Below are 57,671 nucleotides of genomic sequence, written 5' to 3'. Positions count from 1 at the left end.
GCCCACTGCACCCGCCACCCCGACCTGGTGGAGGTGATGCGCGACGCACAGGTCCCGGTGGGACCGATGAGCCTGGAGGAACTGCGCTGCGCGATCGTCCAGCCCGCCGTACGATCCGGGCTCACCGTCGAAGGGGCGCTGCTCGCCACACTGACCGCCCAGGCCCAGGGCCGACCGGGCGTCCTTCCCCTGCTGTCGCACGCCCTGCTGGAGACCTGGCGGCGTCGGCGCGGCAACGCCCTCACCCTGGACGGCTTCCGAGCCACCGGCGGGCTGGAAGGTGCCCTGGCCCGTACCGCCGAGACCTTCTACGACGGTCTCAGCACGGCGCAGCGCAACGTGGCCAGGCAGGTCTTCACCCGGCTGACCGCGCTCGGGGAGGGCACCGAGGACACCCGCCGCAGGATGACGACGACCGAACTCGATCCCACGCCCGACGTCCGCGTCGTCCTCGACCGCGCGGCGGCCGCGCGGCTGCTCCTGCTGGACCAGGACCGGATCGAACTGGCCCACGAGGCCCTGATCCGCTGCTGGCCCCGGCTGCACCAGTGGCTCACCCAGGACCGGGAAGCGCTGCGCATCCAGCGGCGGCTGACCGAGGCGACCGACCTCTGGGAGTCGCTGGGCCGGGACCCCGGCGCCCTGTACCGGGGTGCGACGCTCACCATGGCGCACAACGCCGCTCTGAGTCCGAGCCGGCGTGAGCAGGCGTTTCTGCGGGCCAGCGTCGAGGCCGCGGCCATCGAGGCCGCGCGAGGGCAGCGCCGGACCCGCCGTACGCGGCAACTTGCCACCCTGCTCGCCGTACTCCTGGTGGCCGCGGTCGGCGCTGTCGCCATGGCGGTTCGGGCCCAGGAGCAGCTCACCCGGCAGCGCGACACGGCGCTGGCCCGGGAGTCGTCGGACCAGGCGGTGGCGCTGCGGACGACGCGGCCCGCGCTGGCGGCGCAGCTCAGCCTGGCAGCCCTGCGGCTGGTGCCGGGGGCGACGGAGCAGGACGGACTCATGAGCACCATGTCGGTGGCCTTGCCGAACAGCCCCGGGCAGGCGGGCCACACACAGGCCGTCAGCTCCGTCGCGTTCCGGCCGGACGGCGGCTGGGTGGCCACCGGCAGCTTCGACCACACGGTGCGGCTGTGGGGCCTCGGCGACCCGCTCCACCCGGTTCCGGCGCCCGGTGTCCTGCCCCACCCGGACATCGTCACCGGTGTCGCCTTCAGCCCGGACGGGCGCCTTCTGGCCACTGCGGGACGCGACCGTACGGTCCGGCTGTGGGACGTCGGCGACGTGCACCGTCCGGTCCTGGTGCGGACCCTGGCCGGGCACCGCGACATCGTCTTCTCGGTGGCCTTCAGTCCCGACGGGCGGATGCTCGCCTCCGGCAGCTACGACCACACGGTGCGGCTGTGGAACGTCGCCGACCCCTCCCGGGCCCGGCTGCTGTCGGCCCTCACCGGCCACCGGCTCAACGTCAAGCCGGTGGCCTTCAGTCCGGACGGCCGGCTGCTCGCCTCGGGCAGCGACGACCACACGGTACGGCTGTGGGACGTCACCGACGGCCGGCACCCCCGCCCCCTCGGTGTGCTGGCCGGCCACCGCGACTTCGTCGACGCCGTCGCGATCAGCCCGGACGGCCGGACGCTGGCCTCCGGCAGCGACGACCGGACGATCCGGCTGTGGAACATCGCCGACCCACGGCACCCGGCGGGGCTGAAGACCCTCACAGGGCACGCCGACGTGGTCACCTCCGTGGCCTTCAGCCCCGACGGACGACTGCTCCTGTCGGGCAGCAACGACCGTACGGCACGCCTGTGGGACGTGACCGACCCGCGCCGGGCGCATCCGCGGCACATCTTGACCGGCCACCTCGGTGCCGTCGACGCCGTGACCTTCAGCCCGGACGGACGGCTGCTGTTCACCGGCAGCGCCGACCATACCGCCCAGCTCTGGCAACCGGACGTGGCGCACGCGGCGGCACTGGCGTGCTCGGTACGGGCTCATCCCACCATCACGGAGAAACAGTGGCGCGCCTACCTGCCAGGGGTCGCCTACCGGCCCCCGTGCGGGCACGGCTGAGACCAGGCCCTGTGCGGGAGACCGAGCCGTGTGTGTCCTCGGCGTCGCCAACTCCCGTTCGCCCGAACGGGCCCCGCTCCGCTCAACGGGACGTGACCATCCGGTTATCGGATTGATAAAGATGATTGTCAGGCTCTGTTCACAGCCTTCACACAGCCGGGAGGATCCCCGCCTGACCATTCGCAACGATGTTCGGGGAGGGGCCCACTTGAGGGAGAACAGACCGAAGAGCCGCCTACTGGCGCTCGGTTCGGCCGGAGCACTCGTCACCGCGAGCTTGATCGCGGGTGTCGTCTCGGCACCGGCGGCCGGCGCCGCGGGCCGGCCGGGCCAGGACCGCGCGGCGAAGGGCGCGGAGATCGCCGCCGCCCGCGCCGCCAAGGCCGGCGTCGACTGGCGGGACTGCCCGGCCGACTGGGGGCTGGCCAAGCCCATCCAGTGCGGCTGGGTCAGCGTGCCCGTCGACTACACCCACCCGGACGGCAAGCAGATCAAGCTCGCCGTCGACCGTGTCGGCAGCACCGGCACCCCGGCCGAGCGCCAGGGCGCGCTCGTCTACAACCCGGGCGGCCCCGGCGGCTCCGGGCTGCGCTTCCCGACCCGGGTCACCGGCAAGAAGCCGGTCTGGGCGAACGTCGCAAAGGCCTACGACTTCGTCGGCTTCGACCCGCGCGGCGTCGGCCACTCGGCGCCGATCTCCTGCGCGGACCCGCAGGAGTTCGTACGGGCGCCGAAGGCGGACCCGGTCCCGGACACCGAGGCGGACAAGCTCGCCCAGCGCAAGCTGGCCCGCGAGTACGCCGACGGCTGCCTGGACCGCACCGGCCGCGCCATGCTCCAGCAGATGACCACGCCGAACACCGCCCGCGACCTGGACGTCATCCGCGCCGCGCTCGGCGAACGGAAGCTCAACTACCTCGGCGTCTCCTACGGCACCTATCTCGGCGCCGTCTACGGCACCCTCTTCCCGGGCCACCTGCGCCGCATGATCGTGGACAGCGTGACCAACCCGGCCCGGGACAACATCTGGTACCAGGCGAACCTGGACCAGGACGTCGCCTTCGAGAGTCGCTGGAAGGACTGGGAGGACTGGGTCGCCGCCAACGACGCCGCCTTCCACCTCGGCACCACGCGCGCCGCCGTCCAGGACAAGTGGCTCCAGCTGCGCGCCACCGCCAAGAAGAGCCCCATCGGCGGGGTCGTCGGTCCCGCCGAGCTGATCTCCTTCTTCCAGAGCGCCCCCTACTACGACTCCTCGTGGGTGCCGGTCGCCACCGTCTTCGGCAAGTACGTCGCCGGAGACACCCAGGCCCTGGTCGACGCGGTCGCCCCCGACATGTCGGACACCGCGGGCAACATCGCGTCGGAGAACTCCAACGCCGTCTACACGGCGGTCGAGTGCACCGACGCCAAGTGGCCCACCAGCTGGCGGACATGGGACCGGGACAACACCCGGCTCAACCAGGACTACCCGTTCATGACCTGGGCCAACGCCTGGATGAACCTGCCCTGCGCCACCTGGCCGGTCAAGCAGCAGAACCCGGTCGACGTCACGACCCACAAGGGTCTGCCGCGCGTGCTGATCGTGCAGTCGACCCGCGACGCCGCGACCCCCTACGCGGGTGCGGTCGAGCTGCACAAGCGTCTCGCCGGCTCCCGTCTGATCACCGAGAAGGACGCGGGTTCCCACGGGGTGACCAGCCTGGAGAACCCCTGCATCAACCAGCGCGTCGACGCCTATCTGATCGACGGCACGCTGGACGGTTCCGACGTGACCTGCGCCCCGCACGCCACGCCCAAGCCGTGACCCCGTTCACACGGTGAGGAGGGGCGGCCGCACTCCCCGGCCGCCCCTCACTCGTCCCCGGGCCCGACCGTGAGGTCGACCGAATCGCGCCCGGGTGAACCCGCGCTCGCACTCCGCGGCCCGCTCCACCCTCGCCACGGCCGTGCGACGGTCACCCGGGCCGACCGTTTCCCCTGCTCCCCGACCGCCGCTGGCGCGCCGTCCGGCGCGTCGCACGGGGACGGGACGCATGGCCCCGTCAGCGCGATCCGCGACGTCCTGCCCCACCGCCCCTGCGTCCACGCCGCCTTGCGACCTCGACGTCCGGGCTTCTAGGGTGAGCGGGCCGTGGTGTTCGGGAAGACCGGTGACAGCCCTCAGGGGCTCAGTCCGGAGCGGCCCTCGCCACTGTGATCGGGAAGTTCCCGCCCCATGCATTGCCACTGGCCTCGCGGCCGGGAAGGCAGGGGTGGGCGCGATGACCCGTCAGCCAGGAGACCGGCCACGGCAGCACGAATCTGATCCACGAGGTGCTGGAGCGTGACCGTATGACCATGCCCGAAGGCGTGCCCGAAACCGCCGCCTCCCCTTCCTTCCGCTGGCGGCGCGAGGACACCGTCCGAACCGCCGGCCTCCTGACCGTGATCGTCGTCCTGCACGTGATCGCCTTCGGGATCCTCTTCCTGCTCGTCACCCCACATCACTACGAGGTCGGCACCAAGGCGTTCGGAGTCGGCCTGGGCATCACGGCCTACACCCTTGGGATGCGGCACGCGTTCGACGCCGACCACATCGCCGCGATCGACAACACCACCCGCAAGCTGATGGCCGACGGGCAGCGGCCGGTCTCGGTCGGCTTCTGGTTCGCGCTCGGCCACTCCAGCGTGGTCATCGCCATGGCCGCGCTGGTCGCCGGGGGCGCACAGCTCGCCGGCACCCTGATGAACGACGGCTCGCGCACCCACCAGGTACTCGGCACCGTCGGCACCACGGTCTCCGGCGGCTTCCTGTACCTCATCGCCGCGCTCAACCTCGTCGCCCTGGTCGGCATCGCCCGCGTCTTCCAGGCCATGCGGGCCGGACGCTACGACGAGGCCGAGCTGGAGGCGCACCTCGACTCACGCGGTTTCATGAACCGCCTGCTGGGACGGCTCACCAAGTCCATCCGCCGCCCCGGCCAGATGTTCCCCCTCGGCTTCCTCTTCGGCATCGGCTTCGACACCACCACCGAGGTCCTGCTCCTCGCCCTGGCCGGCAACGGCGCCGCCGCCGGTCTCCCCTGGTACGCGATACTCTGCCTGCCCCTCCTCTTCGCCGCCGGGATGAGCCTCTTCGACACCCTCGACGGCACCTTCATGAACTTCGCCTACCAGTGGGCGTTCTCCAACCCCGTCCGCAAGGTGTTCTACAACCTCACCATCACCGGACTGTCCATCGCCGTCGCCTTCTTCGTCGGCACCATCGAACTGGTCGGCGTCCTGCACGACAAGCTCGGCCTGAGCGACGGCGTGTCCGGCTGGATCGCGGGCCTCGACCTCGACCACGTCGGCTACGTCATCGTCGGCCTCTTCGTGGTCGTCTGGGCCCTGGCCATCGGATACTGGCGCGTGGCCAAGGTCGAGGAGCGCTGGAACGCCCGCACCGCCGACGCGGGCTGACCCCGCGCGCGCGAGACCCGAGGCCCCGCGACCCGAATGACGCAGGCCGGCAGGACGGCCGTCCTGCCGGCCACCTCGCGAGCGGGCACAGGGCGGGCCGGCGCACCGCGGGCCGGACCGACGGCGGGCCCGTCCGTGCCGACGACGACGCGGACGGGCCCGGTGCACCGGAGCGGGCGGATCACGCCACGCCGCTCTCCCACCACCAGGAACCGGAGCCGTACGAGGGGTACTGGACACGGCTGTCGACGTGCTGCCACGAGTGTGTGTACGCCTCGAGGCCGGAGAAGCCGCACGTCTCGGCGATCCGGTAGGTCTGCGGGGTGCTGTGGCCGGAGACGACGATGTCCGCGGCGACGCCGTAGACGTGCATGCTGTTGGACGCGCCGCCCACCGCGGCGTTGTGCGCGACGCTGCGGAAGCCGGAGTTGACCGTGATCGGGCTGTTTCCGGCCTTCTTGCGCACGGCCTCCAGCTTGTACATCAGCCGGCGCACGTTCTCCTTGACCGTCGCGGCGTCGACCTTTCCGCCGCTGAAACCGGAGCCGTCCTGCGAGGAGAACTCGGTCCAGTCGAAATGGGCGGTGGATCCGTCACCGGACTCCAGGCTGTTGAGCACGCTCTGCGTCTGTGGACCGACGACACCGTCCGCGCTCAACCCGTAGGCGTACTGGAAGCGTTGGACGGCGGCGTTCGTGGCCGGGCCGAAGTCGCCGTCCCAGGCGACATAGGTCTGCTGGGCGCCGGACGCGGCCCAACCACCGACGCGGATCTGCAGTTCGACCACGTCGGAGCCGGAGGCGCCCTGCTGAAGGGTGCGGGACCAGCCGTAGGCCGAGGCCTGGCCCGCTGCCTGGAGGCTGACGGTTGCCGCCAAGCCGAGCGTGGCCGTCAGCCCTGCCGCGCCCCGGAGCAGGGCGCGGCGGTCGATGCCGTCGGCGGAGTGTCGTGCCCGTGTCATGGAAGTCCCCTCATCTGTGATCACGTGCCGATGCTCAGGAAACGAGGCTCTGCCAGGTGTTCGACCCGACGACGCCGTCCACGGTGAGGCCGTGCGCGGACTGGAACGAGCGCACCGCCGAGTCGGTGGCCGGTCCGAACGAACCGTCCACGGTCAGCGCGAAGCCGTGCGCGTCGAGCTGGCTCTGCACCGCCTGGACGGCGGGTCCCGACGATCCCTGCCGCACGGTGACGATGAGGGCCTGCCAGGTGGCGGGGCCGACGACGCCGTCCGCGCTGAGGCCGTGCGCGGACTGGAACGAGCGCACCGCCGAGTCGGTGGCCGGTCCGAACGAACCGTCCACGGTCAGCGCGGAACCGTGGGCGTCGAGCAGGTACTGGACGGTCGTGACCCGCTCGCCGGCCGCTCCCTGCCGCACGGTGGGCCAACTCGCCGTGGGCGGTGGGGTGTAGCCGCCTCCCTTGGCGAAGGCCTGGAGGTCCGTGAGCGTGCCGTTGAAGGTGTCCTGGTCGCCGGGGAAGGTTCCGGAGTCGGCGTACTGCCAGATCGTCTGGGTGGACCAGCCGGCGGGCAGCGTGCCGGGGCTGCTGGAGTAGCGGGCGATCCACAGCGGGTTGGTGCTGCCGAAGCCGCTGTTGTCGCCGGTGCAGGTGGTCCACCAGTCGGTGGTGGTGTAGATCGCCGGGTAGCGCCCGACCTTGGCCCGTACTTCGTTGCTGAAGTCCCGGATCCAGGAGACCATCGCGCTCTGGCTCAGCCCGTAGCAGGTGGCCCCGTAGGGGTTGTACTCGATGTCCAGGGCGGGCGGCAGTGTCCTGCCGTCGGCGGTCCAGCCGCCGCCGTGGCTGACGAACCAGTCGGCCTGGACGGTACCGCTCGAGTTGCCGGGGAGCGCGAAGTGGTAGGCGCCGCGGATCAGTCCGGCGTCGTACGCGCCGTTGTACTGCTGGGAGAAGGACGGGTCCGTGTAATCGGTGCCTTCGGTGGCCTTGACGTAGGCGAAGGCGGCGCCGTTGTTCTTGACGGACGTCCAGTCGACGTTGTTCTGGTAGTGGCTGACGTCGAGGCCGGCCGGGCCCGTGCCGACGGCGGCCGCCGCGGTCATCGCCGGTGCTGCCGCGCCCAGGTGCCGGAGCCCGGACCCGGCATGGTCCTGGTCCGGGTGCGTCATGCGCACCCGGGTCCCGTGGTCCCCGGTGGCCGCCGAGGCGGTTCCGGGGAGGATCGGCACGCTGAGGACCACGGCCAGCAGCCCGCACGCTCGGAGGAGGGTCCGGCGAGGGCCGGGACCGCTGTTACCGGATCTGAACCGCGAGAGGGCGGCTGCGAACATGGTGCTCCTAGGAGTGTGGAGGATTTCGCGAAGCGCCCCGGCCGGGCCCGCCATCAATGGCCCCACGTAAAGGTTGAGTTGACGCGCGTAAAGGTAAGCGCAGTATTGACATGCACGCAACAGTTTCTGGGTGCGTCGTCGTCCGTGGACATCGACGAGCGGCGTGACCGAAGTGCCGCGGCTGCGCGGGGTCGACTTCGGCGAGGTCGGCACGACCGAGGAGGTCGCGTCCATGGTGACGTTCCTCGCCGGACCGGAGGCCGCCTACGTCACGGGCGCCGGGTTCCCGGTGGCCGACGGCCACGCCGCATGCCCCGGGGGTCCCCGTCCGGGCGGCGCAGGTCCTCCTCCCGCTTTCCGATGGCTCGCGGCTGGACGCAGGGCTCGGCCGCGACGGGATGACCGGCGGCATCCCGGTGCGGGGTGGGGCGCGGGTGGCCGTCGTCGCGCGCCGTCCGCAGTGAGCGCGCGCCCCGCGTACACGGCGCGCTCGACCCCTTCTCCCCCGCCTTCTCCCCCTGCCCCCTCCCCCTCGGTCAGGACCGCCAGTGCCCCCTCAGGCCGAGGCTCCGCTGTCGATGACCAGGTCGGTGCCGACCACCGCGCCGGCCTCGGGGGAGGCGAGGTAGAGCACCGCGGCGGCCACCTCCTCGGCCTTCGCGACCCGGCCGAGCGGGTTCTGCGACTTCACCCGCTCGGCGCGGTCGGCCTCGGTCTCGCCGGGCCGCAGCGACATGGGAGCGGCGGAGGCCCCGGGGCTGACCGCGTTGATCCGGATGCCCTGGTGGATGTGGTCGAGGGCGGCGGCCCGGGTCAGCGCGGAGACCGCCGCCTTCGACGTGATGTACGCGGCGGCGTTCGGGCTGCGCAGGTGGGCGCCCAGGTTGGAGGAGATGTTGACGATGGCGCCGCCGCCGTTCTCCTTCATGTGTGCGATCTCGTGCTTCATGGCCAGCCAGACGCCGGTGACATTGGTCCGCAGCACCGCGTCCCAGTCCTCCTCGCTCACCTCGCCGACCGGCACGGTGCCACGCAGTATCCCGGCGTTGTTGACCGCGATGTCGAGTCCGCCGAAGCGGGCAACGCTCTCGCGCACGAGGTCGTGGACCTGGCCGGAGTCGGTGACATCGGCGGTGACGGCGGCAGCGGTGCCGCCGGCGGCCGAGATGAGGCCGACCGTCTCGTCCAGGGAAGCCGCGGTGCGGCCCGCGCCGACCACGGCCGCGCCCTCGGCGGCGAAGGCGAGTGCGATCGCGCGGCCGAGGCCGGAGCCCGCGCCGGTGACGAGGACGGTCTTGCCGGTGAAGCGGTTCATGTCGGTGACTCCCGTGAGTGGTGGGCTACTTGGCACGGCGGTTCAGGAGGGCGACGACGCCGAGGACGGCCGCCGTCGCGACGAGGGTCCAGGCGTCGCTGCGTCATCTCGACGGCGGTGTCCCGGCGTTGGACGTTCGCGGTGCCGCTCGTGGTGGCCCTCGGGGCCCTCACCCTCGCCCCCGGCTGCCGCCGGGCACCATGCCGAGCCGGGGAAGGGCGCTCGACCTGCCGGGTGCCGTGCTCGCCACGGGCGGGATCACCCTCGCCAGTTCCGGCGGTCGCGCCGGATACCGACAGCCCGCCCCAGGTGGCCATCGCCCTGCCGTAGGCGGTCGGGTGGGGGAAGGTGGCGCGCAGCACGGGCAGCGGCACGGTGATCGCGGCAAGGGTGGAGATCGGCGTGCCCTGGACGCTGCCGGGGAGGACGAAGGTCCGTCGCTGCCGGACGGTGGTGACGCGGGCGGCGTCGGTGGCGGTCATACCCTCCCCCTGATTTTCTTGACCAATCGGTTCAGTATTCGAGCATGCCGGAGCGGAGCCCCGGTGGCCACGGCGGGTGGGGTTCAGTCCAGCAGGGCCAGTGCCTGCTCGGCCGCGTCCCACACCCGGGCGGGGTCGTCCGACGCCTTGCCGACGACCCGTATGCCCTGCAGCAGGACGAGGAGCATGCGGGCCAGTGCGCGCGGATCGCGGTCCTCGGGCAGTTCGCCCTGGGCCTGCGCCCGCACGAGTGCGGAGTGCAGCAGGGTCTCGACGCGCCCCCAGCTGATCTCGACCCGGCGGGCCGCCGCGGGGTCGTGCGGGGCGAGTTCGGCCGCGGTGTTGGTGACGAGGCAGCCGTTCAGCCGTCCGTCCGGGGAGGATGCCTCCGAGGCGAAGCGGCGCACCACCGCCCGTACGGCGGGCAGGGCGGGCCCCGGCTGGGACAACTCGGCGAGGAGGGCCGGGTCGCGCGTCTCGGTGTACCGGTCCATGGCCCTCAGGTACAGCTCGCGCTTGCTGCCGAAGGTCGCGTAGACGCTGGCGCGGCCGATGCCGAGGTGCTCGACGATGTCCGCCATCGATGTCGCTTCGTAGCCGCGCCGCCAGAACAGTTCAAGAGCCGACTGCAGTGCGGCGTCCGGATCGAATTCCTTGGTCCTTCCCACGTCCCAGACCGTAGATGAAACAAGAACGATCAGTCAATTATCCGCGGCCTGTTCCGCGGTACGGGCGTCACGACCCGCGGCCGTCGCCGATACCTCGTGGCCGGAACCGGGACCTGTGGGTCCGCACGGTCGTCAAGGCGCCGTCCTCGCCCGGCGGTCACCACCCGCCGCCCGGCAAGTCCCTCACTCCGAGGCTGCTCGACAGGCTCGATGCGACGGTGTCGGCGGTCGAGCGGTCCGCCGGTCCCTTCCTCATCGTCGGCTCAGCCTCCGTGTGACGGCCCGGAGCAGTTCGTCCAGTGCCGCCGCCTCGTGGTTTCGTCGCCGAGGCCGGGCCAGTGCCACCCGGCTCGGTGAGACCCCGCGGACCGGCCGGAACACCACACCCGGGTGGGAGTGGAAACGGGCCGCCGACGCCGGGGCCAGCGCCACGCAGCCGCCGGCCACCGCTCCGAGCCACTCGTCGGGGCGGCTGGTGACGGCGCCGACCCGGACGGGGTGCCCGTCCCGCTCCCCCGCCGCCAGCCAGTGCTCCCTCCAGGCTCCGGTCTCGGCTGCGGCCGCGACGAACGGCTCGTCCCACAGTTCCCGGAACTCCACCGTCTCGCTGTTCGCCAGCGGATGCCGGGCCGGCAGCAGCACTCCGCGCTCCTCGACGAACAACTCGCGCACGACGAAGTCCTCCTGACCCGGGAACGGCAACCGCACCACTGCCGCGTCCACCTCCCCCCGGGCCAGTCCGGCGCTCGGTTCCGACCAGTCGAACTGCCGCAGTTCCACCCGCCACTCCGGCCGCGCCCGGCGGAACTCGGCGATGACCTCGGGGACGGCGCCCACCGCGCCCGCGTCCAGGAAGCCCAGCCGCAGCACCCGCGCCGCCCGGCCGGTCGCCCGCACCGCCTCGTCCCAGCCGTCCAGCAGCGCCGGCACCCGCGCGGCGAGCTCACGACCGGCCTCGGTCAGCGCCATCCCCGACCGCGAACGCGCGAAGAGCCGTACCCCGAGAGCGTCCTCCAGCCGCCGGATCTGCTTGGTCAGCGCGGGCTGCGAGACGAACAGCCGCTCCGCCGCCCCGGTCAGGCTGCCCTCCTCCGCCACTGCGGCGAAGTACCGGAGCAGGCGCGTGTCCACGTCCATGCCACCAGGTTATAGAAGCAGGTATTGGACGGTGCGGAAGTGCGTGCAGACGCTGAAGGCATGACCGGTATCCAGCTCGCGCTCCTCGTCGTCCCCCTGCTCACCGCCGCCATCAACGTCGGTATCGCCGCCGCCGACCTCGCCGGGGCGCGCTTCGTGCTGGCCAACTCGGCGCAGGTGGGTGTCCCCCGTTCCTGGCTGCCCTGGCTGGCCGCCCTCAAGACGGCTGGTGCGGCGGGCCTCCTCCTCGGCCTCTTCGCCCCCGCGCTGCGCCCCCTCGGCGCCGCCGCGGCCTGCGGTCTCGTCCTGCTCTACGTGGGCGCGCTCGCCTTCCACGTGCGTGCCCGCGTGCTGTACAACCTCGCGTTCCCCGGGTTCTTCCTCGCCACCGCCGTCGCCTCGCTGGCCTTGATCGTCTCCGGTTGACGGCGGCACCACTCGGTGCTGGATGAGCACACCCGGCCTTCGCCGCAGCAGCCCCATGACGTCCCGCGCCCCGGGCACGGCGTGCTCCGTGTCGGCTCGCGGACCGGGCGCCGCCGTGGGCCAACGCTTAGCATGCCTTCGTGACACGGCCCTGGACGATGCGCGAGACGGCGGACGAGTACACCGAACTGCTCGGCAGCCCCCATACCGGCGATCTGCCACCGCACCCCGGGCTGACCGGCGGGCCCGTCTACCTGGATTACAACGCCACCACCCCGGTCGATCCGCGTGTCGCCGAAGCGATGCTGCCGTATCTGACCGACTTCTTCGGTAATCCCTCCAGCGACCACCCCCACGCCGTCGAACCCCGGCGGGCGCTCGCCGAGGCCCGTGGCCAGGTGGCGGACCTGATCGGCGCCGAACCCGGTGAGATCGTGTTCACCGGTTCCGGGTCCGAGGCCGACCTGCTCGCCCTGCGCGGTGCCGTGCTGGGCTCCGGCCGGTCCCGTCCCCACGTGATCACCCAGGCCACCGAGCATCCGGCCGTCCTGGAGACCTGCCGTGCCCTGCGGCGGCTGCACGGCACCAGGGTGACCGTGCTGCCGGTCGACAGTGACGGCCTCCTCAGCCCCGAAGCACTGGCCGCGGCGCTGGACGAGGACACGGTGCTGGTCTCCGTGATGGCGGCGAACAACGAGACCGGCGCCCTCCAGCCGATCGGCGACCTCGCCACCCTCGCGCACGACCGCGGAGCGCTGTTCCACTGCGACGCCGCCCAAGCGGCCGGGAAGATCCCGCTCGCCGTCGAAGCCCTGGGCGTCGACCTGCTCACCGTGGTCGGACACAAGATGTACGCCCCCAAGGGCGCCGCGGCCCTGTACGTGCGCGACGGCGTCCGGCTGGAGCCTGTCGTCTACGGCGGCGGTCAAGAACGCGGCCTGCGCGCCGGCACCGAGAACGTCGCCCTGGCCGTCGCCCTCGGCACCGCGGCCCGGATCGCGGCCGCCGAACTCGCCGACGGCACCCCGGCCCGCATCGCCGCCCTGCGCGACGGTCTCCAGCGACGGCTCACCGACAGGCTGCCCGGTCGCGTGCGCCTCAACGGGCCGGCGAAGAACCGCTTGCCGAACACCGTGAACGTCAGCATCGACGGCGTCCTCGGTCCCGAACTGCTCGCCGCCGCTCCGGAGATCGCGGCATCCACCGGCTCCGCCTGCCACAGCGGCGACCACACCCCCTCCCCGGTACTGACCGCCATGGGGCTCGACCCGGCCCGCGCGCTCGGCGCACTGCGGTTGTCCCTGGGCCGTTGGACCACCCCGGACGACATCGAGACCGCGGCGACGGCCCTCGTTCGAGCGGCTGCCCGCCAGTGACCGCAACGGGCAGTCGGCACAAGAAGTGACCGACCAGGGCGCCGCGGGGTGTGTTGCGCTGCCGTTCCTGCCGGGGTGCCGTCTCAGCTGGTGGTGAGGCGTGCGATCGTTCCGGTCTCCAGGGCGGTCCACATCGCTCCGTCCGGCCCTTGGGCTATGCCGTGGGGCTCCGAGGCCGGGCGGGGAAGGTCGTGCTCGTCGATGTGGCCGTCCGGGGTGATCCGGCCGATGCGGTTGGCTCCCCACTCGGTGAACCAGCAGTTTCCGTCGGCGCCGGCGGCGATGGCGTGCGGGCGTGACGCGGGGTCGGGCAGGGCGAATTCGTCGACCTTCCCGTCCGGCGTGATCCGTCCGATCCGACCGGCGCCGATCTCGACGAACCACAGGGCGCCGTCGGCACCGGCCGTGATGCCGACCGGGGCGCCGGCCGGTGTGGGCACCGGGTGCACGGTGACGTCACCGTCGCATCCGATGGCGCCGATCGCGTTCGCCTGGTTCATCGTGAACCACAGCCGGTCGTCCGGGCCCGTGGCGATGGCCGACGGGAAGGCGCCCGAAACCGGGAGGGGGAACTCGGTGATCTGCCCGTCGGGCGTGATCCGGCCGATGCGGTCGGCGTTGGCCTCGGTGAACCACAGCGCGTCGTCGGGGCCCACGGTGATGCCGAACGGCCCGGCGTCGGGCGTCGGCAGCGGGAACGAGGTGATGCTCCCGGCCGTGGTGACACGGCCGATCCGGTGGCCGCGGAACTCGGTGAACCACAGCGCGTCGTCGGGTCCGGCCGTGATGATCGACGGTCCGCCGCAAGCCGGTTCCAGTTGATGGGCAGTCACTTCGCCGTCGGGCGTGATGCGGCCGATCCGTCCGTGGTGGACCATGGTGAACCACAGTGCACCGTCCGGTCCGGCAGCGATTCCGTAGGGTCCGGCATCGGGGTCGGAGACGGAGAACTCTTCGATCACGACGGGCGGACGGCTCGGCATCGGCGGGTTCCTCGATCGGCGGACGGCGGACGTACGACTGCGGATGCTATCCGTGCCCACAGCGCCCACGCCCCTGGATATCCGGGAAGGGCAGGTGTTCCCCGAACTGGTCGAGCCCGGTGTGCACGCGGGCGACCACGAGGCAACTTCTACAGCGGCTTCGCTCTACGTGATGCGCGCCGCCACAGGGGCTGCCGGACGACGGCCGTTCCGGCGACGGATCGGTCCTCGTGCATCGTGATCATTTGTCCGGGCTCAAGGTGCTACCACTGGCACGGGTCGAGAGGAGCTGGCCCGGATGTCCCGCGCCGTCATGTCGTTCTCCGTGGCCTTCCTCTCATCACGAACCCACGTTCAGCACCCGGTGTGCGAGGGATGCCCGGCCCGCATCACGTGTGGGATCGGAGCCGGTCGTCGAGTGCGGCACCTACGTCGGGGCAGTTCTTCCGGATGGTGTCGAGGAAGGCGGCCAGCACCGGGGAGCGATCGCGGGCCGCGAAGGACAGGACGAGATCGGGCAGTGGTGTGCGCGGGGTCACTTCACAGAACCGTACTCCCGATCGCGGGACCGCCCTCATACGGGACGGCCCCAGGCCGACGCCCACGCCCGAGGCGGCGAGGCCGATGATCGTGTGCACGTCCCTCGCGACGGTCGCGCCGCCGAGAGCCGATGAGTCCGCGCCCAGCAGGCCGCGCAGTCCGGCGGCTACGGCGGGCTCGTCCTCGCCGGCCGACACGATCAGCGGCTGTCGCCGCAACTGCTCTGCGGTGACCGACTGTTGACCCGCGTACGGGTGCGCCGTACTCACCACGGCGATCACATGGTCGTGTCCGACGGGAACGGAGACGAGATGCTCGGCTCCGGCACCCCGTGGGGGACCGAGGGTGAAGGCCACGTCCAGCTCCCCGGCGACGAGAGCCGGGCTGCTGCGGCTGGTTGCCATCTCGTGCAGTTCCAGTCTCACGTCGGGCCGTTCACGGCCGAACCGGTTCAAAACGCCCGGCAGCGGGTCGAGCAGTGCCGAGGCGATGAACCCCAGGCGCAGACGTCCCGTCTCGCCGCGCGCGGCCCGGCCCGCGTCGACCGCGGCCGCCGCGATCTCGTCGAGCGCCCGGCGCGCCCGCGCGAGGAACGCCTCGCCGGCGGCGGTCGGGAACACCCCCTGGCGTGTGCGGTCGAACAGCCGGGCCCCGACCTCGCGCTCCAGGTCGGCGATCTGCTTGGACAGCGGCGGCTGCGCGATGCCCAGCTCGCGGGCCGCCCGGCCGAAGTGTTCGTGCTCGGCGAGAGCAACCGCGTACCGCAGGTGCCGCGCTTCCATGACCCGCCCACCCTCCCATCGGTTCCATCGGCTCCATCGGCTCCATCGGCTCCATCGGCTCCATCGGCCGGTGGCAATACCTCAAATATATCGCCAGGCCACTTATCAGATCTGTAAATGGATGGCGCTGTGGTTCCTGTCTGGAATGGAGCCATGAAGAACGTCTCTCTGACCGACACCGTCTTCGTGTTCGTGCACGGCGCCTGGCACAGCTCCGGACAGTGGGCGGCGACGCAGCGCGCACTGGCCGGACTGGGCGCCGCAAGCGTGGCCGTCGACCTGCCGGGGCACGGCTTCGACGCACCCCTGCCCACCGGATACCTGCTGCCCGGCCAACCGGGCCTGCTGACCGAGAAGTCACAGCTCGCCACCCTGACGATGGACGACTGCGCCGAGGCAGTGCTGGCCGTCCTGCACCAGGTGCGTCACCATCGCACTGTCGTGCTCGTCGCGCACAGCGCGGGCGGCGGTCCCGCGTCCCTGGCCGCGGAGCGGGCGCCCGAGCTGGTGGACCGGATCGTCTACCTGTCCGCGTTCGTCCCGGGCGGGCGGCCGCGGTTCTTCGACTATCTGGGCTCGCCCGAGAACGCCACCGCGCTGGGCCGGAACCTGAACCTCGGCGACTCCGAGGCCCTGGGCGCCGTACGGATCAATCCGCTCTCACCCGATGCCGCCTACCTCGACGAACTGCGGGAAACCTACTACCACGACACCCCCCTGGACCGCTTCGACCGATGGCGCTCCGTGCTGAGCCCTGACCTGCCCCTGGCGATCCCGGCGGCTCCGGTCGTCCTGACCACGGCACGGTGGGGACGCATTCCGCGAACTTTCCTGCGCTGCGCCGAGGACCGGGCGCTGGCTCCGGCCGCGCAGGACCTGATGATCGCGGAAGCCGACCGGGCCTTCCCCGGTAACCCGTTCACCGTGCACACCCTGTCCGGCGGCCACAGCCCGTTCGCCGCCCGGCCGCGCGAACTCGCCGCGGTCCTCGCCTCGTGAGCCGGCCTCGGCCCGTGCCGGGTTCCCCGTCCCCGAGCGGGGGACGGCTCGACGCCGGTGGCGGCGGGCGGCTCGTGCTGCCGGTCGTACTGAGCGCGACATTCGTGCAGTTGCTCAATGTCACCATCGCGCAGATCGCCGCCCCGGCGATCCGGACCGGCCTGGGTGCCGGCCCAGGTGCCGTACAGCTGGTCCTGGCCGGGTACACCCTGACCTACGCCTGCTTGCTCATCACGGCCGCGCGCCTCGGCGACCGGTACGGCTACCACCGGCTGTTCGTGCTGGGCACCGTCGTCTTCATGTCCGGTTCGGTGGCCGCCGCGTGTGCTCCGAACGCCACGTTCCTCGTCGTCGCCCGGCTGGTCCAGGGCGCGGGCAGCGGTTTGGTCGCCCCGCAGGTCCTGTCGATCATCCAGGTCGCCGTCCCCGCTGCCCGGCGCCCACGGGCTCTCGGCCTGTTCGGTGCCACGATGGGAGTGGCATCGCTGGCCGGGCCACTGATCGGCGGACTTCTCGTCGGGGCCGACCTCTTCGGTCTCGGCTGGCGCTCGGTGTTCCTGGTCACGGCGCTGGTGGCACTCGTCTCGCTCGCGGGCGCGACCGTACTGCCTCGCACACGGGGCGCGGCCGGGCAACGCGTGGACGGGGTGGGCGTGTTGCTGACCACCGTGGGCTTCGGTGCGCTGGTGCTGCCGCTCGCGCTGGGAGGGGAAGCCGGCTGGCCCTGGTGGACATGGGCCACGCTGGCCGTGTCCGTGGCCGTTCTGGGCTGCTTCGCCCTGACGCTCCCGCACCGGCCGGATCCTCTGGTGCATCCGTCGCTGTTCCGCGACCGGAGGGCGCGTGCGGGGGTGCTGCTGGTGTTCGTCTTCAACTCCGGGGTGCCGTCCTTCACCTATCTGCTGTTCCTGCATCTGCAGTCGGCCATCGGGTATTCCGCCCTCACGGCCGCGCTGACGTCGGCTCCCTTCGCGGCCGCGGCCGTGCTGGGCAGCCGTGGCGCACCCGCGCTGGCCCGCCGACACGGGTCGGCCGTGCTCACGGTCTCGGCACTGGTACTGGCGGGGACGGCCCTGGCGCTCGCGCCGCTCATCGACACGGCGGCCGGACGCTGGGCGGCGTTGCCGGTCCTGGCGCTCGGCGGCGCCGCGTTCGGCTCGTTCACCGCCTCGGTGTTCGCGTCGGTGCTGGCGAGGGTGGACGGCTCCGCGGCCGGTTCCGTGGCCGGGCTGTTGCCCACGGCTCAGCAGCTGGGCGGGTCGATCGGGGTGGCTGCGGCGGGGCTCGTCTACTTCGCACCCGCCGCCGGCCCGGGCGCCGAGTTTCGGCACGCCATGGTCTACGAGGCCGCCGTCTTCGCCGTCACCGCGCTGATCAGCCTTCGGATGCGCGACCGGAACCGACCAGCCGCGCGACGGGCGGATGCGCCGCGTGCTGCGAGGACGTTCGGAACACCTGGATCGTGAGCCCGGCCCGACCCGGTTCCCCCGTGGCCGTCGTGGCGAGCGCGGTCACTTCATTCTTCGGCGAGGCGAGGCCCGTGAGGGGCCGTCAAGTGCCCTGTCTACCATGACGATCATGGCGAATACGCAGACGGGGGCGGTCGGGCGGCTACTGCGCGAGATGGTCGCCGCCGGTCGGGACACGAAGGACGCGGGCCCGAGGAGTGGTGCCGCGCTGCGGGTGGTGAAGCAGGCGCGGCCCGCGAGCTCGGTGGCGGGCAAGGTCGCCGCCGCGGGTGGCGTCGACGACGAGACGACCGCCCTTCTCATCGAGTTGACGGCACGTCACCTCGGAGCGGACACGGGCCGTTGGCGCGGGCTGCACGACGCGCTGGCCGGATACAACGGCAATCTGCCCGAGTTGCTGGCCGCGCCGCCGGTGCCGCCGATGTCCGACGACACGCTCCGCCCTCCCGCGCCCCGCAGCGTCCACCGCACACTCGGCCTGCTCCTCGAACACACCGAGCCGCAACACGCCGCCGCCGCGCTCGCCGCGCTGCCCGAGCGGGTGACGACGGAACTGCTGGCCGGCGGGGCTCTGCCGGGCCACGCCCTCCTCACCGCCGTCGTCGGCCACGGTGACACCCGCACCCGGGCGGCCCTGGCCCGCCATCCCCGGCTCGACACCCGGATCCTGGCCCGACTGGCCGCGGTCGGCGACGCCCAGGTCGCCGCGGCCGTCTATCGCAACCCGCGCACCACCCAGTCCCTGCGCCGCACCATCGTGGAACGGCTCGACACCGTGCCGCTGGACGACGCGTTGCGCACCGAACTGACGGCTCCGGGCGGCCAGGTCCCGCGCACCTGGCTCACCCCGCTGCTCGGCTCGGGCGACCCGCGGCTCGTCGCGCCGGCACTGAGGTGCGGGGTGCGCCAAGTCGCACAGCAGTACGCCCTGTTGAGAGTCTGGGAGCGGACCGGCCCGGACGCCGTACACGCCCTGCTCGACGACCCCGCCGTGGCGCCCTGGCTCAGCCGGTCCGTCGTGGACACGGTCACCGCGGCTCTGGCCGACCCGGACGACGACGGGCTGCGCCGACTGCGCGCGCAGGGCGAGCCGTACGAGGACCCCGCCCGGCTGCCCGCGCTGCTCGCCACCACTCGGGGCACCAGCACCTTGCGCCACCTGCTGTCCGAGCCGTACGCCCATGACCTCGACGCCCTCGCCGCGGCCCATGCGGCGACCCCGTTCATGCCCAGGGCCTGCGAGGAGCTGGCCCGTCACGAGGCGGCGAGCGACGCGCAGCGCCAGGCGTTCCGGCTGAGTGTCCTCAACGAGCCCTGGCCGGCCGGGGGCAGACGCGCGGGGAACACCACCGCGCCCGCGGTGCGCCTCGCGGAGGAGGAACTCGACGAGAGGGCCGCCGTCTGGGCGGAGGGCATGGCGGCCGCGGGGCTCCTCGACCCGGTGGAGCTGATCGGCGTCGCGCGTCCCGCCGCCCATGCCCTGGCCGCGCTCGCTCGCCTCGCCCAGCGGGATCTGCTCGGCGCCGCAGCGGTCGCCGAACTGCGCGCGCTGACGGAGGCGCATCTGGACGGACAAGGGCGAGCCTGGGCGGCGCTCGACGTCCTGCTGCCCGACCACGAGGGGACGGTCGCGGAGCTGATAGCCGAGGCGGGCAAAGCCCCGGCTGAGTTCGTCACCGGCCTCGAACCGCCGACCGGGCCCGTCGCCGAGCCCGGTCTCTCGCCCGACTCCGCCGCCGAGCGCGCACCCGCGACCGAGACCGTCGCCCACGCCGAACCCACGGCCGCGACCGTCGCCGAGGCCGAACCGCCCGGCGAATCCGTGGCACCGGCCTCGCAACCCGCCTCCCGCGGGGCCGTCCACCGGCGCGGCCGTGTGCACGCTCTGGCCGCACTCGACCTGCTGTACTCCCTCGCCCCGGACGGTGCGCCTCGGCCGAAGGATCCCACGGTGCTGCGCGCGCTGACCGAGTACGAGCCGGCGACCGCGCCGGGCCTCGCCGTCCCCCGCTGGTTCGCCGTCGCCTGCGCCCTTCAGGGCATCCCCGCGTCCCGGAACGGCGTCGCGTACGAGGCGCCCGGCCTCGCGCAGGTGCGCGCTCGGCTCCCCGAGACGTACGGGTCCGGCGCGCAGCACACCGAACGCGCCTATGTGCAGGGCGTGTTGCCCGCCGACGAACTTCTCGCCCTGTTGCCCGCGCGACGCCTTCTGCTGCTGCCGCACGACTGGAACCGGCTCGCGTTCGCCGACGCCTGGCGGGCCGCGCTCGCCCGTCGGCTGCGCGCCGAACTCGGCACCGACCCCGACGCCTGGCTCCGCCTGGCCGCGACCGTGACGGCGTCCGAAGCCGCCGCGGAGGGGCTCACGTGGGCGGAGCTGGTGGAGCGCGCGCGGTCCGGAGCGGTTCCGGAGGCGGGCGCGGCAATGTCCATCGGCAGGGCCAGGCCGGGCACCCCCGACGAGGCGATCAAGCTTCTGGAGCGCGGTGACCATCTGTGGGGCTGGCCGGAGGGCACCCTGCTCTGCCTCGCCGACGCGGAGGTCGTCGACGCCGTACTGCCCCGGCTCGGCCCTGACGCCCCCTGGCTGCTCGCCGCGTACCTGCTGCGCCACGACCGTACACCGCGCGTCGCCCTCGACCGGCTGCTCGCGGACCGCGACCGCGACGCGCTGCGTGTCCTCGCCGCCCAGTCCCGCTGGCTGGAGCGGAGTGGTGCCGTGGAGCGCCTCGTCGACCTCGACGATCCCGAGGTCGACCTGGCCCTGCTGCGGCACTGGAACCCCAGGCCCACCGTCCACCGCATCGTGACCCGCTCGCGGCCCGGCACCGGGCGGCCCTCGCTGGGCGCCCGGGTGCTGGCCGACTGGCGTGCCGAGGGCTCGGCCTGGCCGGCCGGCGGTCCGGTGTGGCTGTGCTCCGCCGAACCCGACCTCGTGGAGGAGCTGCTGGAAAGGGAGGGTCGGCGACTTGGCCTCGGTCATCAACTGCTCGGCTGTCTACGGCTGTTCGAGCACGGCGGCGCCGACCGGCTGGCGCGGCTCGTGGGGCGGAACGCGCTGGGGCCCTCCGCGGCCGCCGTATGCGCGAAGGCACTCGCGTCCACCGACCCCGCCGCCGTCATGCGCGCCCGGCTCGACCGCGAGACGGCGCCGGACAAGCTCGTACGGAAGCTGCGGCGTGCCCAGAGCGCACCGCGCGCACGGGACGTCGTCGAATCCCTCCCGCCGGGCGAGCCCGTGGACTGGTCCGCCCTCGAAGCCGCCCACGCCCGGGAACCACTCCCCTACTGGCAGGACATCGTCCGCCTGGACGGCGTCCCCGAGGACGTACGGCTGCGGCATGCGGCGCTGCTGCCCGAACCGGGCCCCGACGGCCTGCTCGGCAGCGCGCGGCTCACCCGGGAGCGGGCCCGGCACGGCCTCGGCGGCCTGTTCCACCGCGCGCCGACCACCCAGCTGGACGGGCTGCTCACGGCGGGACTCCTCGACGGCGCCGACCTGGTGCGCCTCGCGACCCCGGCCGCGTGGCTGCTCGCCTACCTGGGCAGCGCCGCCCGTCGCACGGACGCCCCACCGGAGGCCGCCGAGGCCCGTACCCTCCTCACCGGCCTCGTGCGCACGAGCCTCGGCACGGACCCGGCGGCCTGGCACCGGGTCGCCGAACGGCTGACCGGCCTGGACCCCGAATGGGATCCGTGCTCGACGGTGGAGGCCCTGCTCGCCGGCTGATGACACTTCATCGGCTGACAGCGCTTCATCCGGATGCCGGCGGAAGCCATGCCGGTCTTCGGTCCTCGCACGAGACGCGAGGACCGGGAGCACCGGCTGTGGCCGGGGGCGCCGTTCGGATCAGGGCCGTCGGCGTGCGCAGTTCTCCGGTGCGCATCCGGACCTCGGCGGGCCGGGCAGCCGGGGGCAGGTCACGCACCGCTGTCTCGAAGCGGGCGGCGGTGTCGCGGACGTCGGCGACCAGGTCGGCGACCGCACGCCCGACCCCGGCATCGATCTCGGCGGCGCGAGCGTCCATGCTCGTGTACTGCGGCGTTTCCACGCCGGTACGTGCCCAGGCGACGCTTCGACGACGTCAACCAGCTCGGATCCGTTACGCGCGCAACGCCTGCGACAACGCGTCGATGGTCACGCCCACGATGTCCAGGAGCTGCTGCGGGCTCGCTCCGGCCCTGCTCATGACGGCGAGCGACTGGTTCACCGCCGCCATGTGTACCGCGAAGGCCTCGGCGTCCCGGTCGGCCAGTCGGCCGGCCTTCAGGGCGGTGCGCAGGCGCAGGTGCTGGAAACCGAGCGCCTTCTGGGCGTGCGCCGCGACGCCCGGGCTCAGCACCGGGATCGCCATGGCCGACTGGGCGATCAGACATCCGTCGGGGAGTCCGGGATCGGCGATGCGCTCAAGGGTGACGTCGAAGAACGCGCGAACAGCGGCGACGGGATCCGAGGCCGCGCCCGACAGGGCGGCGTCGTACTTCTCGCCGTAGCGTGCGGCGTAGAGATCCAGACAGCGCAGGAAGAGCGTGTCCTTGTCACCGAGGGAGGAGTAGATGGAACTGCGGTTCAGGCCGGTCGCCCGGGACAGATCGTCCAACGAGGTGTCGGCGTAGCCGTCCCGCCAGAACTGGATCATCGCGGCGTCGAGCGCCGCGTCCATGTCGAACTGCTTCTTGCCTGCCACGCGGCACTTCCTTGCCCATGCGTCGTTGGTACGGACCGATTTACACACCCATCTTATCTTGAACTGGTCGGTTCAAGATGTGTTAGCGTTCGAGCGTGGCCATGGCCAGGCATCCCGCGCCCTCCGCGATCGCGCGAGGAGCACACCGCTCGCTCCCGGCCGCCGCCGTCGGCTGCACCGCCCCAACCGCCCCCCGACACCGCCGGAGGATCCCCATGACGGGCCCAGCAACCAGCACTCCGCACATCTCCGACAGCAACCCCATCCGCGACCTGCCCCTGCAAGATCTGGCCGGATTCACTCACCGCTGGATCGACGCGGACGGCGTCCGCCTTCACGCCGTCGAGGGCGGACGGCCGAACGGCCCGGCCGTCGTCCTGCTCGCCGGCTTCCCGCAGACCTGGTGGGCCTGGCGAAAGGTGATGCCCCACCTCACCCGCCGGTTCCGCGTCATCGCCGTCGACCTGCCGGGGCAGGGCCACTCCGAGCGTCCGGACAGCGGCTACGAAACGCATGCGGCCGCCGCGCGCGTCCACACCGCCGTGAAGGCTCTCGGAGTGTCGGCTTACTCCCTGGTCGCGCACGACATCGGCGCCTGGGTCGCGTTCTCCCTCGCCCTCGACTTCGAGAGCCACCTGCGCAAGGTCGCTCTGCTCGACGCCGGGATCCCCGGCATCACCCTCCCGGAGGCGATTCCCACCGACCCGGACCGTGCGTGGAAGACCTGGCATTTCGCGTTCCACGTCGTGCCCGACCTGCCCGAGACGCTGCTCGCCGGCCGCGAACGCGAGTACGTCGGCTGGTTCCTGAAGACGAAGGCCCTGGCGCCCGACACGTTCGACGACGCCGAGCTCGACCACTACGCGGCGGCCGTCGCCGCCGAAGGCGGCCTGCGCGCTTCCCTCGCGTACTACCGGGACGCGGCCGAGTCAGCGCGCAAGAACCTCGAGGCGCTGCAACGGCGGCACCTGAGCGTGCCCGTCCTCGGGATCTCCAGCAGCCACGGCTCCGTTCCGGACATGGCCGCCTCCCTCAGCCCCTGGGCCGACAACACCAGCGGAATCGTCGTGCCCGACGCCGGCCACTTCATCCCCGACGAGCAGCCCGAAGCCATCGCGGCCGCGATCGCAGACTTCATCGGCGACGACGACTGACACCCGTCGAAGGGCGGACGCAACCGCCGTCGACGACTGAAGACTCCCCTGATGCGCCCGCCAGGGGTGCTCGGTCACGATGGGCGGTGCGCCGGAGGTGCGGGCGGTGTCAGGACGGGTGCCGGCGCTGGTCCGACCGCGCGCAGCGTACACAGGTGGTGGCCGCCGGACGGACCTCCAGGCGTTCGGGAGGGATCGTCCCGCCACAGCCTTCGCACTGTCCGTACTGCCCGTGCTCGATCCGTTCCAGTGCTCGGTCCAGTTCTTCCAGGTGCTCACGTGCCCGCGCCATCAGGGCGGCCACGTGGGCCCGCTCGAAGGCGGTGCTGCCCCCATCGGGGTCGTGCTCGTCATCGACCGCGACCAGCGCGTTCGCCGCGACGATCCCGTCGAATTCGCGGCCCAGCGCGGCCGCCCGCGCCAGTGTTTCGGCCCGATCGGCCGCGAGGCGTGCCCGGGTCGCCGGGACATCGGAGGGGGCACGCGCGCCAGGACCGTTGGGGGATGCGTCGTCCATGTGGTTCGCAACGCCGCTCACGGGTCCGCCATTCCCCCGGCCACCCACACCGCGCCGAGCCCCCGCCCTCCAGCGTCCTCCCCAGCACGGATCCCGCGCCCCGCTGACAGCCCGCGGCACGGGCCTGCACGCGCCGGCGCCGGGGACGAGCGGTCCGCGTCAGCGAGAGGCACGGCGGGCGGCCAGGACCGGCAGCAGCAGTGTGGTCAGCAGTGCGAGTACGGCGTAGCCCCAGCCGAGGGTGACGGCGGTGGCGACCGAGGCGACGAGCAGCGGGCCCCCGGCGTCACCGAGCTCGCGGCCGAGTTCGGCCGCGCCCATGGTCTGCCCGATCCGTTCCTCGGGGGTGGCGGCGGCGAGCGCGGCGAACCCCAGCGGGGTGATCACCCCGGTGCCCCCGCCGATCAGGACGGCCGCCACCAGCAGGCCCGGCACACCGGGCAGCACGGCGGCGGCCAAGCCGCACGCGGTCACGGCGAGCCCTGCGGACAGACCGGTCCGGGTGTTCAGCCGGCCCTCGTCCAGGGCGCGCCCCGCCCACGGCTGCACGAGGGCCGCGCACGCCGCAAGGGCGGACACGGCCGCTCCGGTGGCGACGGGAGGCAGACCGTCGGCCCTGCCGGACAGGGGAAGGAATCCGACGCCCACGGACAGGGCGGCGGTGGCCGCGGCCAGGGCCGCGACCGGCCGCACGAACGTCCCGTCCGCCAGCCGTCGTACCAGGTCCGCGAGCGTCTGGCGCGTCTTCGGCAGCGGTGGCACGGCCGGTACCGCCAGCGCGGCCCAGAGGGCGACCGCCGCGGCCAGTGCCATCAGGACGGCGAACAGCAGCGTCAACCCGCCCGCCCACACCAGCACGCCGCCGAGCAGCGGACCCGCGGTGTAGCCGATGCTCTTGTGGAAGCCGTAGGAACCGAACGCGCGGCCGTGTCTGGCCTGCGGGTTGAGACGGGCGACCAGCGCGGAGGCGGCCGGGGAGAACGCGGAGGCCGCCGCCCCCTGTCCCAGCCGAGCCGCCCACAGCCAGCCCGGATCCCGTACGGCGACGAACACCGCCGAGGAAGCGGCAAAGGCGACCAGGCCCCCGAGCAGCACCGGGCGGGCACCGACGCGGTCGGCGACGGTGCCGAAGACCGGCTTGAGGACGACTTCCGCGCCGTCGTACAGCGCCAGCAGCACCCCCAGGTACAGCACCGAACGCACCGGATTCGCGCCGCCGGCGCCGAGGTTGGCCGCGATGCCGTGCGCGCCGAAGGCGGTGGTGAACCCGGCCGCGTACAGCGGCCACATCCGCCGTCCGCCCGAGGCTCCCGTCACGTCGGCACCACCGGCCGTCGGCCCGTTCACCGCGCCCCCTCGTCGCTGCCGTCGGAGAAGGCGCGCAGGTGGGCGAAGACCCGCTCCGGTACGTCCGGCACCGCCCGCACGCCCTGGCCGAGCGGCAGCGCACCGGTCTCGCGCAGCTCCCGCCACACCGCCGCCCGGTGCCGCGACGGCGGTCGCACGCGTGTCGCCGCATCTTCGCCCACCACGGGAAAGTAACGCACGTCGCCAGCATCGGAGGCGCGGGCGTCACAGGAACCGACAGAGTCGGCAGAGTCGGCGGGGAGGGTGAGGTCCCGCCCCGCCGACCGACGCTGGGGCGTGAGGACGTGCGCGGGTCAGACGACGATGACCCGGCGCCCGCGCGTGTGCCCCGCCTGGCTGTCGATGTGCGCCGCCGCGGCTTCGGCGAGCGTGTACGACTTCTCGACCGGGATGTGCAGCTTTCCCCGCGAGATGAGGTCGGCGGCCGTGGCGAGCGCTTCCGGCATGCTTCCGGCGACGCCGGAGAATCGGACGCCGAGCTCCGGCGCACCGAGGTCGGCGATGGAGACGACCCTCTCCGGGCTCCCGGTCAGGTCGATCAGTTCTCGGATCACGCCTGTGCCGGCCAGGTCGAGGGCCGCGTCGACCCGGCCGAGCCGCCGCACCCGCTCGACCCAGCCCTCGCCGTACGTCGTGGCGAGGGCGCCCAGGCTGCGCAGATAGTCCTGGTTCGCGGCGCCGGCCGTGCCGATCACCCTGATGCCGCGGTCGCGGGCGATCTGCAGCACCGCCGAGCCGACTCCCCCGGACGCACCGCTGACCAGCAGCGTCTGCCCGGGCCGCACACCGACCTCGCGGATGATGCGCAGCGCGGTCTCCACCACGGAGGGGTACCCGGCCGCCTCTTCGAACGTCAGGCCCTCGGGCATCCGGGCCCAGGCCGACAGCACGGCGAACTCGGCGTAGGTGCTTGAGCCCTCGCCGAACACGCGGTCACCGACTTCGACTCCTTCGACGCCCTCGCCGACCTCGTCCACCACCCCGGCGGCGTCCAGACCGACTCCGGAGGGCAACTCGATCGGATGGGCGCCCAGCTTCTGGCCCTCACGGATTCTCCAGTCGACGGGGTTCACCCCCGCCGCCCGCACGGCGACACGTATCTGACCTGGGCCCGCGTGGGGCTCCTCGGCGTCCACGAGGTGCAGGACGCCCGGACCGCCGAACTCGGCGAAGCTCACTTTCTTCATGCCACGACCGTAACACTAACGGTTAGGGTTTTGAAACGGGTATTGTTTTGCATCTGATAGTTTCAGGGCATGACCGTGTCGCCCGGACGTCGCGAGCGCAAGAAAGCCGCGACCCGCCAGAAGATCGCCGACACCGCCCTGCGGCTCTTCCTGGAACGCGGGTACGAGGCGGTGGGGATCCGTGACGTGGCCGCCGAGGCCGACGTGGCCGTCACCACGCTCTTCTCCCACTTCGCCTCGAAAGAGGCCCTGGTGTTCGAGCAGGACGACAGCTTCGAGCAACGCCTGACCCGGGCGGTCACCGGCCGCGCACCGCACGAGCCGCTCGTCCCCGCGCTGCGGCGCGAGGTCGAGGCCATGGTCCGGCACTGCACGGCGGACGGCGCCGCCCCGATCTGGCGCATGATCGACGAATCTCCCGCCCTGCGGGAGTACGAGGAGTCGATGAGGCTGCGCCACGCGGAGTCGCTGGCCGTGGCCATCGCCGCCGATCCCGATCTGTCGCGGACCCCGACGGCGAGCCGGGCGATCGCGAGGTTCGTGATCGACGCCTACGCGTTGGCCCGCCAGGCGCCCAGTCCGGACGCCGTGCTGGACGAGATCTTCCCCATGATCGAAGCAGCCTGGGCCGCCACCAGCGCCCCCGCCGACTCCACCGGCGCGGCCGGAAAGTAGGCGGGGCCCCGCATGAGGGTCCCTGATCACCTACCCCGCGAAGGACGAGGCGACCCGGCCCGGGCAAGACCGCAACGGCCCAGGCCGCCACGGCTGGGCGACGACCCGGCGCTCAGCAAGGCGTGACGTACCGGACGGGGCCCCGGTCGCCCGTCGGGTCGCAGGAGCTCGACCCCCGGCCGACGGGATCCGGCGACCCTCGGCGAACCGGGCCACGCGAAGGCGGGGAAGGCGCGCGAACGGCTGTGGTCGGCGGATCCAAGGAACGCGTGAGGTCCGCCGAAGGCCGGGCGGCCAGGGCCGGGCCGGCCGTGGGCGTCACGCCCCGCGCGCCCGCCCCGTGCTGTCCCGTTCGATCAGCCGGGGCACCGGCACCCTGACCGTTCCGGCCGGGCCGCCGTCGAGCAGGGCGGTCAGTTCGCGGGCCGCCGTGCGGCCGAACTCCACGCTGTCCCGGGACAGGGCGGACAGCCACGGCTTGACCATGCGGCACAGGGCCGAGTCCTCCCAGGCCACCACCGACACGTCGGCCGGTACGGAGAAGCCGAGTTCGGTGGCGGTGGCGACGCCCGCGAGGGCCATCACGTCGTTGTCGTAGATCAGGGCGGTCGGCGGGGCGGCCGAGCCGAGGACGCGGCGGGTGACGGCGGCGCCCTCGGCGTCCGAGTAATCGGTGGTGATCGACTCCACCCCGGTGAGCCCGCGCCGCCGCGCCTCGGCCCGCAGGGTCCGGATCCGCCGCTCGGTGTGGGCGAGGCCGGCCAGGCCGGCGATGTGCACGATCCGCCGGTGACCGAGGGCGTAGAGCCCGTCCACCACCGACGCCATCGCACCCGCGTCGTCGGCCCACACCGTGGACAGCCCGGGGTGCCGCTCGTCCGGCGCGCCGCCGATCACCACGGCGGGCAGGCCGAGTTCGTCGAGCAGAGCCGGGCGCGGGTCGTCGGTGCGCGGGTCCACCACCAGGACGCCGTCCACCCGGTGCTCGGCCCACCACCTGCGGTAGACCGCGCACTCGTCCGGCACGTCCTCCACCACCTGGAACAGCAGCCCGAGGTGACGCTCCGCCAGTACTTCCTGGATACCGGAGACGAGCTGGAGGAAGAAGGAGTCGACGCCGAGGGTGTCCGCGGGCCGGGCCAGCACCAGGCCGACCGTGGCCGCGCCCTCGCCCGACAGCGCGCGGGCCGCCGTACTGGGCCGCCAGCCCAGCTGCTCGGCGACCCGGCGCACCCGCTCGCGGGTGACGTCGGAGACGCCCGGCCTGCCGTTGAGGGCGAAGGAGACGGCGCTCTCCGAGACACCGGCGCGGCGCGCGATGTCCTTCATCGTCGGCCGGCGCGCCGGTGACCGCTTGGCCGGCATGTTCCCCTCTTTTCTCGGGCGGCGATCGCTAAAGCGCTTGAGTGGATGAAGCCTAAAGCGCTTTAGTGCTCGTGGCAAGCCTCGTCATATCCTCGTCTGACCTGCACTGATGCTTGGTTCACGGCTTTAGCGGCCACGAATCCATTGACTTTTGCCGAACTCGGCGTGCATGGTCCTTTCCGACACCAGCCGCAGACGCCGCAAGGGAGCCGTGTCACCGTGCCCATATCCCGCAGAGCACTCGCCGCCGCCGTCACCGCACTCGTCCTGCCGCTGAGCGCCTGCGGCTCCGGCGGTGGTGACGGCGGCTCGACGGACGCCTCCGGCAAGGTCGAGGGCGACATCACCTTCCAGACCTGGAACCTGCGCGCCAACTTCAAGGGCTACTTCGACGGCCTGATCGCCGACTTCGAGAAGAAGTACCCGGGCACCCACGTCAAGTGGGTCGACCAGCCCGCCGAGGGCTACGCCGACAAGATCAGCGCAGACGCGGCCGGCGGCACCCTGCCGGACGTCGTCAACGTCTCCCCGGACCTGGTGGCGCCGCTCGTCAAGGCGGGCCTGGCCATGGACCTCGACAAGGCCGCCGCGAAGTACAAGGGCGAGTACCTGCCCGGCGCCTGGGCCAGCCACCAGGTGCCCGGCGTGAGCGGCACGTACGCCTTCCCCTGGTATCTGAACACCGGCCCGATGTTCTACAACAAGGCGCTGTTCAAGGAGGCCGGGCTGGACCCGGAGAAGCCCCCGAAGACGTACGACGAACTCTTCACCGACGCACGGCAGATGGCGCAGAAGTCGGGCGGCAAGGTGGCCACCCTCGCCAACATCCCCACGATCGAGGACTTCGGCCGCTACGGCGCCTCCCTCATGAACAAGGACGGCACCGGCTTCGCCTTCAACGACGCCAAGGGCGTCGAACTCCTCACCAAGTACAAGCAGTTGTACGACGCCAAGGGCCTGGACCCGCAGGCGCTGAACGCCACGCCGGAGTCGGCCGGCAAGAAGTTCCTCACCCAGGCCGTCGCGATGAACCCCGGCAGCGCCCTGGACCTGCAGAACTTCAAGACGCAGGCGCCGAGCCTGTACAAGAACATCGGCATCACCGACCAGATCACCAACACCGGCCACGTCAACATGTACGTGATGGGCCTGATGGTGAACTCCAGGACCAAGAACACGCCCGCGGCCGTCGCCTTCGCCCACTACGTCACCGACGCCGAGCACCAGATGTCCTTCGCCAAGAAGGTCGCCATCTTCCCGTCCACCGCCGGTTCCCTCGACGACCCGTACTTCACCAAGGAGGACGGCACCGACGCGACCCGGGTGCGCATCGCCGCCGCCAAGTCGCTGAAGAACGCGGTCAACTACACGCCCGTGCTGTTCAGCGAGCAGATGAAGACCGCGCTGCGCAACGAGGTCGACAAGGCGATGCAGGGCAAGCAGAGCCCCAAGACCGCGCTCGACAACGCTGTCAAGGCGTGTGACCGGCTTCTGCAGCAGCAGGGCTGACGCACCATGGCCACCTCCACCGTCTCCCGGACGCGCCCGGCGCGTCCGGCGCGGCGCCCCGAACGGCGCCCGGCGTTCCGGATCAGGCGCCAACTTCCCACCAGTCCCTGGCTGTTCGCCGCTCCTGGGCTGTTGATCACCGGCGCCTTCATCCTCTACCCGTTCGTCTCCACGGTGATCAACGCCTTCACCGACCGCCGCACCCTGGTCCCGGGCCGGTTCGTCGGCCTCGCCAACTTCCGCGAGCTGCTGCACGACGACATGTTCTGGATCGGCCTGCGCAACAGCGCGCTGTACGTCGTCGGCGTCGTCCCGGCGCTGGTGCTGCTGCCGCTGCTGCTCGCCCTGCTGGTGCAGAAGAACATCCCCGGCATCGCCTTCTTCCGGTCCGCCTTCTACACCCCGGTCGTCGCCTCGATCGTCGTGGTCGGTCTGATCTGGGTGTGGCTGCTGGACGAGCGCGGCCTGGTGAACTCGCTCCTGGAGACGATCGGGGTGGGCAAGGTCGGCTTCCTCAGCGACCAGTGGCTGCTCCTGCTGAGCGCCATGGCCGTCACGGTCTGGAAGGGCCTCGGCTACTACATGATCATCTATCTGGCGGCGCTCGCCAATGTGCCGCGCGAGCTGCACGAGGCCGCCGCCGTGGACGGCGCGGGCCCGGTCCGCCGCTTCCTCACGGTCACCGTGCCGGCCATCCGCTCCACCATGGTCCTGGTCGCCGCGCTCTCCTCGGTCTCCGCCTTCAAGGTGTTCTCCGAGGTGTATCTGCTGGCCGGGCCGAACGGCGGACCGGCGGGCGAGGACACCACCCTGGTGATGCTCGTCCAGCGCACCGGCACCGGCCTGACCGGCCGCGTCGGCTACGCCTCCGCCATCTCCCTGGTCGTCTTCGCCGTCACCGTCGTCCTGATGCTGCTCGTCCTGCGCGCCGACCGGAAGGAGGACTCGTGAGCGTCGCCGAGAAGGCACCGCAGACCGGCGCACCGCCGGCCCGTGCCCGCACGCCTCGCTTCACCGACGACAACGGCCGCCGCATCCGGGTGTGGGAGCTGATCCTGCGCTACGTGCTGCTGATCGTCGTACTCGCCCTGACCGTCGGCCCGTTCGTGTGGCAGCTGTCCACCTCGCTCAAGGGCCCCACCGAGGACATCTTCAGCTCCCCGCCGAAGTTCCTGCCCAGCCACCCCACCCTGCACAACTACGAGCGGGTGTCGGAGACCATCCCGGTCTGGGACTACGCCCTCAACTCCCTGAAGGTCGCCGCCGCCAACGTCGTCACCAACTGCGTCGGCTCCGCCCTCGCCGGGTACGCGCTGGCCCGGCTGCGCTACCGGGGGCGCCGCGTGGCCGCCCTGGTCTTCGTCCTCGCGATGCTCGTGCCCGCGGAGGGCATCGTCATCGCCCAGTTCACGACCATGCGGGAACTCGGCCTGAACAACACGCTCGTCGGTGTCGTCCTGCCCGGTTCCATCGCCGCGATGAACGTGCTGCTCATGCGCAACGCCTTCCTCAACCTGCCCTACGAGATCGAGGAGGCCGCCTATGTCGACGGTGCCAACGTCTGGCAGCGGTTCCTGCGGATCGCCCTGCCCTCGGTCAAGGGCACCCTCGCCGTCGTGGCCATCTTCGCCTTCATGGGCGCCTGGGATGACTTCCTGTGGCCGCTCATCGTGCTCAGCGATCCGTCCAAGTTCACCCTGACCATCGGCCTCAACTACCTGCACGGCACCTTCGCCAACGACGAACGCCTCGTCGCCGCGGGCACGATCATCGCCGTGGCACCACTGATCGCCCTCTTCGCCTGCCTCCAGCGGTACTTCTTCCGCGGGGTCGGCGAGGGCGCCGTCAAGGGCTGATCGAACGACCGGCCGGCACCGCCGGTCCCAGGGCCGATCCCGTACCCCACTTCCGTGAGGACCCCGTATGCCTTCTGCCGTGCGCTTCGGCGTCAACTACACCCCGAGCCAGGGGTGGTTCCACCACTGGCTCGACTTCGACCTCGACGCCGTACGCGCCGACCTGGACTCCGTCTCCGCGCTCGGCCTGGACCACATCCGGGTCTTCCCGCTGTGGCCGTACTTCCAGCCCGACCGCGCCCTGATCCGCCCCCGCGCCGTGGAGCACCTGGTGCAACTGGTCGACGCCGCCGCCGAACGGGGGCTCGACGTCAACGTGGACGGGCTGCAAGGGCACCTGTCCAGCTTCGACTTCCTGCCCGCCTGGACCCGCACCTGGCACCGGCGCAACCTCTTCACCGACCCCGAGGTGCTCGACGGCCAGGCCGCCTATCTGCACACCCTCGCCGCCGCCCTCGCCGACCGCCCCAACTTCCTCGGCATGACCCTCGGCAACGAGGTCAACCAGTTCTCCGCCGGCCCCCACCCCGACCCCGACCGGGCCACCGCCGAGCAGATCGACGCCTGGCTGGAGCGCATGCTCGCCGCCTGCGAGAAGGGCGCCCCCGGCAGGCTGCACCTGCACGCCGAGTACGACGCCACCTGGTACCAGGACGACATGCCCTTCACCCCGGCCCAGGCGGCCCGGCGCGGCGCCCTCACCGCCGTCCACTCCTGGGTCTTCAACGGCACCGCCCAGCGGTACGGCCGCACCTCCGTGGCCGGCGAGCACCACGCCGCGTACCTGATCGAGCTGAGCAAGGCCTGGGCCGACGATCCGCACCGGCCCGTCTGGCTCCAGGAGGTCGGTGCCCCCGCCCCCCTCGTCCCCGCCGAACACGCCGCCGCCTTCACCGAGGCCACCGTCGCGAACGCGCTGGACTGTCCCGGCCTGTGGGGCATCACCTGGTGGTGCTCGCACGACGTCTCGCGCGACCTCGCCGACTTCCCCGAACTCGAGTACACCCTCGGCCTGCTCACCAACGACCGGCGGCCCAAGGACCTCGCCCGCGCCCTGTCCCGCGCGGCCCGCGAGCACACCGATGCGCCGGCCCCGCGCACCACCGCCCTCACCGTCCCCGCCGACCCGGCCGCCCGCTCCCGCTGCGCCCCCGGCGGCGACGTCTTCGAGGCGTTCTTCCGGCTGACCGCCGACGGCGCCCGCCCCACCACCGTCCTCGACACCCGGGCGGCCGACCAGGAACACCTGGCCGCCCGCGGCATCACCGAGATCGTCACACCCGACCAGGTACTCCACACCCCCCGAGGAGGCACCCGCTCGTGAACCCCACCAGACGCACCGTCCTGCTCGCCGGCGCCGCCGCCGCGTTCCTGCCCGCGCTGCCCGCCGGCACCGCCCAGGCCGCCCCGAAGGCGGCGGCCGCGCTCCAGCCGTACGCCTCCTACTGGTATCCGGACTCCCTGCCCGCCGGCAGCCCGAGCCCCGGCATCACCTGGCGCAGCCTGAAGACCTGGCGTGCCGCGACCGACGCCGACCTGCCCTTCAACGCCGCCTCCGTCCCGCTCGCCCCCCGCTTCACCCCTACCCCGGCGAACACCACCGCCCGCGCCGGGCAGGCCCGCGTCCAGTCGCTGGTCTCGTTCGGGCCCACCTCCTCCAACCCCTCCCAGGGCTCGGCCACCGCCGACTACTACGCGCTCACCCACTGGGCGTACGTCGACGAGCTGGTGTTCTGGGGCGGCTCGTCCGGGGAGGGCCTGATCCTCGCCCCGAACGCGCCCGTGGTGGACGCGGCCCACCGGCACGGCGTGCCCGTCCTCGGCAACGTCTTCCTGCCGCCCGCCGCCTACGGCGGACAGCTCCAGTGGACCCGCGACCTGGTGCAGAAGGACGCCGCCGGCCACTACCCGCTCGCCGCCCAACTCGTCGCGGTGGCGTCGGCCCACGGCTTCGACGGCTGGTTCGTCAACGCCGAGACGGGCGGCGGCGACAGCGCCCTCGGCGTCGACATGCTCGGTTTCGTCAAGGAGCTGAAGCGGCTCGCCACGGCCGCGGGACAGCGGATCACCTGGTACGACGCGATGACCGTGAACGGCTCGGTGAGCTGGCAGGGCGCGCTGAACGCACAGAACCAGGCCCTCTTCCAGGCCGCCGACGACATGTTCGTCGACTTCCGCTGGAGCGCCTCCTCGCTCGCCTCCTCCGGGCAGAAGGCCCTCCAACTCGGCCGCAGCCCCTACGAGTTGTGGGCCGGTGTCGACGTGGAGTCGGGCGGCTGGGACTCCTTCGTGGACTGGGACGCGATCGTGCCCGCCGACCGCGCGCACGTCGCCTCCCTCGGCCTCTACCGGCCCGAGTGGACCCGCAACCACCTGCCCGCCGGGCACAGCCCGGAGGACTTCCACGCCGCCGACGACCGGTTCTGGACCGGTCGCTCCCTCGACCCGTCCCGCCCCGACACCACGGACGGCTGGCGGGCCCCGGCCGTGTCCGTCGCCGACCGGTCGACCGTCGGGTCGCTGCCGTTCGCGAGCGTCTTCAACACCGGCCATGGACTGCGCTGGTACGAGGAGGGCGAGGTGGCCTCCGATGCCCCCTGGAACCACCTCGGCCTCCAGGACCGGCTGCCCTCCCGGCGCTGGGTGGTGCGCACCGACGGGCAGCGGCCCGCCGTCGCCTTCGACTTCGCGGATGCCTGGCGCGGCGGCAGCAGCGTCCTCGTGGACGGCGCGCTGGACCGTCCCGCCGTGCTGGACCTGTACGCGACCCGGCTGCCGATCGGCCCCGACACGGTCGTCGAGCTGACCCATCGCACGGACGCCGGGGCCGTCAGTGTCGAGCTGGCCGTGGCGACGGCCGAGCCGGACGCGGCCGGGGCCGCACCGCCGTACACCTGTCTGCCCGTGCCGGCCGGGTCGGGCGACGGCTGGCACACGTCGGCCGTCCGGCTCACCGGGCTGTCCGGGACCGTGCACGCCATCGGTGTCCGGCTCACCGCCACCGGTGGCGGCCCGGTGCGGTGGCGGCTCGGCGGCCTCGCCGTCCACGACCGCACCGACACCCCGGCCGCGCCGTCCGGCCTGCGGATCACCGCCGCGTCCGGCGGCGACCTGCGCCTCGCCTGGGACCACGCGGCCCCGGGGACGGTCCGCCACTACACCCTGCACCGTGTGCTGCCCGACGGCACCCGCCGCTTCCTGGGCGGCACCTGCCAGCGGGCGTACTTCACCGGTGGCCTGACGCCCGCACCGGGCGAGCGCGCCGTACGGTTCGAAGTACGGGCGGTCGGGGAGTTGTACACCTCGTCCGCCCCCGCGACCGCCACCCACCCCTGGTAAACCGATCCGCCCGCTGACGTACGACCTACGGAGCATTCCGCATGCATGACGACCGCAGTCTGGTCGAGGCGCGCCTCAAGCGCGTCCTGGACGAGCGCATCCGCCCCGCCGTGTACCCCGAGTCCGTTCCCCTTGAGGTCGCGGTGTGGCACGCGCCCGGCGAGCCCGTGCCGGTCGCCGAGGGGCTGGCCGCCGAGCCGGAGCCGATCCGGGTGGGCGCCCGCTGGGGTGCTCCGTGGGGCACCAGCTGGTTCCGGGTGACCGGGACCGTGCCGAAGGAGTGGGCCGGGCGGACCGTGGAGGCGCTGCTCGACCTCGGCTTCGACGAGAACATGCCCGGCTTCCAGTGCGAGGGCCTCGTCTACCGCCCCGACGGCAGCCCGGTGAAGGGCCTCAACCCGCGCAACCAGTGGGTGCGCGTCGGCGCGCCCGTCGCGGGCGGCGAGGAGGTGCGGCTGCACATCGAGGCCGCCTCCAACCCCGTGATCCTCGACTACCACCCCTTCCTGCCCACGCGGCTCGGTGACAAGGAGACCGCGGGCAGCGAGCCCCAGTACACCCTCACCCGCATGGATCTCGCGGTCTTCGACGAGACCGTGTGGCAGCTGGTGCTCGACCTGGAGGTGCTCGGCGAGCTGATGGCCGAACTGCCCGCCGACTCGCAGCGCCGCTACGAGATCGTGCGCGCCGTGGACCGGGCGCTCGACGCGGTCGACCTCCAGGACGTCAACGGCACCGCCGCCCGCGCCCGCGAGCAGCTCACCCGGGTGCTGGCCGCGCCCGCCGTGCCCTCCGCGCACCGGATCAGCGCCGTCGGGCACGCGCACATCGACTCGGCGTGGCTGTGGCCGCTGCGCGAGACGGTGCGCAAAGTGGCCCGGACCACGTCGAACATGACCGCCCTGCTGGAGGACGAGCCGGACTTCGTGTTCGCCATGTCCCAGGCGCAGCAGTGGGCGTGGGTCAAGGAGCACCGCCCCGAGGTGTGGGCGCGGGTGAAGAAGGCGGTGGCGGACGGGCGGTTCGTGCCGGCCGGCGGCATGTGGGTGGAGTCGGACACCAACATGCCGGGCTCGGAGGCGATGGCCCGTCAGTTCGTGCACGGAAAGCGGTTCTTCCTCGACGAGTTCGGCATCGAGAACGACGAGGCATGGCTCCCCGACACCTTCGGTTTCGCCGCCGGACTGCCGCAGATCATCAAGGCGGCGGGCTCCAACCGGCTGCTGACGCAGAAGATCTCCTGGTCGCAGACGAACAAGTTCCCGCACCACACCTTCCGTTGGGAGGGCATCGACGGCACCCGGATCTTCACGCACTTCCCGCCCGTCGACACCTACAACTGCTCCATGAAGGGCAGCGAGATCGCGCACGCCGCCCGCAACTTCAAGGACAAGGGTGTCGCCCGGCACTCGCTCGCCCCCACCGGCTGGGGCGACGGGGGCGGCGGCACCACCCGCGAGATGGTCGCCAAGGCCGCCCGGCTGCGTGACCTGGAGGGCTCGGCGCAGGTGGTGTGGGAGACCCCGCGGGCCTTCTTCGACAAGGCGGAGGCGGAGTACCCCGAGCCGCCCGTCTGGGTCGGCGAGCTGTACCTGGAGCTGCACCGCGCCACCCTCACCAGCCAGGCCCAGACCAAGCAGGGCAACCGGCGCAGTGAGCACCTGCTGCGCGAGGCGGAGCTGTGGGCGGCGACGGCGGCCGTACGCACCGGGTTCGCTTACCCCTACGAGGAGTTGGACCGGTTGTGGAAGACGGTGCTGCTGCACCAGTTCCACGACATCCTGCCCGGCTCGTCCATCGCCTGGGTGCACCGCGAGGCACGGGCGACCTACCGGCGCGTCGCCGGGGAACTGAACGGGATCATCGAGGCCGCCCAGCGCGCGCTGGCGGGCGAGGGCGGCACGCCGCTGGTCTTCAACTCCGCGCCGCATGCCCGTGCGGGCGTCCCGGCCGGTGCCGCCGCGACCCCCGTCACCGAGGGCCGTACCGAACTGACGGCCCGCGAGGGCGGCGGGCACGTCCTGGACAACGGACTGCTGCGCGTCGAGATCGACGGCCGGGGTCTGGTGGTCTCGGCGTACGACATCGAGGCCGACCGTGAGGCGATCGCGCCCGGCCGGGCCGCGAACCTCCTCCAACTGCACCCGGATTTCCCGAACATGTGGGACGCCTGGGACGTGGACGAGTTCTACCGCAACACCGTCACCGACCTCACCGACGCCGAGTCGGTCACGCCCGGCGAGGACGGCGCGTCGGTGCGGATCGTCCGGTCCTTCGGTGCCTCCCGTGTCACGCAGGTGCTGTCGCTGGCGTACGGGGAGCGGCGGCTGGTGCTGGACACCGAGGTCGACTGGCACGAGACGGAGAAGTTCCTGAAGCTGGCCTTCCCGCTGGACGTGCACGCCGAACGGTACGCTTCGGAGACCCAGTTCGGGCACGTCTTCCGGCCCACTCACACCAACACCTCGTGGGAGGCGGCCAAGTTCGAGGCGTGCAACCACCGCTTCGTCCACCTGGAGGAGCCCGGCTGGGGCGTGGCGATCGTCAACGACTCGACGTACGGCCACGACGTGACCCGCACCGTCCGCACCGACGGCGACCACGGCACGACCACGACGGTCCGGGCGTCGCTGCTGCGCGCCCCGCGCTTCCCCGACCCGGAGACCGACCAGGGCGTGCACCGCTTCCGGCACGCGCTGGTACCGGGCGCGGACATCGGCGACGCGGTGCGCGAGGGCTGGCGGATCAACGTGCCCGAGCGGCGCACGACCGGTGCCGGGGAGGTCGCGCCGCTGGTGTCGGTGGACTCGGACGCGGTGGTCGTGACGGCGGTCAAGCTGGCCGACGACGGCAGCGGCGATGTGGTGGTCCGCTTCCACGAGGCCCACGGCGGCCGGGTCCGGGCGACGCTGACCGCCGGGTTCGAGGTCGCCGAGGTCACGGTGACCGACCTGCTGGAGCGTCCCCTGCCCGATGCGGCGGCACCCCGGCGGGACGCCGACCGGATCGCGGTGAGCCTGCGGCCGTTCGAACTGGTGACGCTGCGGCTGCGGCGGCGCTGAGGCCCTGCCCGCCTTCCGGGTGGGATCCCGCCCCTCCTCGAAGGGATCCCACCCGGAGCACCGCCGGGGTGACCGCCGCTTCCCAGGAGGCGGCGGTCACCCCGGCCCACCCGGTGGCGACTGTGCCGGCGAACACGGCGCCCCGGCACGTCGGCCGTAATTCGGTTGGCGGTGGCGAGGAGTTGTGATGGGATCTGGGCAACGGGGGCGGCTCCCCGGCGTGCATCCTTCTCACCTTCTCTGAAAAGTCTCGGCGCGCCCACTCTCCGTCCCCGTTCTTCTGTTCCGGGTCGTCGTGGAGGGGAATCCCCTGTTGCTCGCTGCCGAGTCCGTCCTGCTGCGCCGTATCCAGACCGTGTACGTGGACGGGGCGTCCGCGTCCGGCGGCGGTGGCGGACCCGCGTTGCGTCGGCTCGAGGCCGAACTGCTCGGCCGCGGTCACGTCCTCTCCCCCGCGCTGCACGCGGCGCTCGGCTCCCTGGCCCCCGAGGAACTGGCGGCCGCGCACTCCCGCCTGGTCGGGCTGGCCGACGATCTGCTCGGCTCGAACCGCACCCACGTCCCGCTCTTCCGCCGCTTCCCGCGCACCGTGCCCCGGGACACCGAGGCCCTGTACGTGGACCGGGTCTTCTCCTTCCTGCTGCAACAGCCGGACCAGCCCTGTGTGCTGTGCGGCGAGGCCCGCACGGTGTTCCCCGTCTCGCCCTGCGCCCACCTGGTGTGCCGGCTGTGCTGGGACGGATCCGACTACACGGGCTGCCCGGTCTGCCACCGCCGGATCGACGCGGACGACCCCTTCCTGCGGCCGGTGCGTGCCATCGGCGCCGCCAAGGCCCCGGTGGCCGGCCCGCTGCGGCTGCTGCGCCTGGGCACCGACCGGGCCGCCGACGCCACCACCGTGGTGGACTCCTTGCTGGCCCGGCGCACTCCGCTCTCCCCGCAGGACCGCGACGATCTGCTCACGCTGCTGCCCCTCACTCCGGCCGGCCGGGGCCTGCTGCCGGAGGAGATACCGGTCCGGGAGACGAAGGCGATGGTGCTGGCCGCACTGGTCCGTACGGTGCCGACCGGCCTTGCGGTGCGCAAGCTGCTGACCGAACGGCTCACCACCGCCACCGATGTGCTGCGGCTGCTCGCCGTGCTCTCCGGCGGCGACGCCGGGCTGGTGACACCGTCGCCGTTCACCGGGCCGCCGCGCCCGCTGCGCCGCGACCTCCTCGCGGTCCTCGACGGCCTGCCGACGCCGTACCTGGTGGAGGACGTGCTGCGGCACCCCACGGCGTGGAAGCGGGCCGCGGAGGTCCTGCACCCCTTCGAGCGGCACGCCCGGCATCCGCGCGCCGCCCTCGCGTTCGCCGTGCTGCGCGGGACCCCGGTGGATCCCGGCACGGCCTTCGGCGCCGCCCTGCTGGAGACGGCTGCCGCACACCCGGACGCCGTCCGCGTGGACGGTGCCCGGATCCGCCCCGCCACCTGGGCCGGGCGGCTGGAGCAGGCGGTCGCCGAGGGCGATGCGGGCCGGGCCGCCGCCCTGGCCGGGGAACGGCCCGGCGAACTGGTGCGCCGGCTGGATCTGCTGCTGCGCCTGCACACCTGCGACGACCTGGCGCCGGAGCTGGAAAAGGCCCTGCTGCGCGGGCTGCCGAAGGTGGGTCCGGGGCCGCTGCTGTCGGCGCTTGGGGCGCTGCGGGTCCGTACCGAGGAGCGAACCGGCCGCCGCCGGGTGTTCTTCCCGCGGGGCGAGGTCACCCGCGCCCTGGCCGTTCCGGAGCGGCGGGCTCCGCTGCCCGCCGGGCTGGTCACGGCGGTGGTCGCGCTGCTGGAGGCCGAGCTGCTGCGCCGGTTCGCCGCCGGGGAGCCGTACGCGTTGTCGGTGCTGGACGCGGGCCTGGCCGACCTGACCGTGCCGTTCACCGAGCGGTCCACCGCGAAGGCCCTGGTGGCGGTCCCCCGGGGCAGTACGCAGACGCTGCCCGACGGCGCGGTGCTGCGGCTGTTCCTGCACTGGACCGAACCGGACGGCAACCGTACGGACCTGGACCTGTCGGTCGCCTTCTTCGATGCCGAGTGGACGTTCACCGGCCTGTGCGACTACACGAACCTGGTGCACGGCACGCGGGCCGCCGTCCACTCCGGCGACCTGACCTCGGCCCCGGCGCCGCGGGGCGCCACCGAGTACGTGGACCTGGACCTGGAGCGGCTGGCGGAACAGGGGGACGTCTATGCCGTCCCGCTCGTCTTCAGCTTCAACAACGTGCCGTTCGAGGAGTTGCAGGACGCCTTCGCGGGCTTCATGGCGCTGGACGCGCAGGCCCCGCGGGACGCCTCCTACGACCCGCGCACGGTCCGCCAGCGCTTCGATCTGGCGGGTGACTCGCGGGTGTGCCTGCCGATGGTCGTGGATCTGGGCCGGCGCCGGATGCTGTGGACCGACACCCATCTGCCCTCCACGGACGGCTTCCAGAGCATCGGCTCGCACGGCGGTGCCCGGCTGGCGACCGTGGCCCGGGACATGTGGGAGCAGTTCGGCTCCGGCAGCCGGACCACCCTGTGGGACCTCGCGGTATGGCGGGCCGCGGCGCGCTCCCCCGAGGTGGCCGTGATCTGCCGGGAGCCGGAGCCCGCGCTGCTGGCGTTCCGGCGGCGGCCGGAGGAGGACGCGGCCGCGTTCGCCGCCCGGGTGTCCGCCATGGAGGAGGCCGAGGAACGGCTCCCGCACCCGGACCCGGACGCGGCGGCGGCCGAACTGGCCGCGGGGACGCGGGTGTTCCTGGCGACGGTACACGGAAGCGTCGGACCCGCTGGGGCCTCGGGCACCTCCTACCGGTTGTTCCCCGGAGCCGGAGACGCCTCGGAGACCCTGGTCCGCGTGAGCGCCGGGGATCTGGTCGCCGAGCTCGGCAGCACCTCCGCGTAGGCCCGCCGGCTGCCGCCGTCGTGGCCGGGCTGGAGCGAGCACGTCGGGATCGCGGGGTGGGGCGCGGACCGGCCGACCCCCAACTACCGTGCCTCTGTACGGAATTGCACGGCTGAGGGCTCGCGTGGCGAAGACCGGGAGTCCGGATGCCGGGCGCGAGCCGTCAGCCGCGTCGGAGGGTGTTGAGCCGGGCGGCCTGTCGCGTCAGATGGTCGCGCTCGGCCAGGTTCGGCGCCTTGTGGGCCGCCTCCGCGTACAGCCGCGCGGCCGTCGCCAGGTCGCCGTCGCGCTCGTGGAGGTAGGCGGCCACCGCGGCATGGCGGGGCAGTGAGTCGTCCAGCGTCGCGAGCGTCGCCAGCCCCGCGCGCGGTCCGTCGGCCTCGCCGACGGCCACCGCGCGGTTGAGCCGGACGACCGGGTTGTCGGTCAGCCGCACGAGTTCGTCGTACCACTCGACGATCTGCACCCAGTCCGTCTCCTCGGCGGTGGGCGCGTCGGCGTGGAGTGCCGCGATGGCGGCCTGGGCCTGGAACTCGCCCAGCCGGTCGTGGGCGAGGGCCGCCTGGAGGATCCCGACCCCCTCGGCGATCAGCTCGGTGTCCCACCGACCGCGGTCCTGCGCGGCGAGCGGCACCAGAGCGCCGTCGGGCGCGGTCCGGGTGGCGCGCCGGGCGTGGTGGAGCAGCATGAGGGCGAGCAGCCCCGCCACCTCGGGGTGGTCGACTCGGGCCGCGAGCTGCCGGGTGAGCCGGATGGCCTCCGCGGCGAGGTCGACGTCGCCCGAGTAGCCCTCGTTGAAGACCAGGTAGAGGATGCGCAGCACGGTGGCGACGTCGCCGGGCCGGTCGAACCGCACGCCGGAGACGGTGCGCTTGGCGCGGCTGATGCGCTGCGCCATGGTCGCCTCCGGCACCAGGTAGGCCTGCGCGATCTGGCGGGTGGTGAGCCCGCCGACGGCGCGCAGGGTGAGCGCGACCGCGGACGACGGCGTCAACGACGGGTGGGCGCACAGGAAGTAGAGCTGGAGGGTGTCGTCCACGGCGGGCGCGGGCCCGGGCGGCTGGTCGTCGAGACGGTCCTCGCGCCGGCGGCGGGCGGCGTCCGCCCGGGCCTGGTCGAGGAACTTGCGCCAGGCCACGGTGACCAACCAGCCCTTCGCGGACCGCGGCGGGTCGGTCGGCCAGACGCGGAGCGCCTCGACCAGAGCGTCCTGTACGGCGTCCTCGGCCGCCGCGAAGTCGGCTCCGCGGCGGACGAGGACGGCGAGCACGCTCGGTGTGAGGCTGCGGAGCAGGGCCTCGTTCATCCGAGAGGTCACTCCGTGACGGTGGGCGGCGCGGCCAGGAACGGGCGCACTTCGAGCCACTCGTGGATCGGCTTCCCGCCCGCCCCGGGGGCGGCCGACAGCTCCCCGGCCAGCTCGACGGCGCGCTCGTACCCGTCGACGTCGATCACCATCCAGCCGGCGATGAGGTCCTTGGTCTCCGCGAACGGGCCGTCGGTGACCGGCGGCCGCCCCTCGCCGTCGTACCGGACCCACATGCCCTCGGGGGCGAGTGCCTGGCCGTCGACGAACTCGCCGCTCTTCTCGAGCCGGGCCGCGAAATCGTGCATGTACTGCATGTGCGCCGAGATCTCCTGCGGCGTCCACTGGTCCATGGGCACGTCGTTGACCGCTGCCGGAGCGCCGCGGTAGTGCTTGAGCAGCAGGTACTTGGCCATCGTGTCTCTCCTCGGTGCTGGTGCGACCCATTGTGGCCGCCTTCATCCCGAGGACGGAGCCGGGCACGGGTTCTCGACATCACCGGCCGATATTTCTTTCGCGGGTCGAGGAACGGGGGGACCATGGCCGAGCCCGGGCATCATGGTCCGGGCCGGTGCTCGACGGCCGACCGCGCCGGGCGTCGGTCTCCTCACGCGCACCGGCCACGACGCGCCGCAGGGGCCCGGCCGGCGGCCCCACCCCTGCTCGCCCACTCCGGAAGAGATGATGACCAGCGCCCCGACCGCCGACACGACGGCCCTCATATCCGACCCCGCGCAGGCCCAACGCCGCATCCTGCGCGTCCTGTTCGCCTCCCAGGTCCTCAGCGGCGCGGGGCTCGCCGCGGGCGTCACCGTCGGCGCCCTCCTCGCTCAGGACATGCTCGGCACCACCCGTCTCGCCGGGCTCCCCAGCGCCCTGTTCACCACCGGTTCCGCCCTCACCGCCGTCGTCGTCGGCCGCATCTCCCAGGCCCGCGGCCGCCGCCCGGGGCTCGCCGCCGGCTACCTCACCGGTGCCGTCGGCTCCGCCGGTGTCATCGCCGCCGCCGTCCTGGACAACCCGGTCCTGCTGTTCATCGCCCTGTTCGTCTACGGCGCGGGCACCGCCACCAACCTCCAGGCGCGCTACGCCGGAGCGGACCTCGCCGCCCGCGGGCACCGGGCCCGCGCGGTCTCCACCGTCCTCGTCGCCACCACCCTCGGCGGCGTCACCGGGCCCAACCTCGCCGCCCCCGCCGGCACCTTCGCCGAGCGCCTCGGCATTCCGGGCCTCGCCGGGCCCTTCGTCCTCTCCGGCGCCGCCTACGCGCTGGCCGCGTTCGTCCTCGCCGTCTGGCTGCGGCCCGACCCGCTGCTCCTGGCCCGCGCCGTCGCCCGGGCCGAGGAGGCCGACGCCGTGCCCAACGCGGCCGGCGCCGGCGCCGGCGCCGTACATGCCGCCGACCCGGGCGAGGGCCGCGGCGGCGTGGTCCTCGGCGCGCTGGTCATGGTCCTCACCCAGCTCGTCATGGTCTCGATCATGACGATGACGCCGGTCCACATGCACGACCACGGCCATGGCACAGCCGCCTCCGGCCTCGTCATCGCCGTCCACATCGGCGCCATGTACCTGCCCTCCCCGCTGACCGGATGGCTCGTGGACCGCTACGGGCGGACGAAGGTCGCCGCCGCCTCGGGCATCACCCTGCCGGCCGCCGGCGTCCTCGCGGCCACCGCGCCCGTCGGCTCCGTCACACTGCTCGCGCTCGCGCTCGGCCTGCTCGGGCTCGGCTGGAACTTCGGCCTCGTCTGCGGCACCGCGATCATCGCCGACACCGTTCCGCTCGCCACCCGCGCCAGGACCCAGGGCACGGTCGACGTCTCCATCGCCATCGCGGGCGCCACCGGTGGCATGGCCTCCGGGATCATGGTCGCCGCCACCAGCTACCCCGTCCTCGCCCTGACCGGCGCCGCCCTCTCCCTGGCCCTCCTGCCCGCCATCGCCGCCACCGCCTACCGCCGATGAGCCCCGGAAAGGGTTCGTGAAGGCCGAGCGCGAGGGGATAGACGACGCCGACGGCCCGCGCCCCCTCCGGCCGTCGGCGTCACCGCGTTCGCGTCCCGGCCCGCGCGGCCCCGTGACCGGCACGGACGCGAACGGCCGGGTTCCGTGCGGTTCCGGCGCCCGGGCTCCCCGCCCGGACGCCAGAACCTCAGGGCGTCAGGAGGTGAGGTAGGCCTCCACCTCGCTGAACTGCCCGGCCGGCCAGCCCGTGTTGGCGCTGACCGACAGCCGCAGGTACCGCAGGTTCGTGCCGCTCGGCAGGGACACCGTGGCGGTGTTGCCGGTGGCCGGATCGAAACGGTAGCCCTGGGAGCCGACCACGGTGGAGTAGTTCGAACCGTCGGTGCTGCCGAGCACGGTGACGGTCTGGGTGCGGGCACCCCACGCCGAGGACGGCGGCAGCTTCAGCACCAGGCGGCGCACCGCGTACGACGAACCGAGGTCGACCGTCAGGGACTGCGGGAAGGCGTTGTTCGCCGACTCCCAGTACGAGTTGGCGTCACCGTCCACCGCCTTGCCGGGCGTGTAGACGTCCTGGGAGCCGGTCGCCGTCGCCGGACGGCCCTTGGCGAGATTGCGGTTGGGATCGGGCTCGGGATTGCCCTGGCCGGGCTGCGGCCAGGTGGAGCAGTCCGACCAGGTGCTGGACCAGCCGGAGTTGCCGCCGCCGTCGGTGAGGGTGAAGGAACCGGAGTTCGCCGGGTACGGGCAGTTGTACACCCCGGCCGCGCCGACGCCGGTCGCGGTGACGTTCTTGAACGTGGCCGCCCCCTGCGCCTCCCCCTGGACCACGACCGTGCCGGTGTTCCGCACCGTCGCGCCGGTCACGTTGACGTTGCGCACCGGGTAGCCCTGCCCGCCGCCGGAGACGAACTCGAAGGCACTGTACGGGCTGTCGGTGATCGTGGTGTTGGTGATGTTCACGGTGGCGTTGATGGCGCTGTCGTACGAGTCGACGCGCAGCGCGCCCATCGGGTGGCTCCAGTTGGGGTTGAGCGCGCCGGTGCGCACCAGCGTGTTGCCGTCGACCGTGATGGTGCCGGACAGCGGCGAGAACGGGTCCATGAACTTCTGGTTGGAGATGGCGATGCCGCTGCCCAGGGCGTTGGTGTCGGAGACCAGGTTGTTGCGCACCGTGATGTCGGTGCCGCCGTAGATGGCGATGCCGTTGGCGAGGTTGGGCTGGGAGATGGTGTTGTTCTCGAAGCTGGAATTGGTGTCAGGGGCGTACAGCGACCACATGGCGAGGGAGTCGTCGCCCTGGTTGCGCAGGAAGTTGTTGCTGACGCGGACGCCCTTCGCGGTGCCGTTCAGGTTGATGCCGTCGGCGGTGGTGTCGAGGATGCGGTTGTTCTCCACGACCAGGTTGTCATTGGTGCCGGTCAGCCACAGTCCGCACTTGAGGTGCTGGATCCACATGCCGGAGACGGACGAGTTCGGCCCGAGGGAGCCGTTGACGAAGTTGTCCGGGCTGGAGTCGACGCGCTCGGTGACCTCCCCGATCACCGCGAAGTCCTTGATGTGGACGTTCCCGGCGGAGCTGGACTGGTCGATGAACCGGGAGGTGTGCACGACGGAGTACCAGCTGCCCGCCCCTTGCAGGGTGACGTTCTGTACGCCGCCGAGGGAGGAGGTGAGCCGGTAGTCACCCGGTGGGATCCACACCGTCCCGCCCTGCGCGGCGGCGATGGCGTCCCGGAAGGCCTGGGTGGAGTCGCCGTTGCCGCTGGGGTCGGCGCCCTTGGAGACGACGGACACCGAACCGGACGGCTGTGCGCCGGCGGCGGCGACCTGTTCGAAGTCGGCGACGTCGACGGTGACCTGGGTGCTGGTCGCCACGAACGCGACCTTGTCGCCGGCCTGGACGTTCTGCCCCAGCAGCAGGCGTGCGTTGTCGAAGAAGTGGTGCGTCTTGCTACCGGTGATCCAGCCGGTGTCGACGTACGAGTACTTGGACGTCACCGGCAGGGTCTTGGCCAGCTTGGTGCCGTTGACGTACACGTCAAGCGAGCCGGACTGGCCGTCGGGCACGCTGTAGGAGACGTTCACGGCGTTGGCCGCTCGCGGCACGGTGAACTCCACCCGCTGACCCGAGGACAGCCGGACGGCCTGCCGGCCGGACGCCTCCGAGGCCAGGGTGCCCTGGGTGTAGTCCGGGCCGATCTTCGTGCCGGTGGTGGTGGCCGACTCGGCCTCGACCGAGGTGAAGGGCAAGGTGGCGCCCGCGGCCGCGTGCGCGGCGGGGGCCACCGTGACGAGCATGCCCGCGGCGAGGGCGACGACCGCCCCCACGGCTGGCATGCGCCTGACATATCTGGCGGTGCTGCTGTGCATGAGCTGTTCCCTTCGTGGTGGGGGTTCGCGGGACAGCGGTGCGCTGCGGCTCAGGCGTACAGCCAGGCCGCGGTGTCCTGCGGCAGCCGGCCCGTCTCGTCGAGGGGGCCGCTGCTGAGCAGGAGTTCCGAGTGCGCGGGGAGTTCGGCGGGGGTGGCGGAGAAGTTGACCACGCAGATCGCGCCGCCCGCGCGGGAGAACGCGAGGACGTCCTCGGGGGTGGGGAGCCAGGTGAGGGACCCGGTGCCGAAGCGGGGGCGCAGGGCGATGGCCCTGCGGTAGAGGGTGAGCATGGAGTCGGGGTCGCGCTCTTGGCGGTCGACCGCATACGACGGCCAGTCGTCCGGCTGCGGCAGCCACGGTTCGCCCTGTGAGCCGAATCCCGCATACGGCATACCGGCGTCCCACGGCAGCGGCACCCGGCAGCCGTCACGCCCCGGATCGGTGCCGCGCGAGCGGTGGTACATCGGATCCTGTATGCGGTCGACCGGGATCTCCGCCTCCGGGAGCCCCAGTTCCTCCCCCTGGTACACGTACACCGACCCGGGCAGCGCGAGGGACAGCAGGGCGGCCGCCCGTGCCCTGCGGGTGCCGAGCGTCAGATCGGTCGGGGTGCCGAAGGCCTTGGTGGTGAAGTCGAAGGCGGTGTCCTCGCGGCCGTAGCGGGTGACCGTACGGGTGACGTCGTGGTTGCACAGCACCCAGGTGGCGGGGGCGCCGACCGGAGCGTGTTCCGCGAGGGTGGTGTCGATCGAGGCGCGCAGCCGCCCGGGGTGCCACGGGCAGGAGAGGAAGGAGAAGTTGAAGGCGGTGTGGAGTTCGTCGGGGCGCAGATAGCGGGCGAAGCGTTCGGCGTCGGGGAGCCACACCTCCCCGACGAAGACACCGTCGTAGGCGTCGGCGACGGCGCGCCAGGAGCGGTAGATGTCGTGGAGTTCGTCGCGGTCGACGAAGGGGTGCGGCTGTGGCTGCGTGGCCAGGTCCGGGAGGTGCGGGTCCTTGGCGAGCAGGGCCGCGGAGTCGATGCGGACGCCCGCGACACCCCTTTCGAACCAGAAGCGGAGGATGTCCTCGTGTTCCTGGCGGACGGCCGGGTGGGCCCAGTTGAGGTCGGGCTGTTCGGGGGTGAACAGGTGCAGGTACCAGTCGCCGTCCGGCAGCCGGGTCCACACCGGTTCGGTGGTGCCGACGAACTGTGACGGCCAGTCGTTGGGCGGGAGTTCACCGTGGGGGCCGCGGCCGGGCCGGAAGTGGAACAGATCCCGCTCGGGGCTGCCGGGGCCGGCGGCGAGGGCCGCCTGGAACCAGGGGTGCTGGTCGGAGACGTGGTTCGGGACGATGTCGATGATGGTGCGGATGCCCAGTTCGCGGGCCTCCGCGATGAGTTTCTCCGCCTCGGCGAGGGTGCCGAACGCCGGGTCGATGGCGCGGTAGTCGGCGACGTCGTAGCCGCCGTCCTTCATCGGTGACCGGTACCAGGGGTTGAACCACAGCGCGTCCACGCCGAGTTCGGCCAGGTAGGGCAGCCGGGAGCGGACGCCCGAGAGGTCGCCGGTGCCGTCGCCGTCGCCGTCGGCGAAGCTGCGGACGTAGACCTGGTAGATGACGGCGTCGCGCCACCAGTCGTGGCTGCCGGGGGCATGGGTGGGCTGTCCCACTGAGCTTGCCTTTCTGTAGACGTGCGGTCGGCGTCAGCCCTTGGTGCTGCCCGCGCTGATCCCGGCGATGATGTGCCGCTGGAAGACGAGGAACAGCGCCACCATCGGGATGCCGGCGATCACCATCGCGGCGAGGAGCACGGTGAGCTGGATGTTCTGCGACAGTTGGACCAGGGCCACGCTGATCGGCTGTTTGTCGGTGTCGGAGAAGACCATCAGCGGCCACAGGAAGTCCTGCCAGACGGCGACCAGCGCGAAGATGGACACGACGCCGAGGACCGGCCGTGACATGGGCAGGACGACGGACCACAGGGTGCGCAGCTTGCCGGCGCCGTCGATCTCGGCGGCCTCCAGCACATCGCGGGGCAACTGGTCGAAGAACCGCTTGAGCAGGTAGAGGTTGAAGGCGTTGGCGACGGCCGGCAGCCAGATGGCGAGGGGGTCGTTGAGCAGGCTGGTGTGCAGCAGCGGCAGATCGGCGACGGTGAGGTACTTGGGTACGACGAGCGCCTGGGCCGGAACCATCAGGGTGGCGAGGATGCCGCCCAGGATCACCTTGCCGAAGGCGGGCCGCAGCTTGGACAGGGCGTAGGCGGCGGCTGTGCAGAACACCAGTTGGAGGGCCCAGGCGCCGGCCGCCTGGACGACGGTGTTCCACAGGTGCTGCGGGAGCTGCATCAGGTCCCAGGCGTCGGTGTAGGCGCCGGTGTGCCAGTGCTCCGGCAGGAGCGTCGGCGGGGTCCGGGCCACCTCGTCGGGGGACTTCATCGCGCCGGTGACCATCCAGTACACCGGGAAGAGGAAGGCGAGCGCGAAGAGGACGACGACGGCGGTGAACACCGTCCAGTAGATCGCCTTGCCGCCTGGGCGGGCGAGGGTGGCCGGGGAGATCAGGGTGCGGGTGGCGGTCATGCGGTGTCCCCCTCGTTGCGGGTGAGCCGCAGGTAGACGGCGGAGAAGACGCCGAGCAGCAGCAGGAGCATCACGCTGAGGGCGCAGGCGCCGCCGAAGTCGTTGTAGAGGAAGGCGTATTTGTAGATGAGGTAGAGGACGGTGACGGTGGCGCTCTCGGGTCCGCCGCCGGTGATGACGAACGGCTCGGTGAACACCTGCATGGTGGCGATGATCTGAAGGAGCATCAGCATCAGGATCACGAACCGGGTCTGCGGGATCGTGACGTGCCGGATGCGCTGGAGGAGGCCGGCGCCGTCGAGTTCGGCGGCCTCGTACAGCTCGCCGGGGATGGACTGCAGGGCGGCCAGGTAGATGAGGACGGTGCCGCCCATGTTGGCCCAGGTCGCCACGATCACCAGGGAGACGAGCGCGGTGTCGGTGCCGTTGGACCAGTTCGAGGTGGGCAGGTGCGCAAAGCGCAGCGCCTCGTTGGCGAGGCCGGCTCCCGGGTCGTAGAACCACTTCCACAGCAGGGCGCTGACCACCGGCGGGATCATCACCGGCAGGTAGACCACGACCCTGAAGAAGGCCTTGGCGTGCCGGAGTTCGTTGAGGACGAGGGCGAGAAGGAAGGGGACGGCGAAGCCGATGAGCAGGGCGAGCAGGGTGAAGTAGAAGGTGTTGCGCCAGGCGGCGGAGAATTCCGGGTCGTGCAGGACGCGGGTGAAGTTGGCGGTGCCGACCCACTGGGGCGGGGAGCCCGGGGTGTACTTCTGGAAGGCGATCACGACCGCGCGGATCGCCGGGTACCAGGAGAACAGCGCGAAGCAGAGCAGGCCGCCGAGGAGGAAGGCGTAGGCGCGGGCCTGGTCGATCAGGCGGTGCCGTCTCCGGCCCCCTGCCGCGGGCGGCGCCGGGACCGGGGGGACGGCGGCCGCCGTCGGCTGCCGTTCGGCCGTCTTCGTCATGGCGGTCAGCTCCGGGCCAGGATGCTGTCGATCTTGTCGGACGCGTCCTTCAGGAGCTGGTCGATGTCGGCGTCCTTCTTGGTGAGGACGGCGGAGACGGTGCCGTCGAGGACGGAGTAGATCTGCTGCGCGTTCGGCGGCTCGATCTTCATCCGGAGTGCGGTGTTGCCGTCGAGGAAGGGCTGGTAGTTCTTGACCGGGACGTTGGCGTTGGCCTTCTTGACCGCCTGGTCCTTGGCGTCGGCGGCGCCGGTGAACAGGCGCGGCTCGGGCAGGCCGACGGGGGCGTTGTTCTGCTTGGCCCGGGCGTAGTCGCCGAGGAACCCCTTGCCGGGGGTGAGGAACATGTGGTCAAGCCACTTGAGGCCGGCGCGGATCTGGGCGGGCGAGTCGTGCTTGTTGAACATGTAGCCGTCCCCGCCGATCAGGGTGGCCCGGCCGCCGGGCATGGGGCCGATGGCGATGTCGTCGTAACTGGCGCCCTTCTCCTTGACGAGGATCGGGATGTTGTCGGGTGCGGCCAGGTACATGCCGAGCTTGCCGGCGCCCATCATCTGCTGTGCGTCGTTGATGACGAGGAGCTGTTTGCTGCCCATGGAGTTGTCGGTCCACCGCATGTCGTGCAGGTTCTGCAGGACGGCGTGGCCCTCGGGGGTGTCGACGGTCGCCTTCTTGCCGTCGGCGCTGACGACGTCGCCGCCCTGGGAGTACAGCTCGGCGGTGAAGTGCCAGCCGCCCTGGTTCTGGGCGCTGTAGTCGGCGTACCCGACGGTGCCGTTGCCGAGGGCGGCGATCTTCTTGGCGTCGGCGCGGACCTCGTCCCAGGTCGTGGGGGGCTGGTCGGGGTCGAGGCCGGCCCGCTTGAACAGGGCGCGGTTGTAGATCAGCCCCATGCTGTATCCGGTACGCGGTATGCCGTATACCTTCCCGTTCACCGTGTAGATGTCGCGCAACTGCTTCTGGAGCGTGCCGTAGCTCTTCATCTCCTTGAGGTACGGCGTGAGGTCCGCGGCCTGGTTGATGCCCACGACATGCCGGACGTCGGTGAAGTACGTGTAGAAGACGTCCTCCATCTGACCGCCGGCGAGTTTGGCGTCGAACGTCTTGGGGTCCTCGCAGGGGAAGGCGTCGTGGGTGACGACGTCGATGTCCGGGTTCTGCCGCTCGAAGGAGGCGACGTCCGCGTCGAAGAACTTCCGGTCGGTTCTGGCACTCTTCGGTGGCTCGCAGTTGACGGTGATGCGCGTCTTGCCGCTCGCCGACCCGTCGCCGCCCGAACCGCAGGCGGTGGCGGCGAGGGCGAGGGAGGAGCAGACGCCGATCGCGAGGAAAGTGCGGCGGAACCCGGTGCTTGTCATCGATGGACCCCTTGGTGGCACTCATGGCATGGAGCAGTGGGCGCGGCACACTCAAGCACCGCCGACAAGGGTTCGCAAGATGTCGCGCGAGTTCTGTAATTATTTGACAGTGGACCGGATGTACCGGGGTCTCAGTCGCGCGGTGCTTGCCCGGTCGATCCGCGCACCACCAGTTCGGGTTCGAACAGCAGCTCTTCGGCGGGTACGGCGGTGCCGCCGATCTGCGCGTTCAGCAGTTCCACGGCCGCGCGCCCCATGGCCTCGATGGGCTGGCGGACGGTGGTGAGCGGGGGTTCGGTGCAGTTCATGAACGCCGAGTCGTCGTACCCGACGACGGAGATCCGGCCCGGGACGTCGCAGCCCTTGCGCCGGGCGGCCCGGATCGCGCCGAGGGCGAGGGGGTCGCTGGCACAGATGATGCCGGTGACGCCCCGGTCGATCAGCCGGGAGGCGGCGGCGTGCCCGCCTTCGATGGAGAAGATGGCCCGGGCGACGCGCTCTTCCGGCAGACCGCCGGTGAGGTCGTGCGCGGCGGCCAGTTTGCGGGCGGAGGGCATGTGGTCGCCGGGGCCGAGGACCAGTCCGATGCGTTCGTGGCCGAGCGAGGCCAGGTGCCGCCAGGCCTGTTCGACGGCGACCGCGTCGTCACAGGACACGCCCGGGAAGCCGAGGTGTTCTATGGCCGCGTTGACCAGGACGACGGGGATGTTGCGGTCGGCGAGCAGTCGGTAGTGGTCGTGCGGGGCGTCGGCCTGGGCGTAGAGGCCGCCGGCGAAGACGACACCGGACACCTGCTGCTGGAGCAGCAGTTCGACGTAGTCCGCCTCCGAGACGCCGCCCTTGGTCTGGGTGCACAGCACCGGGGTGAGCCCGAGTTGGGCGAGCGCACCACCGATGACCTCGGCGAACGCGGGGAAGATGGGGTTCTGCAACTCCGGCAGGACCAGGCCGACGAGTCGGGCGCGCTCGCCGCGCAGTTGAGTGGGGCGCTCGTAGCCCAGGACGTCGAGGGCCGTCAGCACGGCCTGCCGGGTGGCGTCGGAGACTCCGGGCCTGCCGTTGAGCACCCGGCTGACCGTGGCCTCGCTGACCCCTACCTTCTTCGCCACTTCCGCAAGTCGTCGCGTCATGCGCGCAAGAATAGCGCGGTTTACGTAAGCGGCTTGCGTAAACCGGTACGGAAGAAGGGAGGGGATGGCCGAGCGTCGGTCAGGGGGTCTGGGCCGATCCGAGGGTGCGGTGGAGGACGGACCGTGTCGGGGTCGGCCGCAAGGCACCGTCGGCCCGAGCCGATCTGACCCGGGAAAAGGTCCTGGTGCCACCGGCACGGGTTGGACCAAGCTGGCCCGCATGGACTGGTTGCCACTGCTTTCCACCCTGGCCGGGGCCGCGATCGGCATCGTCGCCACTCTCATCGCCGATCGCAATCGCTGGAAGCACGACGACGTCAAGGAAGCCCTTCGGCTGCGGCTCGACGTCTACACGCAGTACACCACCACCGTGAAGGTCCTCGGCGAGACCCTGCGGGCCCTGGCCGGGCAGGATCACCCGTCCTCCGACGAACGGGCGCTCGCGCTGCGGGGCGCCTTTCGCGAGTCGGGCATAGCCATCGCCTCGGAACGGATGTGGCTCATCGCGCCCCAGCCCGTCGTCAAGGCGTCCAACGACGTGTTCCACTGCCTGCGACGCATCTGCGACGGCTACATCGACGGCACCGCCGTCAGCAGCCCGGAGGATCGCGCCCGCTGGGAGGCGCGCGGCAAGGCAGCCGCCACAATGCGCCAACTCATGCGTGACGACCTCGGCGTGGGCCCGCTCACCGAACGCCACAACCCCCTGCTCGACGACTAGAACGATCCCGCCGCGTAGTGCCGTGCGCGGCGAGACGGTGGCCGCCCCGGCACGCCCCCGCCCTCGCGCCTGGCCCGCGCCGGTCCCGTCGAAACCCGTCGAACAATCCGTCGCCCGGTCTCGTGCGGAACGATTCGGCTTCCCCGTCCGAGGGACAAAGCGTCTACCACGCTGTTTTCCGGGGCATCGCTGGCACTGACCGTAGTTGCACCCGAAGAGAGAGATCCCCGTGTCTGCTCGCTCCCTCAAGGCCACCCTCGGCGCTGCGTGCAGCGCCCTCGTCCTGCTGCTGGCCGCACCTGGTTCGGCCTCGGCGGCGACCGGCCAGTTCCGCTACACCTACACCACCGCGCAGGGATACGAAGCCGTCGGCTTCCTGAACAATCCGGCCGGCGGCGAGTGCATCAACCTGCGTGGGCCGGCCTCCGAGCCGGGTTCGGTGAGCCGGGCGCCCAAGAACCGTACGGACGCCACCGCCACCGTCTTCCTCGACGCCGACTGCGAGGGCGACGTCTACTACACCCTCCCTCCCGGCGCGGGAGCCGGTGACCGCCTCCTGCTGCGCTCCGTCGTCTTCTCCTGACCGTGGTGCGTGCCGGGAATGCCGGCACGGCAGCGTTCGGCCTCTGACCGGCCGACCGTGCACGGCTGCGTCCACGCCCCCGAGCATGCCACCGGGGGCGTGGACGTGGGTGCGACCGTCATGCCTTGAGTGGCCTACGGGAGACTCAAGCCCCTGCTCGCCCGCCGTTGGTGACGGCTCACGACGTGGTCCAGGTGTTCCCGCAGCCCAAGCCAATGATCTCCGCCGGGTCGCCCTTGCGTACCAGGCCGCGTTCGATCCGGCCCGTCGCCATGACCGCCCTGCCCTGTCGCAGGCGAAAGAGGTCTTCGACGGGCATCAGGAACGGCTCCATCGCGCCCACCACTGACTCACCTCGAAGTCCGCTCATGAGTACCCGTGCTCCCTGGTGACCGCACCTGGTCGCCACGAACGGGAGTGGGTGGCTGACACCACGGCCACGCCCCGGATCAGACCAGAGCCGGCTGGTGCGGGCGTGCGCACCCGTCGTGCCGGAGATGCAGGCGGCGAAGGTCTTGCAGGGCGGCGACGGGAAAGGGGTACCGGACCCACTTCGCCAGGTAACCGTCCTCGCCGTGGAGCCGCAGCACGGATTGCGCAGCCTCCATGACGGCGTGACCGAGCACGGTCCGCGGTTGCCGGGAGCCCCAGACGGGTGTGCCGTCCTCGTCGGGCGCGTCGTAACTCGTGGACACGTCGGGAAAGCGGTAGACCGCCATGTCGACGTCCGCTCCCCTGCCGCGCAGTACCCAGCGCGCTTCGGCTGGTTCGAGATCGAAGGAGAACCGCTGAACGGATGTGGGGCCGTAGAGACCGATCACGCCGTGGAGCACATCGGAAAGGGCATCCGTGCAGTAACTGACGACGTTCTTCAGCACCGCCGAGCCGTCTGCGACGCGGCACTGCGCCCAACCACTGCCGCTCAGCTCCCAATCGAACTGCAGATCTTCCGTCATCCCACCCCTCCCCTTGATCGTCTCGGGAGACAGTACAGCCGCTCCGTCCCGCACACCGGCACTGGCGATCCCACTGGTCGGGGTGCGGTGACGCGGGCGTGGTCCCGCGCGGTCTTCACGGCCAGCAGGATCGACTCGGTGCCGCCGCTGGTGAAACTGCCCTGCGCGCCCGGCACTCCGAGGATCGCGGAGACCGCGCCCACCACGTCGTTCTCCAGCCGGGCCACGCTCGGGAAGACCGTCGGGTCGAGGCCGTTGACCGTGGCGAACACGCCGTACGCGGTGGCGGCCAGCTCGTCGACGTCGGGCAGGCCGGCGTCGTAGACGTAGGCGAACGTCCGGCCGCCCCGGGTGGGTGCGTCGGCGGCGCGCAACTCGCGCAGCTCGGCCAGCAGTTGGTCGGCCGGACGGCCCGCGGGCAGCGTCGGCGTGGGGCGTATGAAGCGGGCGGTCGGCTCGACGGGCTCGGACTCACGGGGCACGGTCGGTTCCTCTCCGTCTCGGTGCACGGGGACTGCTCCTCTGTTGTGCAGAAAGCCTCGGTTGGTCCCGCCTCCGCCGGCCCCCGGTCAGCGCGCGGTCACCCCGCGCATGGCGAACCGCAGTTCCTCGAACAGGTCACGCAGCTCGCCGGGCATACGGGGCGCCGCGTCCGCGCCCGCCTCCAGCAGGATCCGGACCCCGCCGCGGAACTCGCTGTCGCCGGTGGGCTCGCCCAGCATCCGCGCCACCTCGGTCAAGGGCACGACGATGGAGGTCTCGACCTCGCCCGGGAGGCTGTCGAGGTAGGCGTCGTCCTCGGTGAGCACGAGATCCACGATGCGGCGGGCGGCTTCCCTGACGGTCTGTGGAGCACTGTCGAACGGCACGGCCACTCCGTGTGGATGAGGCAGGCTTCTCGCAACCCGCTGACAACATGCGCCAGTTGGACAGGGGTCACCGTATCCCCCGTCTCAAGCACCCGCCCAGGGCGGAGGGTTCAAGCGCGCAGGAGATCGGTCGAGACCGCCCAGAGGCGCTCGGCGAGGGCGGGGTCGAGCGCCCATTCCTTGACGCCGTGGGGGTGGCGCGCGAGGTCGGCGTCGTTCGGCACGGTGTACGCCTCCCGCGCGTCATCGAGGTAGTGGCCGCCGGAGTGGGCGAAGGCCGGGAAGACGGCCGCGACGATGCTGGTGGCGGCCCCCTGTTCGACCGTCTTGTAGGTGAAGACGCCCGCGGCCTCCGCGGCGTCGAGCGACCGCCTCTGCCGTGGGGTGAAGTTCCGCTGCAGTCCGGTGGCGACGCCGCCGGGGTTCACGGCGTTGGCGACGATCCCGTCCGCCGCCCACAGCCGGGTGGCCTCGACGGCGAACAGGGAGTTCGCCGTCTTCGACCGGGCGTAGGCGATCTGCGGGTCGTAGTCGCGGTGTTCGAAGTGGAGGTCGTCGAAGTCGACGCCGGCGCGCATGTGCGCGGTCGAACTCACCGAGACGATCCGGGCGCCGTCGCGGTCGCGGGCTCCTCGGGCCAGGGCGTCGTGCAGGCCGGTGGCGAGGGCGAAATGGCCGAGGTGGTTGGTCGCGAATTGCAGCTCCCAGCCCTCAAGGGTTCGTTCGAGACCGCCGGTGACCACGCCCGCGTTGTTGATCAGCAGGTGCAGCGGGCCGTGCCACGCGGCGACGAAGCGCGCGACGGTCGTCCTGTCGGCGAGGTCGAGCCGGGCCACTTGGGGCCGGGGTCTTCCGGTGGACCGTGCGATCGCCTCGGCGGCGGTGTGGCCCGCGGCGGTGTTCCGGACCGCGAGGGTGACCTCGGCCCCGGCGGCGGTCAGCGCGCGAGCGGTCTCGGTCCCGATTCCGGAGGACGCACCGGTCACAACGGCGCGGACACCGGTCAGATCGATGCCTCGCAGCACGTCGTCCGCGGTGCTTGCGGCGGTGAAGGGCGTGGAGATGAGCGAAGGGTCGGCCATGCCAGGACTATACAGAGTGAACTTGACTTGTATAGCTCGTAACGTCCTCCTATGCTCGGTCCATGAGCAGCCCTGATGCCGGCCACCCGTCCTCGGCGGCCACCGACAGCAGTCGGCGGACCGTGGTCTTGGACGCCGCCCTGGCCACTTTCGCGCGCTTCGGCTACCGGAAGACCTCGA

At 72.1% G+C, this 57,671-nt stretch carries 46 protein-coding genes, 1 pseudogene and 1 riboswitch (2 of these 48 running past the window's edge); of the genes and pseudogenes, 21 read left to right on the top strand and 26 right to left on the bottom strand.

From position 1 onward, the window contains the following. The 3 genes from ACSP97_RS35320 to ACSP97_RS35310 form a co-directional block, all read left to right on the top strand. Positions 1–2,076: the 3' portion of an nSTAND1 domain-containing NTPase gene (locus ACSP97_RS35320; RefSeq protein WP_440555904.1), read on the top strand. The gene continues 618 nt to the left of window position 1, outside the view; 2,076 of the gene's 2,694 nt are visible here — the last part of the coding sequence; the start codon falls outside the window, past its left edge; it ends in the stop codon at positions 2,074–2,076. A 208-nt stretch (positions 2,077–2,284) separates the two neighbouring features. Beyond that, positions 2,285–3,883, top strand: a complete 1,599-nt coding sequence (locus ACSP97_RS35315) for an alpha/beta hydrolase (protein ID WP_440555903.1) — start codon at positions 2,285–2,287, stop codon at positions 3,881–3,883. Between the two features lie 310 nt (positions 3,884–4,193). Continuing rightward, positions 4,194–4,383, top strand: a riboswitch (cobalamin riboswitch). Positions 4,384–4,410: 27 nt separating this feature from the next. Then, positions 4,411–5,520: a HoxN/HupN/NixA family nickel/cobalt transporter gene (locus ACSP97_RS35310; protein WP_355325562.1), complete on the top strand. Its 1,110-nt coding sequence runs from the start codon at positions 4,411–4,413 to the stop codon at positions 5,518–5,520. Between the two features lie 181 nt (positions 5,521–5,701). Here ACSP97_RS35310 and ACSP97_RS35305 read toward each other — a convergent pair whose 3' ends face one another. The 5 genes from ACSP97_RS35305 to ACSP97_RS35285 form a co-directional block, all read right to left on the bottom strand. Beyond that, complete coding sequence (locus ACSP97_RS35305) at positions 5,702–6,481, bottom strand: D-Ala-D-Ala carboxypeptidase family metallohydrolase (RefSeq protein ID WP_440555902.1); 780 nt, start codon at positions 6,479–6,481, stop codon at positions 5,702–5,704. A 34-nt stretch (positions 6,482–6,515) separates the two neighbouring features. Continuing rightward, a complete protein-coding gene (locus ACSP97_RS35300) occupies positions 6,516–7,652 on the bottom strand; it encodes a GH25 family lysozyme (protein ID WP_440555901.1) in 1,137 nt (378 codons plus the stop codon). A 718-nt stretch (positions 7,653–8,370) separates the two neighbouring features. Beyond that, entirely contained in the window at positions 8,371–9,129 is a 759-nt protein-coding gene (locus ACSP97_RS35295; RefSeq protein ID WP_355150882.1) for an SDR family NAD(P)-dependent oxidoreductase, read from the bottom strand. 565 nt (positions 9,130–9,694) lie between these two features. Next, a complete protein-coding gene (locus ACSP97_RS35290) occupies positions 9,695–10,279 on the bottom strand; it encodes a TetR/AcrR family transcriptional regulator (protein WP_440555900.1) in 585 nt (194 codons plus the stop codon). 252 nt (positions 10,280–10,531) lie between these two features. After that, entirely contained in the window at positions 10,532–11,416 is an 885-nt protein-coding gene (locus ACSP97_RS35285) for a LysR family transcriptional regulator (RefSeq protein WP_440555899.1), read from the bottom strand. A gap of 60 nt (positions 11,417–11,476) precedes the next feature. Between ACSP97_RS35285 and ACSP97_RS35280 the strand changes: the two genes are divergently transcribed. Together ACSP97_RS35280 and ACSP97_RS35275 are read left to right on the top strand one after the other, a co-directional pair. After that, the gene (locus tag ACSP97_RS35280; RefSeq protein ID WP_355527590.1) at positions 11,477–11,842 is read left to right on the top strand and encodes a DoxX family protein; all 366 of its coding nucleotides are present in this window, start codon (positions 11,477–11,479) and stop codon (positions 11,840–11,842) included. Between the two features lie 140 nt (positions 11,843–11,982). After that, positions 11,983–13,218 (top strand): cysteine desulfurase family protein, encoded by a 1,236-nt coding sequence (locus ACSP97_RS35275; protein WP_440555898.1) that lies wholly within the window; start codon positions 11,983–11,985, stop codon positions 13,216–13,218. 83 nt (positions 13,219–13,301) lie between these two features. Here the strand turns inward: ACSP97_RS35275 and ACSP97_RS35270 are convergent, their stop codons facing one another. Together ACSP97_RS35270 and ACSP97_RS35265 are read right to left on the bottom strand one after the other, a co-directional pair. Beyond that, a complete protein-coding gene (locus ACSP97_RS35270) occupies positions 13,302–14,201 on the bottom strand; it encodes a Vgb family protein (RefSeq protein WP_382012796.1) in 900 nt (299 codons plus the stop codon). A 389-nt stretch (positions 14,202–14,590) separates the two neighbouring features. Next, complete coding sequence (locus tag ACSP97_RS35265; RefSeq protein WP_355150896.1) at positions 14,591–15,523, bottom strand: LysR family transcriptional regulator; 933 nt, start codon at positions 15,521–15,523, stop codon at positions 14,591–14,593. 153 nt (positions 15,524–15,676) lie between these two features. Here ACSP97_RS35265 and ACSP97_RS35260 point away from each other — a divergent pair, with 153 nt between their 5' ends. From ACSP97_RS35260 to ACSP97_RS35250, 3 genes are all read left to right on the top strand, one after another. Next, positions 15,677–16,522 (top strand): alpha/beta hydrolase, encoded by an 846-nt coding sequence (locus tag ACSP97_RS35260; RefSeq protein WP_364731090.1) that lies wholly within the window; start codon positions 15,677–15,679, stop codon positions 16,520–16,522. A gap of 14 nt (positions 16,523–16,536) precedes the next feature. Further along, positions 16,537–17,988 carry an MFS transporter gene (locus tag ACSP97_RS35255; RefSeq protein WP_440555897.1) on the top strand — a complete coding sequence of 484 codons (1,452 nt, stop codon included), beginning with the start codon at positions 16,537–16,539 and terminating at the stop codon, positions 17,986–17,988. Positions 17,989–18,100: 112 nt separating this feature from the next. Further along, positions 18,101–21,721 (top strand): hypothetical protein, encoded by a 3,621-nt coding sequence (locus ACSP97_RS35250; protein WP_440555896.1) that lies wholly within the window; start codon positions 18,101–18,103, stop codon positions 21,719–21,721. A gap of 373 nt (positions 21,722–22,094) precedes the next feature. Here ACSP97_RS35250 and ACSP97_RS35245 read toward each other — a convergent pair whose 3' ends face one another. After that, a complete protein-coding gene (locus ACSP97_RS35245) occupies positions 22,095–22,679 on the bottom strand; it encodes a TetR/AcrR family transcriptional regulator (protein WP_440555895.1) in 585 nt (194 codons plus the stop codon). 215 nt (positions 22,680–22,894) lie between these two features. Between ACSP97_RS35245 and ACSP97_RS35240 the strand changes: the two genes are divergently transcribed. After that, positions 22,895–23,833 (top strand): alpha/beta fold hydrolase, encoded by a 939-nt coding sequence (locus ACSP97_RS35240; protein WP_355527604.1) that lies wholly within the window; start codon positions 22,895–22,897, stop codon positions 23,831–23,833. Positions 23,834–23,942: 109 nt separating this feature from the next. Here the strand turns inward: ACSP97_RS35240 and ACSP97_RS35235 are convergent, their stop codons facing one another. From ACSP97_RS35235 to ACSP97_RS35220, 4 genes are all read right to left on the bottom strand, one after another. Continuing rightward, entirely contained in the window at positions 23,943–24,350 is a 408-nt protein-coding gene (locus tag ACSP97_RS35235) for a TraR/DksA family transcriptional regulator (protein WP_358676677.1), read from the bottom strand. 159 nt (positions 24,351–24,509) lie between these two features. Further along, entirely contained in the window at positions 24,510–25,640 is a 1,131-nt protein-coding gene (locus ACSP97_RS35230; RefSeq protein WP_355151159.1) for an MFS transporter, read from the bottom strand. Between the two features lie 53 nt (positions 25,641–25,693). Beyond that, on the bottom strand, positions 25,694–25,855 hold the full coding sequence (locus tag ACSP97_RS35225) for a Chromate resistance protein ChrB (RefSeq protein WP_355150908.1): 162 nt from the start codon (positions 25,853–25,855) through the stop codon (positions 25,694–25,696). Positions 25,856–26,011: 156 nt separating this feature from the next. After that, positions 26,012–26,905: an NADP-dependent oxidoreductase gene (locus ACSP97_RS35220; RefSeq protein ID WP_440555894.1), complete on the bottom strand. Its 894-nt coding sequence runs from the start codon at positions 26,903–26,905 to the stop codon at positions 26,012–26,014. A gap of 69 nt (positions 26,906–26,974) precedes the next feature. Between ACSP97_RS35220 and ACSP97_RS35215 the strand changes: the two genes are divergently transcribed. Next, on the top strand, positions 26,975–27,580 hold the full coding sequence (locus ACSP97_RS35215) for a TetR/AcrR family transcriptional regulator (RefSeq protein ID WP_358298277.1): 606 nt from the start codon (positions 26,975–26,977) through the stop codon (positions 27,578–27,580). A 318-nt stretch (positions 27,581–27,898) separates the two neighbouring features. Here the strand turns inward: ACSP97_RS35215 and ACSP97_RS35210 are convergent, their stop codons facing one another. Next, on the bottom strand, positions 27,899–28,945 hold the full coding sequence (locus ACSP97_RS35210; protein ID WP_358271843.1) for a LacI family DNA-binding transcriptional regulator: 1,047 nt from the start codon (positions 28,943–28,945) through the stop codon (positions 27,899–27,901). Between the two features lie 219 nt (positions 28,946–29,164). Here ACSP97_RS35210 and ACSP97_RS35205 point away from each other — a divergent pair, with 219 nt between their 5' ends. The 7 genes from ACSP97_RS35205 to ACSP97_RS35175 all read left to right on the top strand — a co-directional run bounded on the left by ACSP97_RS35205 (position 29,165) and on the right by ACSP97_RS35175 (position 41,628). Further along, positions 29,165–30,454, top strand: coding sequence for an extracellular solute-binding protein (locus tag ACSP97_RS35205; RefSeq protein WP_358676307.1), 1,290 nt, complete (start codon positions 29,165–29,167; stop codon positions 30,452–30,454). Positions 30,455–30,460: 6 nt separating this feature from the next. Next, positions 30,461–31,405, top strand: coding sequence for a carbohydrate ABC transporter permease (locus ACSP97_RS35200; RefSeq protein WP_355533312.1), 945 nt, complete (start codon positions 30,461–30,463; stop codon positions 31,403–31,405). Beyond that, positions 31,402–32,310 (top strand): carbohydrate ABC transporter permease, encoded by a 909-nt coding sequence (locus tag ACSP97_RS35195; RefSeq protein ID WP_355150920.1) that lies wholly within the window; start codon positions 31,402–31,404, stop codon positions 32,308–32,310. The genes ACSP97_RS35200 and ACSP97_RS35195 overlap by 4 nt, the downstream gene beginning before the upstream one ends. A 67-nt stretch (positions 32,311–32,377) precedes the next feature. After that, positions 32,378–33,634: a glycoside hydrolase 5 family protein gene (locus tag ACSP97_RS35190; RefSeq protein WP_355325603.1), complete on the top strand. Its 1,257-nt coding sequence runs from the start codon at positions 32,378–32,380 to the stop codon at positions 33,632–33,634. Next, positions 33,631–35,649: an endo-beta-N-acetylglucosaminidase gene (locus ACSP97_RS35185; protein WP_358676303.1), complete on the top strand. Its 2,019-nt coding sequence runs from the start codon at positions 33,631–33,633 to the stop codon at positions 35,647–35,649. Before ACSP97_RS35190 ends, ACSP97_RS35185 begins: the two co-directional genes overlap by 4 nt. Positions 35,650–35,690: 41 nt before the next feature. Beyond that, the gene (locus tag ACSP97_RS35180; RefSeq protein WP_440555893.1) at positions 35,691–38,711 is read left to right on the top strand and encodes an alpha-mannosidase; all 3,021 of its coding nucleotides are present in this window, start codon (positions 35,691–35,693) and stop codon (positions 38,709–38,711) included. A 313-nt stretch (positions 38,712–39,024) separates the two neighbouring features. Next, a complete protein-coding gene (locus ACSP97_RS35175; protein ID WP_440555892.1) occupies positions 39,025–41,628 on the top strand; it encodes an MXAN_6230/SCO0854 family RING domain-containing protein in 2,604 nt (867 codons plus the stop codon). 163 nt (positions 41,629–41,791) lie between these two features. Here the strand turns inward: ACSP97_RS35175 and ACSP97_RS35170 are convergent, their stop codons facing one another. Further along, complete coding sequence (locus tag ACSP97_RS35170; RefSeq protein ID WP_440558523.1) at positions 41,792–42,934, bottom strand: RNA polymerase sigma factor; 1,143 nt, start codon at positions 42,932–42,934, stop codon at positions 41,792–41,794. Between the two features lie 8 nt (positions 42,935–42,942). Beyond that, entirely contained in the window at positions 42,943–43,350 is a 408-nt protein-coding gene (locus ACSP97_RS35165) for a YciI family protein (protein ID WP_355150930.1), read from the bottom strand. Positions 43,351–43,618: 268 nt separating this feature from the next. On the opposite strand from ACSP97_RS35165, the gene ACSP97_RS35160 reads away from it, so the two are divergent. Next, positions 43,619–44,899 (top strand): MFS transporter, encoded by a 1,281-nt coding sequence (locus ACSP97_RS35160; protein WP_440558522.1) that lies wholly within the window; start codon positions 43,619–43,621, stop codon positions 44,897–44,899. A gap of 195 nt (positions 44,900–45,094) precedes the next feature. Here the strand turns inward: ACSP97_RS35160 and ACSP97_RS35155 are convergent, their stop codons facing one another. The 6 genes from ACSP97_RS35155 to ACSP97_RS35130 all read right to left on the bottom strand — a co-directional run bounded on the left by ACSP97_RS35155 (position 45,095) and on the right by ACSP97_RS35130 (position 53,280). Then, positions 45,095–47,272, bottom strand: a complete 2,178-nt coding sequence (locus ACSP97_RS35155) for a discoidin domain-containing protein (RefSeq protein WP_440555891.1) — start codon at positions 47,270–47,272, stop codon at positions 45,095–45,097. A gap of 50 nt (positions 47,273–47,322) precedes the next feature. After that, positions 47,323–48,930, bottom strand: a complete 1,608-nt coding sequence (locus ACSP97_RS35150) for a glycoside hydrolase family 13 protein (RefSeq protein ID WP_440555890.1) — start codon at positions 48,928–48,930, stop codon at positions 47,323–47,325. A gap of 33 nt (positions 48,931–48,963) precedes the next feature. After that, entirely contained in the window at positions 48,964–49,842 is an 879-nt protein-coding gene (locus ACSP97_RS35145) for a carbohydrate ABC transporter permease (protein ID WP_440555889.1), read from the bottom strand. Beyond that, the gene (locus ACSP97_RS35140; RefSeq protein ID WP_440555888.1) at positions 49,839–50,792 is read right to left on the bottom strand and encodes a carbohydrate ABC transporter permease; all 954 of its coding nucleotides are present in this window, start codon (positions 50,790–50,792) and stop codon (positions 49,839–49,841) included. The genes ACSP97_RS35145 and ACSP97_RS35140 overlap by 4 nt, the downstream gene beginning before the upstream one ends. A gap of 5 nt (positions 50,793–50,797) precedes the next feature. After that, positions 50,798–52,150, bottom strand: a complete 1,353-nt coding sequence (locus ACSP97_RS35135) for an ABC transporter substrate-binding protein (protein ID WP_364724929.1) — start codon at positions 52,148–52,150, stop codon at positions 50,798–50,800. A gap of 131 nt (positions 52,151–52,281) precedes the next feature. Then, entirely contained in the window at positions 52,282–53,280 is a 999-nt protein-coding gene (locus ACSP97_RS35130; protein WP_208624937.1) for a LacI family DNA-binding transcriptional regulator, read from the bottom strand. Between the two features lie 220 nt (positions 53,281–53,500). Here ACSP97_RS35130 and ACSP97_RS35125 point away from each other — a divergent pair, with 220 nt between their 5' ends. Beyond that, positions 53,501–54,001, top strand: coding sequence for a hypothetical protein (locus ACSP97_RS35125; protein ID WP_440555887.1), 501 nt, complete (start codon positions 53,501–53,503; stop codon positions 53,999–54,001). 229 nt (positions 54,002–54,230) lie between these two features. Next, positions 54,231–54,584, top strand: a complete 354-nt coding sequence (locus ACSP97_RS35120) for a hypothetical protein (RefSeq protein WP_364724937.1) — start codon at positions 54,231–54,233, stop codon at positions 54,582–54,584. A gap of 178 nt (positions 54,585–54,762) precedes the next feature. On the opposite strand, the gene ACSP97_RS35115 is transcribed toward ACSP97_RS35120, so the two are convergent. From ACSP97_RS35115 to ACSP97_RS35095, 5 genes and pseudogenes are all read right to left on the bottom strand, one after another. Beyond that, entirely contained in the window at positions 54,763–54,927 is a 165-nt protein-coding gene (locus ACSP97_RS35115) for a hypothetical protein (RefSeq protein WP_440555886.1), read from the bottom strand. A 106-nt stretch (positions 54,928–55,033) separates the two neighbouring features. Continuing rightward, a complete protein-coding gene (locus ACSP97_RS35110) occupies positions 55,034–55,540 on the bottom strand; it encodes a hypothetical protein (RefSeq protein WP_440555885.1) in 507 nt (168 codons plus the stop codon). Positions 55,541–55,617: 77 nt separating this feature from the next. After that, positions 55,618–55,980, bottom strand: a pseudogene (locus ACSP97_RS35105) (aspartate aminotransferase family protein); the annotation flags it as partial. A gap of 129 nt (positions 55,981–56,109) precedes the next feature. Then, positions 56,110–56,409, bottom strand: coding sequence for a hypothetical protein (locus tag ACSP97_RS35100; protein WP_358676277.1), 300 nt, complete (start codon positions 56,407–56,409; stop codon positions 56,110–56,112). A gap of 110 nt (positions 56,410–56,519) precedes the next feature. Next, positions 56,520–57,491, bottom strand: coding sequence for an SDR family NAD(P)-dependent oxidoreductase (locus ACSP97_RS35095; protein WP_355325636.1), 972 nt, complete (start codon positions 57,489–57,491; stop codon positions 56,520–56,522). A 62-nt stretch (positions 57,492–57,553) separates the two neighbouring features. Between ACSP97_RS35095 and ACSP97_RS35090 the strand changes: the two genes are divergently transcribed. After that, on the top strand, positions 57,554–57,671 hold the start of the coding sequence (locus ACSP97_RS35090) for a TetR/AcrR family transcriptional regulator (protein WP_355150951.1). 455 nt of this gene lie beyond the right edge of the window; only the first 118 of its 573 coding nucleotides appear in the window; it begins with the start codon at positions 57,554–57,556; its stop codon lies off the right edge, out of view.

The organism is Streptomyces sp. SCPE 10 (assembly GCF_051980735.1).
Lineage (GTDB): Bacteria > Actinomycetota > Actinomycetes > Streptomycetales > Streptomycetaceae > Streptomyces > Streptomyces misionensis.
Note: the sequence above shows the minus strand (reverse complement) of the source record. Positions and strands in the feature narration are given on the sequence as shown.

What these genes read in the sequence shown, in the direction of transcription:
- ACSP97_RS35260 (WP_364731090.1), top strand. Translation starts at nt 15,677, where the DNA reads ATGAAGAACGTCTCTCTGACCGACACCGTCTTCGTGTTCGTGCACGGC.
- ACSP97_RS35220 (WP_440555894.1), bottom strand. Translation starts at nt 26,905, where the DNA reads ATGAAGAAAGTGAGCTTCGCCGAGTTCGGCGGTCCGGGCGTCCTGCAC.
- ACSP97_RS35200 (WP_355533312.1), top strand. Translation starts at nt 30,461, where the DNA reads ATGGCCACCTCCACCGTCTCCCGGACGCGCCCGGCGCGTCCGGCGCGG.
- ACSP97_RS35135 (WP_364724929.1), bottom strand. Translation starts at nt 52,150, where the DNA reads ATGACAAGCACCGGGTTCCGCCGCACTTTCCTCGCGATCGGCGTCTGC.
- ACSP97_RS35295 (WP_355150882.1), bottom strand. Translation starts at nt 9,129, where the DNA reads ATGAACCGCTTCACCGGCAAGACCGTCCTCGTCACCGGCGCGGGCTCC.
- ACSP97_RS35110 (WP_440555885.1), bottom strand. Translation starts at nt 55,540, where the DNA reads ATGACGGAAGATCTGCAGTTCGATTGGGAGCTGAGCGGCAGTGGTTGG.
- ACSP97_RS35310 (WP_355325562.1), top strand. Translation starts at nt 4,411, where the DNA reads ATGACCATGCCCGAAGGCGTGCCCGAAACCGCCGCCTCCCCTTCCTTC.
- ACSP97_RS35235 (WP_358676677.1), bottom strand. Translation starts at nt 24,350, where the DNA reads ATGGACGACGCATCCCCCAACGGTCCTGGCGCGCGTGCCCCCTCCGAT.
- ACSP97_RS35155 (WP_440555891.1), bottom strand. Translation starts at nt 47,272, where the DNA reads ATGCACAGCAGCACCGCCAGATATGTCAGGCGCATGCCAGCCGTGGGG.
- ACSP97_RS35130 (WP_208624937.1), bottom strand. Translation starts at nt 53,280, where the DNA reads ATGACGCGACGACTTGCGGAAGTGGCGAAGAAGGTAGGGGTCAGCGAG.
- ACSP97_RS35230 (WP_355151159.1), bottom strand. Translation starts at nt 25,640, where the DNA reads ATGTGGCCGCTGTACGCGGCCGGGTTCACCACCGCCTTCGGCGCGCAC.
- ACSP97_RS35270 (WP_382012796.1), bottom strand. Translation starts at nt 14,201, where the DNA reads ATGCCGAGCCGTCCGCCCGTCGTGATCGAAGAGTTCTCCGTCTCCGAC.
- ACSP97_RS35145 (WP_440555889.1), bottom strand. Translation starts at nt 49,842, where the DNA reads ATGACCGCCACCCGCACCCTGATCTCCCCGGCCACCCTCGCCCGCCCA.
- ACSP97_RS35180 (WP_440555893.1), top strand. Translation starts at nt 35,691, where the DNA reads ATGCATGACGACCGCAGTCTGGTCGAGGCGCGCCTCAAGCGCGTCCTG.
- ACSP97_RS35210 (WP_358271843.1), bottom strand. Translation starts at nt 28,945, where the DNA reads ATGCCGGCCAAGCGGTCACCGGCGCGCCGGCCGACGATGAAGGACATC.
- ACSP97_RS35250 (WP_440555896.1), top strand. Translation starts at nt 18,101, where the DNA reads ATGGCGAATACGCAGACGGGGGCGGTCGGGCGGCTACTGCGCGAGATG.
- ACSP97_RS35140 (WP_440555888.1), bottom strand. Translation starts at nt 50,792, where the DNA reads ATGACGAAGACGGCCGAACGGCAGCCGACGGCGGCCGCCGTCCCCCCG.
- ACSP97_RS35160 (WP_440558522.1), top strand. Translation starts at nt 43,619, where the DNA reads ATGACCAGCGCCCCGACCGCCGACACGACGGCCCTCATATCCGACCCC.
- ACSP97_RS35300 (WP_440555901.1), bottom strand. Translation starts at nt 7,652, where the DNA reads ATGACGCACCCGGACCAGGACCATGCCGGGTCCGGGCTCCGGCACCTG.
- ACSP97_RS35165 (WP_355150930.1), bottom strand. Translation starts at nt 43,350, where the DNA reads ATGGCCAAGTACCTGCTGCTCAAGCACTACCGCGGCGCTCCGGCAGCG.
- ACSP97_RS35215 (WP_358298277.1), top strand. Translation starts at nt 26,975, where the DNA reads ATGACCGTGTCGCCCGGACGTCGCGAGCGCAAGAAAGCCGCGACCCGC.
- ACSP97_RS35285 (WP_440555899.1), bottom strand. Translation starts at nt 11,416, where the DNA reads ATGGACGTGGACACGCGCCTGCTCCGGTACTTCGCCGCAGTGGCGGAG.
- ACSP97_RS35240 (WP_355527604.1), top strand. Translation starts at nt 22,895, where the DNA reads ATGACGGGCCCAGCAACCAGCACTCCGCACATCTCCGACAGCAACCCC.
- ACSP97_RS35190 (WP_355325603.1), top strand. Translation starts at nt 32,378, where the DNA reads ATGCCTTCTGCCGTGCGCTTCGGCGTCAACTACACCCCGAGCCAGGGG.
- ACSP97_RS35125 (WP_440555887.1), top strand. Translation starts at nt 53,501, where the DNA reads ATGGACTGGTTGCCACTGCTTTCCACCCTGGCCGGGGCCGCGATCGGC.
- ACSP97_RS35305 (WP_440555902.1), bottom strand. Translation starts at nt 6,481, where the DNA reads ATGACACGGGCACGACACTCCGCCGACGGCATCGACCGCCGCGCCCTG.
- ACSP97_RS35170 (WP_440558523.1), bottom strand. Translation starts at nt 42,934, where the DNA reads ATGAACGAGGCCCTGCTCCGCAGCCTCACACCGAGCGTGCTCGCCGTC.
- ACSP97_RS35265 (WP_355150896.1), bottom strand. Translation starts at nt 15,523, where the DNA reads ATGGAAGCGCGGCACCTGCGGTACGCGGTTGCTCTCGCCGAGCACGAA.
- ACSP97_RS35095 (WP_355325636.1), bottom strand. Translation starts at nt 57,491, where the DNA reads ATGGCCGACCCTTCGCTCATCTCCACGCCCTTCACCGCCGCAAGCACC.
- ACSP97_RS35280 (WP_355527590.1), top strand. Translation starts at nt 11,477, where the DNA reads ATGACCGGTATCCAGCTCGCGCTCCTCGTCGTCCCCCTGCTCACCGCC.